The organism is Candidatus Kryptoniota bacterium (assembly GCA_036567965.1).
GTDB lineage: Bacteria > Bacteroidota > Ignavibacteria > Kryptoniales > JAKASW01 > JAKASW01.
Map to the genome: position 1 here is coordinate 1 of DATCTN010000011.1, position 57,671 is coordinate 57,671.

36 protein-coding genes (1 of these 36 running past the window's edge) are annotated in these 57,671 nt (G+C 49.5%); 14 read left to right on the forward strand and 22 right to left on the reverse strand.

Features of this window, described 5'->3' with window-relative positions; translation table 11 throughout:
* Positions 1-537, forward strand: a 537-nt coding sequence (locus VIS48_04130; GenBank protein ID HEY9165330.1) for a hypothetical protein, incomplete at its 5' end; no start/stop codon positions are given.
* Here the strand turns inward: VIS48_04130 and VIS48_04135 are convergent.
* The 6 genes from VIS48_04135 to VIS48_04160 all read right to left on the reverse strand — a co-directional run bounded on the left by VIS48_04135 (position 495) and on the right by VIS48_04160 (position 5,999).
* Entirely contained in the window at positions 495-1,547 is a 1,053-nt protein-coding gene (locus VIS48_04135) for a Gfo/Idh/MocA family oxidoreductase (protein ID HEY9165331.1), read from the reverse strand. The two genes, VIS48_04130 and VIS48_04135, sit on opposite strands and share 43 nt — an antisense overlap.
* A gap of 81 nt (positions 1,548-1,628) precedes the next feature.
* A complete protein-coding gene (locus tag VIS48_04140) occupies positions 1,629-2,513 on the reverse strand; it encodes an alpha/beta hydrolase (protein ID HEY9165332.1) in 885 nt (294 codons plus the stop codon).
* Positions 2,514-2,554: 41 nt separating this feature from the next.
* A complete protein-coding gene (locus VIS48_04145) occupies positions 2,555-3,871 on the reverse strand; it encodes a Gfo/Idh/MocA family oxidoreductase (GenBank protein ID HEY9165333.1) in 1,317 nt (438 codons plus the stop codon).
* A 25-nt stretch (positions 3,872-3,896) separates the two neighbouring features.
* The gene (locus tag VIS48_04150; GenBank protein ID HEY9165334.1) at positions 3,897-4,745 is read right to left on the reverse strand and encodes a sugar phosphate isomerase/epimerase; all 849 of its coding nucleotides are present in this window, start codon (positions 4,743-4,745) and stop codon (positions 3,897-3,899) included.
* Positions 4,746-4,774: 29 nt separating this feature from the next.
* Positions 4,775-5,536, reverse strand: a complete 762-nt coding sequence (locus tag VIS48_04155; protein HEY9165335.1) for a DUF1080 domain-containing protein — start codon at positions 5,534-5,536, stop codon at positions 4,775-4,777.
* 250 nt (positions 5,537-5,786) lie between these two features.
* A complete protein-coding gene (locus VIS48_04160) occupies positions 5,787-5,999 on the reverse strand; it encodes a hypothetical protein (GenBank protein ID HEY9165336.1) in 213 nt (70 codons plus the stop codon).
* A 595-nt stretch (positions 6,000-6,594) separates the two neighbouring features.
* Here VIS48_04160 and VIS48_04165 point away from each other — a divergent pair.
* The 3 genes from VIS48_04165 to VIS48_04175 all read left to right on the forward strand — a co-directional run bounded on the left by VIS48_04165 (position 6,595) and on the right by VIS48_04175 (position 13,121).
* Positions 6,595-9,549: a TIM-barrel domain-containing protein gene (locus tag VIS48_04165; GenBank protein HEY9165337.1), complete on the forward strand. Its 2,955-nt coding sequence runs from the start codon at positions 6,595-6,597 to the stop codon at positions 9,547-9,549.
* A 316-nt stretch (positions 9,550-9,865) separates the two neighbouring features.
* Positions 9,866-11,005, forward strand: coding sequence for a glycoside hydrolase family 130 protein (locus tag VIS48_04170; protein HEY9165338.1), 1,140 nt, complete (start codon positions 9,866-9,868; stop codon positions 11,003-11,005).
* Between the two features lie 301 nt (positions 11,006-11,306).
* The gene (locus VIS48_04175) at positions 11,307-13,121 is read left to right on the forward strand and encodes a PDZ domain-containing protein (protein ID HEY9165339.1); all 1,815 of its coding nucleotides are present in this window, start codon (positions 11,307-11,309) and stop codon (positions 13,119-13,121) included.
* A gap of 481 nt (positions 13,122-13,602) precedes the next feature.
* Here the strand turns inward: VIS48_04175 and VIS48_04180 are convergent, their stop codons facing one another.
* The 5 genes from VIS48_04180 to VIS48_04200 all read right to left on the reverse strand — a co-directional run bounded on the left by VIS48_04180 (position 13,603) and on the right by VIS48_04200 (position 22,514).
* Complete coding sequence (locus tag VIS48_04180; protein ID HEY9165340.1) at positions 13,603-13,794, reverse strand: hypothetical protein; 192 nt, start codon at positions 13,792-13,794, stop codon at positions 13,603-13,605.
* 155 nt (positions 13,795-13,949) lie between these two features.
* Positions 13,950-16,118 carry a hypothetical protein gene (locus VIS48_04185; protein HEY9165341.1) on the reverse strand — a complete coding sequence of 723 codons (2,169 nt, stop codon included), beginning with the start codon at positions 16,116-16,118 and terminating at the stop codon, positions 13,950-13,952.
* Between the two features lie 132 nt (positions 16,119-16,250).
* Complete coding sequence (amrB, locus tag VIS48_04190) at positions 16,251-17,765, reverse strand: AmmeMemoRadiSam system protein B (GenBank protein ID HEY9165342.1); 1,515 nt, start codon at positions 17,763-17,765, stop codon at positions 16,251-16,253.
* 72 nt (positions 17,766-17,837) lie between these two features.
* The gene (gene amrS, locus VIS48_04195) at positions 17,838-19,079 is read right to left on the reverse strand and encodes an AmmeMemoRadiSam system radical SAM enzyme (protein ID HEY9165343.1); all 1,242 of its coding nucleotides are present in this window, start codon (positions 19,077-19,079) and stop codon (positions 17,838-17,840) included.
* 657 nt (positions 19,080-19,736) lie between these two features.
* Positions 19,737-22,514, reverse strand: coding sequence for a glycoside hydrolase family 78 protein (locus VIS48_04200; GenBank protein ID HEY9165344.1), 2,778 nt, complete (start codon positions 22,512-22,514; stop codon positions 19,737-19,739).
* A 765-nt stretch (positions 22,515-23,279) separates the two neighbouring features.
* On the opposite strand from VIS48_04200, the gene VIS48_04205 reads away from it, so the two are divergent.
* The 7 genes from VIS48_04205 (at position 23,280) to VIS48_04235 (ending at position 39,077) form a co-directional block, all read left to right on the forward strand.
* Entirely contained in the window at positions 23,280-24,224 is a 945-nt protein-coding gene (locus tag VIS48_04205; protein HEY9165345.1) for a substrate-binding domain-containing protein, read from the forward strand.
* Positions 24,225-24,243: 19 nt separating this feature from the next.
* On the forward strand, positions 24,244-25,749 hold the full coding sequence (locus VIS48_04210; GenBank protein ID HEY9165346.1) for a sugar ABC transporter ATP-binding protein: 1,506 nt from the start codon (positions 24,244-24,246) through the stop codon (positions 25,747-25,749).
* Positions 25,742-26,770 (forward strand): ABC transporter permease, encoded by a 1,029-nt coding sequence (locus tag VIS48_04215; protein ID HEY9165347.1) that lies wholly within the window; start codon positions 25,742-25,744, stop codon positions 26,768-26,770. Before VIS48_04210 ends, VIS48_04215 begins: the two co-directional genes overlap by 8 nt.
* Before the next feature lie 240 nt (positions 26,771-27,010).
* A complete protein-coding gene (locus VIS48_04220) occupies positions 27,011-29,557 on the forward strand; it encodes a GH116 family glycosyl hydrolase (protein HEY9165348.1) in 2,547 nt (848 codons plus the stop codon).
* A 186-nt stretch (positions 29,558-29,743) separates the two neighbouring features.
* Positions 29,744-31,903, forward strand: a complete 2,160-nt coding sequence (locus VIS48_04225; GenBank protein HEY9165349.1) for a hypothetical protein — start codon at positions 29,744-29,746, stop codon at positions 31,901-31,903.
* Positions 31,904-32,717: 814 nt separating this feature from the next.
* Complete coding sequence (locus tag VIS48_04230; protein HEY9165350.1) at positions 32,718-34,445, forward strand: GLUG motif-containing protein; 1,728 nt, start codon at positions 32,718-32,720, stop codon at positions 34,443-34,445.
* A gap of 939 nt (positions 34,446-35,384) precedes the next feature.
* A complete protein-coding gene (locus tag VIS48_04235) occupies positions 35,385-39,077 on the forward strand; it encodes a GLUG motif-containing protein (GenBank protein ID HEY9165351.1) in 3,693 nt (1,230 codons plus the stop codon).
* Positions 39,078-39,365: 288 nt separating this feature from the next.
* On the opposite strand, the gene VIS48_04240 is transcribed toward VIS48_04235, so the two are convergent.
* From VIS48_04240 to VIS48_04290, 11 genes are all read right to left on the reverse strand, one after another.
* Positions 39,366-39,518: a hypothetical protein gene (locus VIS48_04240; protein HEY9165352.1), complete on the reverse strand. Its 153-nt coding sequence runs from the start codon at positions 39,516-39,518 to the stop codon at positions 39,366-39,368.
* A gap of 432 nt (positions 39,519-39,950) precedes the next feature.
* On the reverse strand, positions 39,951-40,844 hold the full coding sequence (locus VIS48_04245; GenBank protein HEY9165353.1) for a helix-turn-helix transcriptional regulator: 894 nt from the start codon (positions 40,842-40,844) through the stop codon (positions 39,951-39,953).
* Between the two features lie 51 nt (positions 40,845-40,895).
* Positions 40,896-41,429, reverse strand: coding sequence for a hypothetical protein (locus tag VIS48_04250; protein HEY9165354.1), 534 nt, complete (start codon positions 41,427-41,429; stop codon positions 40,896-40,898).
* 41 nt (positions 41,430-41,470) lie between these two features.
* Positions 41,471-42,322 carry an aldo/keto reductase gene (locus VIS48_04255; GenBank protein ID HEY9165355.1) on the reverse strand — a complete coding sequence of 284 codons (852 nt, stop codon included), beginning with the start codon at positions 42,320-42,322 and terminating at the stop codon, positions 41,471-41,473.
* A gap of 71 nt (positions 42,323-42,393) precedes the next feature.
* Positions 42,394-42,972 carry an NAD(P)H-binding protein gene (locus VIS48_04260; protein HEY9165356.1) on the reverse strand — a complete coding sequence of 193 codons (579 nt, stop codon included), beginning with the start codon at positions 42,970-42,972 and terminating at the stop codon, positions 42,394-42,396.
* Between the two features lie 126 nt (positions 42,973-43,098).
* Positions 43,099-43,506 carry a cupin domain-containing protein gene (locus VIS48_04265; protein HEY9165357.1) on the reverse strand — a complete coding sequence of 136 codons (408 nt, stop codon included), beginning with the start codon at positions 43,504-43,506 and terminating at the stop codon, positions 43,099-43,101.
* A gap of 60 nt (positions 43,507-43,566) precedes the next feature.
* Positions 43,567-43,938: a DUF2255 family protein gene (locus tag VIS48_04270; GenBank protein HEY9165358.1), complete on the reverse strand. Its 372-nt coding sequence runs from the start codon at positions 43,936-43,938 to the stop codon at positions 43,567-43,569.
* A gap of 36 nt (positions 43,939-43,974) precedes the next feature.
* Positions 43,975-44,991, reverse strand: coding sequence for a zinc-dependent alcohol dehydrogenase family protein (locus VIS48_04275; GenBank protein HEY9165359.1), 1,017 nt, complete (start codon positions 44,989-44,991; stop codon positions 43,975-43,977).
* Positions 44,992-45,057: 66 nt separating this feature from the next.
* A complete protein-coding gene (locus VIS48_04280) occupies positions 45,058-46,047 on the reverse strand; it encodes an aldo/keto reductase (protein HEY9165360.1) in 990 nt (329 codons plus the stop codon).
* Positions 46,048-46,175: 128 nt separating this feature from the next.
* A complete protein-coding gene (locus VIS48_04285; protein ID HEY9165361.1) occupies positions 46,176-46,733 on the reverse strand; it encodes a hypothetical protein in 558 nt (185 codons plus the stop codon).
* A complete protein-coding gene (locus VIS48_04290; protein HEY9165362.1) occupies positions 46,708-49,080 on the reverse strand; it encodes a TonB-dependent receptor in 2,373 nt (790 codons plus the stop codon). The genes VIS48_04285 and VIS48_04290 overlap by 26 nt, the downstream gene beginning before the upstream one ends.
* Before the next feature lie 1,206 nt (positions 49,081-50,286).
* On the opposite strand from VIS48_04290, the gene VIS48_04295 reads away from it, so the two are divergent.
* The 3 genes from VIS48_04295 to VIS48_04305 form a co-directional block, all read left to right on the forward strand.
* Positions 50,287-53,232, forward strand: a complete 2,946-nt coding sequence (locus VIS48_04295) for a T9SS type A sorting domain-containing protein (GenBank protein ID HEY9165363.1) — start codon at positions 50,287-50,289, stop codon at positions 53,230-53,232.
* Between the two features lie 649 nt (positions 53,233-53,881).
* Positions 53,882-55,666: a LamG-like jellyroll fold domain-containing protein gene (locus VIS48_04300; protein HEY9165364.1), complete on the forward strand. Its 1,785-nt coding sequence runs from the start codon at positions 53,882-53,884 to the stop codon at positions 55,664-55,666.
* Positions 55,667-56,686: 1,020 nt separating this feature from the next.
* Positions 56,687-57,671, forward strand: part of the annotated coding region (locus VIS48_04305; GenBank protein HEY9165365.1) for a choice-of-anchor J domain-containing protein (this coding region is incomplete at its 3' end). 2,088 nt of the annotated region lie beyond the right edge of the window; 985 of its 3,073 annotated nt are in view.

The following is a 57,671-nucleotide window of genomic DNA, read 5'->3' on the forward strand; positions in this document are numbered from 1 at the left end:
AGCCATTTCTCCACAGGCGGGCGGAAAGCAGCTAAAGGACTTAGACAGCAGGACAGTCTATCTTCGGTACCGATCGACAATCACCGTCACACCGACGGGGGGTACGACGATCTGACGGATCATATTACTAATATGGATCTCGTACAGCTGACTCCGGAATCCAGGACGATTATTTCTGACGCGCTTCATAATTATGGTACTTCGTGGACGTCTGATGAATACGAAGCCGGGACCGACTTCACACTCGCCACCATCGAACACCACGAAAGCGGAGTGGTAGATACGGGATATGTAGCGTCAATGGACAACTCGCCCGTGGATTCGTTGTATTCAACCCATTGCAGCGGCTATGAAAAAGACAAGCCAATGATAGCTGCTACACCATCGAAAACACCGGCATTCTTCGGTGGGCTCGCTTGCGCAGTTTCCATCGAACCATCCTTTGTGCTTTCAGTCGCTGTTAGTGTTTCTGGTGTTGGAAGTGAGAATGGAAATTACTCAACAAGAACGGCCCGTTGTTCTTTTGCGGAACGATAGATTGCTGATATAATCGCGACTGCCGCCCGGCCTTCGGCACCGTCGATACTCGGTGGACGGTTCCTCCGGATGGCGGAAACAAAATCCGCAAACTGGCGTCGGTGCCCTTCACTGTTGATCGCGCCCGGGGATGAAGCACCACCGTCTGTAGCATCGCTCCGTTTTCCAAAACGAAATCGAATACGTTTGTCGTCCGGCAAATCATGGCGAAATTGCCACGACTGAAAGATCTCGTCTTCCATTACAACGAATCCGTCAGTGCCGGAGATTTCGATGCGCAACGTTGTTCCCGGCCAGGACCCTGTGCTGCCTTCAACGACACCTAAGGCGCCCGATTTAAAAAGAAGCGAGGCGACGGCCACATCTTCGACTTCAATACCGGTATGAGCCCTCGTAGCCGAAAACGCTGCTACTTTCTCTACTCCACCCATAAGCCATTGGAGAAGGTCGATGCCGTGGATTCCTTGATTCATCAAGGCGCCTCCGCCATCGTAACGATACGTACCTCGCCACCCACCTGGTACATAGTACTCCTGGGTACGATACCACTTGATATAAACGTCCGCGAGGACGATAGTTCCGAAGCGACCCGCGCTGATCGCGTTCTTCAGAGCTTGGCTTGATTCCGAGAATCTGCGGGGAAAAATTGCAGCGAGTTTGACTCCATTTTCCCGACAGACGGCAATAATCCGATCGATTCGGTCTGTGGTGACCTCAAGAGGTTTCTCGATGATGAGATGTTTTTTAGCCCTGGCAGCAGCAATAGCCGCTTCCATGTGAAGCCCGGAAGGGGTGCAGACTGAAACTGCATCGATTTCGGGATTCTTCAGGAAGTCGTCGAGATCCGAATATGCTGTGCCCCCAAACTGAGAAACCCGCTTTTCCGCTGCGGCGAGCCTCCTGCCACAGAAGGCAGTGATCTCCGCTCCAGGCACCTTTGCAAGGGCATCGGCGTGAAATTCACTGATCATTCCACAGCCCACGATTCCGAATTTGATTATTCGTTCCATTGTCACGCACGATCCTTGAACAGACGACGGCCCATGCCTATAAGGTCCATCCGTATCGCTGAATAATAAGTTGAAGGAGAATTAATCTAAGAGATTAAATTTTCGAAGAAAATTATCTGCAAGCTTAAGTATTTCATCATCAAAGTAGCGTGAATATTTTGGGTTTCCCTCTCCAAGATAGTGTCTCATTCCTTTATAGGTGTGCAGTTCAAAATAATTGCCTTCCTTATTCATGGCGCTTTCAAAGGATTGTACCGTCCAGATAGGAACCTGGTCATCATACTCGCCATGGAACTCGATCATCGGAGGCATTCCTCTCTTTATGTTATGGGCTGGAGAGATACTCCATATTTTATTCCGGCGGTCAGCCAGCAGATGGTCGCACCAGCCTTCCACTGCATTTACACATGCTGAAAACAGCAGAATTGCATCCGGGCGGCAGCTTATTCTAAGGTTATCTGATTTTTCATTGTAATCATCAATCATCGCCGTGCATAATGCCAGGTGACCTCCGGCAGACTGACCTGCAGCAACTATTTTGTTTTTGCCAATATGGAAACTTCCGGCGTTTTCCCGAACCCACCTGATAGCCGATTTCGCATCCATTACAGATTCGATCGGGCTGATCAGTTTATTGGGTGTTACTCCATTTTCAATTGACAAGCGATACTCTACAGAAAACGTCACAATCCCCATTCTCGCATATCGTTCACAGGTTGTAAAGAATTCACTTGGGGTACCAAAGGCCCAACCACCGCCATGAAAGAAAACAATCGCTGTATTATTCTCTCTTTCAAACGATTGATGTGTATAAAAAATATCAACCTTAAGTTTGAGGGTGTCGACTGTTTTGTAAACTTCCTGCGTGTGGATAACCTGGTCATTGTTTTCAACCTGATCAGTCAGGGTCCGCTCTCCTTTGATGACAGCAGGTGTAAAAAAAGATACGCAGAGGAAAATGATCATGAATAGATTTTTCATGGCGATTGAGGTTTTATGTGTACAGGTCAAACACGTGGCTCCCATCCTTTTTCATACTCGCGCCCCCACATTTCCATTGCCTTAGTGTCATTTAGAATATGCCCCGTCTGCACGTCAAGGGTTAACGCCCGGTTCATTTTCCAAGCGATGTTCGAGAGCAGCAATGTCGTCACACTGATGTTCGCCTCTTCAATGGGCGAATGCAATTGTTCTCCGGTTCGAATGCCGTTTATGAAATTCCGAAAATGAGCATCGGTCATGTCGTCCGCGCTTGTGAGATCCTGGGTCGTGCTCTTGTTCTCGATCTTGAATTCGTCAATCTTCTTGTCATCCAGACCGAAGACTTCGTATCCACTCCTGTCAATAATCACAGTACCTTCCGTTCCCTCAATGGCTGCTCCGCGATCCCTGCCATAGGACCGCTTCCCTTGACAACTGAGACCTTCCCACGTAATCAACTTTCCGTCATATTCAAAGCTGGTGACCAGCGTGTCGTAGAATTCCCAGTCATCGTTGAAGTGATACCGTCCTCCCGATGACGTCACCGTCTTCGGAAAGTTAACGCCAAGTGCCCATCGGCAGATGTCGACTTCGTGCGTACCATTGTTGAGAGTTTCACCTGTCCCCCAATTCCAGAACCAATGCCAGTTGTACGGATGGATATTGTCTTTGTACGACCTTCGGGGCGCCGGGCCCTGCCACAATTGCCAGTCCAGGTAATCCGGGATGGGAACGATTTTTCCAACACCGATGGACTTCCGCGTGTTCGAGTACCATGCCTTTCCAAAATATGGTCGTCCGATAAGACCGTTCTTGATGTGGTCTATGATTTCAATGGTGTGCGGCGATGAACGCTGCTGATTTCCCATTTGCACAAGTCGCCCATACTTCTTCTGCGCCAGAACCAACAGCTCTCCTTCGTGCGGATTGTGACTGCTCGGCTTTTCGACGTAAACGTGTTTCCCCGCCTGCAAAGCCATAATCGCCATTGGTGTATGCCAGTGTTCCGGCGTCGCAATCGAGACCGCATCGACATCGTTGGAATCAAGGAGCTTTCTGAAATCTTTCACCCGGGTTGGGGCACGACCGGTTTTGTTCTCTACGGCAACGGAGAATTTGTCGAGCTCCCTGCTGTCGACATCGCAGACGTGGCTGATGGTTGCATTGTGGTTCGCTGTGACAGACTCAAGGTGCGCATACCCCCGGCCGTGTAAACCGATGATGGCAAAATTCACCCGCTCATTTGCACCTTTGATCCGAGAATAACTTTTCGCATTCAAGCCGGACGCCAATCCCACTGTGACAATGGCAGCGTCCCGAAGAAACTCGCGTCGCGTTCTCATCTATTCTCTCCTTCTTGAAGCTTGATTACATCGTTGCGATGATACCACGCACGTAGCCGATGGACTCCGCAAGACCCGGGAGAGGATCTTTTTCGTCTTTCTCATACTCAAAGTGAATCGTGTTCGAATACTTGACTCTGGCAAGGGTATACACAAGTTTTGGGATGTCAATCACCCCCCGGCCAATTTCTACTGTTGTCCCGCCGGCATCTGCGGAACTGACATCTTTCATATGGACATCGAGGAGACGATCGAAGAACCTCTCGACTTCATGGGCTGGATCCAGTCCCAGTCGCCGCGTGTGCCCGACATCGATGCAGAGACCCATCCTCTTGTCCATTCCCTCGATAAGCCGGTACGCGCTCTCCGGGCTAGGATACCGATTGTCCGTCGGGCCGTGGTTATGGATAGCGAGGGCAATGCCAGTCTGCTTCACCATGCGCTCGGCGAGTTTCAAGAGAGGTTCGTCCGGGCATCCCACAAAGTACGAGAGCCCTGCGGCCTTTGCATATCGAAAGGCATTGTTGACTTCGTCCTCGTTGGTCATGTAGACCACGCCGCACGATGAGAGCTCGATACCTTCCGCTTTCAACTTGTCGACTGTGGCCCGAATAACCTCGTCGCTGCTCTTCAAAGGCAAGTGCACATCCTTAAGAGCGAGCTTTTTGATCCCGAGCCTTTTTGTCATTGCGATAGCCTGGTCAAGCGGAAATGCGCGGAAGGAGTACGAAGCAATTCCGAGGGTGAATGCGACTGGAGAAGAATGGCTGTCTTCGACATTCTTCCCGCGAGGTATTGCTTCATCGTGGAGGAATCCGGCCAGTGCGCCGGCGCCGGCGAGCGCTAAGAACTCGCGTCGTGATTCTTTTGCCATGTCAGAATCTCAGATTATGAAGTACTGGTTTATTGCAGAATCCGGATCTTCACATTGCGGAAGAATACCTGATACCCGTGATCTTGAAGCAGGATGTGTCCCTTTGCGGCGATGCCGAAATCCGGCATATCCTTGAATTTACTTTCTGCTTTATGAGCCAGGAATTCCTTTCCACCGCGCTCATATTCGAGAACCTTTATCCCATTGAGCCAGTGCTCCACACGCATTCCCTTGACCAGGATTCGTGCGGTGTTCCAGGCACCTATGGGGTTCGGATGTTTGTTGACCGCCGGAAAGAGGTCGTACAACGACGCGAGCGTCCGATTGCCGTTGAGACCGAGTTTTGCGTCCGGATGCCTGGCATCATCGAGCAACTGGTATTCGAGGCCGATAGCGGAACCAGGGCTCTTTTTCTGTTTTTCGGTAACGAAGTACTTGATTCCGCTGTTGGCGCCTTCGGTGAGTTTGAAATCCACCATCAAATCAAAACTACTGTATTCATCCACAGTCACAATATCGCCGCCGTTCGCTGCCTCGCCTCCTCCTGAAGCCTCGACGATGAGCATGCCGTCGCGCACCTCCCACCCTTTCTCAGGAAACGTATCGCGATATGCCCCACGCCAACCATTGGTGGTTTTTCCGTCAAACAGAAGCTTCCAGCCTTCTTTCAGTTCCTTTTCGGTGAGCGTGTTCGAAGCATTGACCTCGTGTGTCGCTTGTTGACCCAAAGAGAGAAATGTGAGGAAGAGGAACAGGACAGACACATTAACTAACGACCTGATGACAAGCATCTGTGTGTCTCCTCAGACCGGTGGGTGGAATAGTGGGACGAATTGAGACAGGCAGCCTGCCAGCGGAGAGACCCCGCGAATCGTAAATTGCTTTTCCAATTCTATTCTCCCTATCAATGTACAATTCAACGATGACTGGAGCAACTGAGCTGCAAATCCGGCAGCGGTCCAAATCAGAAAGACCGCCGAGTTTTATGAATTCACGGCGGGTAAGTTTTGAAATGTTGTTCATGTGTCCGTCAGTTCCTAGTTACCTACTATTATCAATGACAACAGAAATTTCCGGGCCCCCTAAGTCCTGCTTTGCAAATCTTGCTTCTTTAGTTTTCTTTTCATCTGGAAACAACGTAATGAAATTATCTCCCCAGAATGTTGGGAGTACTTCTTCGTTATCACTCCTTTGAGACTCTTGCGGAGCTAATAGAGGTCGGGAAAGTTTTCCGCAGCCTTTCCAGGCAATCATTACTAATGTTCAAATAGTCTCTAATTCTTCTCATTTCAAGCGTCAAGCCGCTTTTGCCGTGTGCCGTTCTGAATACAGCCACAGGTAATCGTAGAACGAGTTCACTGTCGCACATTGGCGTGTTCCGAGGAGCAAAGGGGTCAAATCTTCTAACTTCAATGGTGGCGACCGTTCAAGGACTCAGAGAAAAACGGTTCTTAGTTGGCTTCCATCCTAATCTACTCATAATCATCCCTTAATTTCTCATCTGTTTCCGTCCGGGGTGCTATGAAGGATAACACCGGCAAGTTCTAAATGATAGCACACAACTTTTTGAACGTTATCGATTCTTGTCGCGCACCCCTCTGTCCTTGAAACGTAATCGATTTGTTGAGAACTTGTTTTCCAGTTTAACTAACACCAATAGCAGAGTGACATGGAAAAAATAATCGTTCCTCTGTGCAGGATCATGCGGATCCTCCTCATTTTTGCCTTAACAGCGCAAGCTCGACCAAATCCGGGGGATACTAGGGATAAAAGCAATTCATTCCGTATCAAGAGCTACCAAAAAAAGACAGATGGTGTAATCTTTGAGTTGGTGCGGGGTAAACTGAAATTGCAAGTCTTATCCGATGACATCATAAGGGTCGTCTATACTCCGAGCGACAGTTTCTCAACACGCGAAAGTGTATCCGTGATAAAAAAAGAGTGGCTGCCGGTGCATTACAAAGTCGGTGGTGATAAATCATTTGTAACTATGAATACAAGAGCAATAAAGGTGAAGGTCAATAAGACAACCGGCGCCATCGCGTTTTATGACAGGAAGGGAAAGCTTCTTCTTGAAGAACCGGCAAATGGCAAGAGTATGATTGCTGCAAATATCGCCGGCGAAGACACCTGGACAGCAGAACAGAAATTCATGTCTCCGGAAGATGAAGCGCTTTATGGATTGGGTCAGTTCCAGGATGGAATAATGAACTGGAGGAATGTATATGCGCGGCTCAAGCAAAGAAACACAACGATCGCAATGCCTGTAGTTATTTCAAACAAAGGATACGGATTGTTTTGGGATAATACTTCCTACACCGAATTCAACCCCGACCTGACGAAGATTGATATGAACTTCGATGGGAACAGTCTGTCGGCAATGCTCAAGACAAAGGAGAAAGGCACTTACATTTTCGATATTGAAAGAAACAATGTCAACGCCATCGAATTGAAAGTCGGAAACCAAACCATATACAGACACGACACAGGCGTTCATGTGTCGTCCAGTGTTGCTAAAGTTGACCTCGAAGCCAACAGGGAATATACTGTTGAACTAATCTGCCATGACAAAAGACTGACACCTGCCATTCCCGATCGGTACCTAGCGCCCGGTGACGGCAGTCCAGGTGGACACGGTCTCAAAGGCGAATATTTCGCCAACAGAAATCTGGAGGGAACTCCATCATTTGTAAGAGTCGATCCGAAGGTTGACTTCGATTGGGGGAGCGGTTCACCAGCGATGGGATTCCCGACGGACAATTTCTCGGTTCGATGGACTGGGAAACTGAGCGCTCCGAAGACAATCGACAGTTGCACTCTGACAGTCACATCCGACGATGGCGCACGGCTTTATGTCGATGGACAAATGGTAACCAACGGCTGGGTTGAGCGTGGATCCACGACAGATGAGTATAAACTGAAACTCGTTGCCGGCAAGGAGTATGATATAAAGGTTGAATACTTCGAAGCATTCGGTGGTGCATCTGTAAAATTGGGATGGGACATCGGAACTTCAGGAAAAGAAGATGACGAACTATCGAAGGACGTTCACATTTATTATCGTCATCCGGCTCAGGCGGAAGAGACAGTCTGGAAATCTCTGGTCGCAGATGACATAGATTACTATTTACTATATGGTCCGGAGAGCGATCGGATCGTAGGCGCGATGCGTGAATTGACCGGAAGGGCACCGCTTTATCCGAAGTGGGCTTACGGTTTGTTCCTGTCCCATATGGCGTGGAACGATCAGAAAGAAATCATTGATGTCGCGAAAGGCCATCGCGAAAGGAACATTCCTTTTGATTGCATCGTGCAGGACGGCACGTATTGGAAGCAATGGCCGGATAATGAATGGGGATCAAGCCGTTTCGATTCCGCCAGGTATCCCGATCCTGTCAGCATGATAACAGCTGTGCATGACATGAACAGTCATTTCATGATTTCTGTGTGGCCGCGTTTTAATAGCAAGACCGACACTTACAAAATGCTCGAACCAAAGGGATATATGTTAGGTTTGCAAAAGACATCTGCGGCGGGGAACGAAGGAGTTGCACTCGAAGATGTCACTACCAACGCGGTTTACGACGCCTTCAATCCAAGTGCGCGTAAAATGTACTGGCAGTTCATAAATGACAGGTTGTTCTCATTGGGAGTTGATGCATGGTGGCTCGATGCGACGGAGCCTGAATGGAACTATGATTTTTCCAGGGCTCGTACTTACCTGGGGACCGGCGAGCGTTACTTGAACTGCTATGCGCTCATGTCAATGACGGGCGTGTATGAGGGACAGCGCTCCACTGAATCAACGAAACGTCCTTTTATCTTAACGCGGTCTGCATTTCCGGGCCAACAGAGATATGCAGTGACTTCATGGTCCGGCGATATTGGCTATGACTGGACAACGTACAGAATACAAATTGCGGCGGGGCTCAATTTCGCAATTACCGGTGTGCCTTACTGGACGACGGACATTGGCGGTTTTGTCCCCGGGGCCGACCTGAACAGCGCCGACTATCGCGAGCTGCTCACGAGATGGTTCCAGTATGGAGCGTTCTGTCCGATCTTCCGTGTGCACGGATGCAGGCAGACGGAGCTCTGGCGCGGCGGTGAGGACTCTGAGAAGCAATTAGTGAAAACGGATAATCTGAGATACAGGTTGATGCCTTACATTTATTCGCTCGGCGCGATGGTAACGTTTGATAATTACACTATCATGCGTCCGTTGATAATGGATTTCAGGACTGACAGAAACATTTTGAATATTGCCGACCAGTTCATGTTCGGGACTGCATTTCTCGTGAACTCGGTAACCGAACCGAAAGCAATGAGCCGCAAGGTTTACTTGCCTGAGGACAAAGGCGGATGGTACGATTTCTGGACAGGGAGTAAGAATGCCGGAGGAAGAACAATCGAGACTCCGGCTCCGATCGATATCATACCTTTATTTGTGAGGGCTGGGTCGATAATACCTATGGGCCCCTATGAGCAATATGCCTCTGAGAAAAACGATCCAATCGAATTGAGAATCTACTCCGGTGCGGACGGGATGTTCACTCTTTATGAAGACGAAAACGACAATTTCAATTATGAAAAAGGAAAAAAGGCAACCATCCGGTTCTCCTGGGACGAAAAGTCAAAGACTTTAACAATTGGCGAACGTAATGGTGAATTCGACGGCATGGTTCAGGAAAGGACTTTCAATGTTGTACTAGTGAAACAGAATCATGGTGCTGGAATCGACGCCGAGGCGAAGCCGGATAGAACGGTTTTGTACAAGGGCGATGAGACAAAAATAAAACTCTAGCTGAGGAGGATACTTGGCCTCGAACAGGTTTCAGCATCAGGAGGCTGTTGAAATAATAAGATGTCTTTGTCAAATGCTTGGTGAGATAAAGTCAGATCTGATTTTCTCACCTATTCCCGTCCGGTAAACTTTGAAGGTTAAGAGTGTATGTCTTCAAATTCAAGTGGACAAGCCATTGGCTTTTCTAGGGAGAGTAAAGAATTCTGTTTAAATGTTAATGAAGAGGATTAACTAAATGCGGTTGATGGCCGCCTTGCGGGATGAATTCTAAATCAAACTTAACAAAAACCGGCTTGATTCATAAGGTGCACTGCAGTTGGCAGGTCGTTATGATCGCAAGCCTCCGGATTCTTTAAGGACCAGCTTGAGAAATTATTACTACGTTATTCTCCTCGGCTTTCTCATCTTGGGTCTAGCCAATGGGTCGGACAGATGGGTCATAGGTCCGTTTGTGAGACCTGCGGGCAATCCGGTGCTGAAGCCTGATTCCACGCTTGTTTTCGTCTCACCGGTGACTAGAGACACTATCAGATGGCAGGCGGCTGACGTCTTCAACCCGGCGGCAATCGTCAGGAACGGCGAGATCTATTTGCTGTACAGGTGTGAAGACAACCCGGGGGCCGGCATAGGGCGCCGGACGTCGACGATCGGAGTGGCGGTAAGCGAAGATGGGATACACTTCACGAAATACAAAGAACCCGTGCTTTACCCGGACAGTGGCGTTTTTTTCCACTACGATTATCCGGGCGGGTGTGAGGACCCGCGTGTCGTGCAGACGGAAGATGGCCTCTATATGATGACGTACACGAGCTGGAACTTGAAGGTAGCCAGGTTAAGCGTCGCCACGTCGCGCGATCTATATCAATGGAAGAAACGTGGGCCCGCGTTTGCGAGGGCCTATGGCGGACGGTTCCTTGACACGTGGTCCAAGTCGGGAGCGATAGTCACGATGTTCAATGGGGACGTACAAGTTGCGACGAAGATAGACGGGAAATACTGGATGTACTGGGGTGATCACTTCATCCATATAGCCTATTCCAACAACCTGGTTCATTGGACGCCCATGCTTGACAGCGCCGGGAGGCTGATGAATGTCGTCTCTCCAAGGCCGAAGATGTACGACAGCCAGATAGCTGAATGCGGACCTCCCGCGGTGATAACAAAAGATGGGATCGTTCTGCTGTACAATGGCGAGAATGCATGGGGTGAAAACGCATCTCCATCGCTCGCAAAGGGAAGGTACTCGGTTGGCGAGCTGTTGTTTGATCGCGCCAGGCCCTGGAAAGTCATCGCGCGCACTTGTGGACCCATACTCAAGCCCACGCTCGTGGACGAGCTCACAGGCCAGTACAAAGCGGGGACGACGTTCGTCGAAGGGCTGGTGCGATTCAAAGGGAGGTGGTATCTCTACTATGGCGCCGCCGATTCGCGAGTGAATGTCGCTATTGCGGAATAGAACTTTTTCCGGCTTAGTGCTGCGCCATGTTCAGAAAAACCCTTCGTCTTGCCAATCCTGGCATAACAGCCCGGATTTTGAACGTCAGAAAGTTCGAGTCATCGTTCCGATCGAGGAGCAATAGGGTCCGATTGACTTTGAAGACATACAGGCACTATTTAGAGCGTCAAGGCGGGGCAACCCTTTTGCGAAATGGGATATGCAAGATTTCTGAGCAGGGGTAGATTGCCATTAGCTGTCACCGGCGGACCTTAAACTAAGAGGAATATGTTGTATGAATTAAAGTGAGAGTAGATCGGGCATGAAAAAGCATATCAAAAAGGTCGCCGTGCTCTTCCCACTCATTGCGTTCGTGTTCCTGGTTGAACGATGCCAGGCTGCCAAGCCGATTATCCATTACACGGTCACCATCGACTCCGCGAATCTGTCCGGCTTCCGCGTCGACATGAAAATTCATGACGCGCCCGACACATTATGGCTTGCCTTCGCTCAACATCCTGAGTACAACGAATTCTTCTGGAAGAATCTAAGAGATCTGACGGTGGAATGTGATGGAGAGATCGTTCCCATCGTGCGTGAAGACAGCGCTCTTTGGAGGGCGGTCGTGCGAAAACCCGACGTTGTTGTCCATTACCGATTTGAAATGACGAAAGAAACTAGCCCAAGGCGCGGAAGCTGGCGCTTGTTCCTTCGTGAAACAGGGGGACTCATCGGTGGAGTGCAGACATTTCTGTACATCGTTGGATGCGAAGATGCCCGCTCCACTGTAACATTGGTGATTCCTGCGAGTTGGCGGGCAGCTACCGGTCTCTCATCGGAAGGCAGTTTGAATGCGTATTCCGCATCCAATGTGGATCAGCTTGTCGACTCTCCGATCCTTTTAGGAAAATTTCATGAATGGACCTTTTTCGTCGATGACATTCCTCATCACGCAGTGTATTTGCCTTTGCATGGGACTGTACCATTCGACACAAGTGTATTCGTGGACGACATTGAAAAGATCGTGCGGGCAGCAATGGCGATATTCAAACGTGCTCCATACCGGGAATATTGGTTTCTTATTCAAGATGGCGCTGACGATGCTCTCGAGCACCTTAATTCTCTGTCTCTTGGTGCGGAGAGTTCGCAGCTGGCGAACAACCCGCACGCCTTTGACGAAGAAATTGCGCACGAGTTCTTCCACACCTGGAATCTCGTTAGCATTCGTCCAAAAGAACAGACCAAGATCACCTACAAGGAGACAACTCCTACGCCGGTCTTGTGGTGGTCTGAAGGAGTCACGATCTACTACGCGAACAAGATATTGCGGCAGACGGGAATCCTTGACACTGCGGAATACGTCCGGAGCTTTGAGAACAATATTGCGTCGTACTACCAGAGCGCGGGCAATTCCCGGATGTCCCCGGAACATGCAAGCCTGACCGTCAATCATCCTGACCCGGCAGACAGCGGCTACACTGCAAGCTATTACACGCAGGGCATGCTTTTCGGACAATTGCTGGACATTGCCCTTCGTGATTCGTCCCATATGCGCAGAGGACTGGATGACGTGATGAAGGCGATGTTTGAGAAGTATACCAGGTCGGTAGGGTTCACAAATAAGGATCTCGAGGAGACTTCGAGTCAAGTTTGCGGTTGCGACTTGCATCAGTTTTTTCAGGACCATATATGGGGCATACATCCGCTGAACCTTGAACCATACCTGAACAGCATCGGGTTGCGCGCTGTTATAAACCGCGTGGTAGCGAAAGACTCAGCAGGGAAACCTCAACCGGATCTTCGAGTTTATGCGTTCACGCAGTTGCATGATGGTCATGTGCGAATCTATATCTACGGTGTTCCGACGGCCTGGTGGCGCGCCGGCCTCCGGACCGGCGATGATATTTTGGCGGTCGACGGTCAACAAATTGGAAGTGCAGACCAGTTTCGTGAAATCATTGCGGGCAAAACGCTGGGAGACAGTCTCGTCATTCAGTATCTCCGTGATGCTAAGCCGGAGCAGACCACGGTTCATCTCACTTCATATGAACTGGTAAAGGTGGACTTGGATGAAATTCCGAACCCTACTCTCCGTCAGCAGGAAATGCTGAAGCTCTGGATTGCAGGAACGCTGTAGGGAACAAAAATCGCGGACACCATGCTCCTCCTTGACTTTCCACTTTATGGATTGATAAATGCACACTATGGTCTGTATAGCCACAAGCTTTGAAGGCTTCATTGCGAGAAAGGTTGGTTAACTTCCACTGGCTGACAGAGTTCGAGAGCCCGGAAGGCTTCTCCGACCGCGGAAAATTTATAAACAAAATTGACGCATTCGTTATTGGGAGGGGCACTTTTGAAAGAATTTAATTTGGATCACTTTTCAGCGGGAGGTCAATGTCATTTAGTTTCATCCACCATGCTTTAGGTCTCCTGCGGGGCGGGATACTAGCTGCGCTACCAAGTTCTGACCGCGTGCTTTGGGAGGATGGGTTGGGAGTACTGCCGATCAAAAACTGATCCGCCCCTCTGTTGTGTTTCAAGGTGAAGTCAGGACACCGCCCAAAGAAACTGTGTTCCTTTAAGCATTCTTCTAAGAAGAATCCTCAAACTGACGTTTAATAAGTTCGAGTCATCGACCGTATTCTCTTCTCCATTTGTGGCGAAGCCATCACTTCGTGATAGTACGTCGTATCGCTGATACCGAGTTGCTGGACAACTTCTGCCAGCGTCTGACCTTTTGCCATTTGGACTTCTGCCTCTCGCAGCATTGCCACGATCGATTCCACCGTGTGCCGCTTCTTTCCCATGATATCTCCTCTACGAGGTTCTACGAACTCGTAGAGTCGTAGACCTTTGGTCCTTATGTTACTCGTTTTACTAATATAACATTGGACCGGTTCTTGGGGGACACGTCATCGCTTCATCGGGAAAACGCGTTCCCGTGAGGGTCCGGCGATCGAACTCATCTAAGGAAAATAAATCCCACGATGCAGGCGAAAGCACTGATGACACAAGTCGTGAGTATCCCGAATGACGGCACCAGAACCAGGCTCGCTGCGATTGAACCGAGACATCCGCCGACCAAATCGGCCGAGTACAACCACGTTGAAATCCGTTCTAGGTCAGTGGCAGCTTTGAAACTTGCCAATGCGAAAATACCGGAGACAAAAAACCCGTCCAGCAGAAGAGCCAGCGAAGCTGACAAGAGCGTCCCAACCAATCCGGAGCTGATGCCGCAATACACAATTAAGCTCAAAGCTATCAGTCCGAGGAGGATAGCACCTCCAATCAATTTCCTCGCTCCCACATCCCACCGTATGAACAGACGATTACCTGCCCACGACCCAATCGCGAGTCCACCCATGAACGTTGTGAGCAGATACCCGATGTCTTGATAAAGTGCCCCACTCTTGTTCTGGTAGTTGAGGATGAGGACGGTCTCCAGTAGCATTCCGGTGAATCCTGCGGTGACAGTTAAGAGGAACAATCTTGTTGCGACGAATCTCTTCTTGAAAACTATAACCAGTGCCACAATCATCGTGAGCCAAAAAAAGGGGGACTTGATGGCAGAATCTGTGAGACTCGTCGTATCGGAGTTCAGATCGATTCCACCTACGAACTTGGACAACCAAATTGAAAGTGTGTAGCCGTAGCAGGCGGGCTTCAGGTCTGAATTCGGATCGACGCTCACTGATGAAAGTAGATTTTCTACGGTCTTGAATCGATCGTTAGTGTAGACATAGTTGATGTATTCCGGTGAAACCAGCCTGGTATTCAGATGCCTGTTGCGGAATCTGCCGCATAAGATCGACGTGTCCGCAGTCAGCGGTGAATCCGAAGCGATAAAGACATTTGCTACACCAGGTAACACGACCGTATTTGCGAAGACCGCACGGAGAGCACGGTATATGCTTCCGTTTCTTTTCACCAGCTGATTGGTCCATAAGTTTTCTGCGGACGGAATCATGAATGCAACTATCCCTTCACGGGTCAGTTCGCGCGAGCAGTGCTCAAAAAACTCCTGAGTATAGAATCGATTGTTCTGCGCGGACATAGGTTCGGGCATAGCGACGAGTATCACGTCATATGACTGTCCAGTGAATCGACGTGGGTCCTGATTGATGATGCGGACCCTGCCGTCATAAATTGCATCGCGAAAGCCGGCAGGGAGGTGATTCAAGACTGCCTCTATCATGTTTCTATTCATCTCGATATAGTCGATCGTATCGACAGGCAATTTCAGAAGCTCGAAGATGATTCCCTCCAAGCCGCCGCCCAAAACTAGAATCTTCTTTGGACTTGCCGATTGGAGTGTAGAGAGTTGTACAAATTCCTCCGCCGCCGTTGTCTCCGTTTCATATGAGAGGGCATCATTTTCGAAGACACAGACTTGTTCCTCCTGTGCAGTTACGCTTATCCGTCCGTAAGGCGTGTCAAAGGTCCCGACGAGATCCGGATGATTCCAGGAGGTCATCCATCTGCCAATTGATCCTGAGAGACAGATCAACACAATCAAGGCGACAAGCCCGATCGTTGACAGATATTTCTCTGCAGGACGATACGACGAATACATTAAAACGACCCCTGCAGAGATTGCCGAACAGAAGAAAGCACCAGTAAGGTTTTGGATGCCGAGCATCAGCAAGAACGTTGAAAGAAGTCCGCCGACCACACCACCAGCGCTTTCGATTGCATATGCGTTCGCTAAAGTTCCGCCTTCCGACATGAATCTATTCGCTGAAAACTGAAAGAGTACACCTGTTAGAAGACTGATCGGGAGCAAAGCCGCGGCGAGCGCCGCAACCTGTAGCTCGAATGGCAGGTATCCGCCCGGGACGGCTCCAAAAATCACCCTTGTCCCTCGAATGAAGGCGATGTCGATCAACAACACAAGTGATGTCAGCAGGAAAAGCAAATGGACACGTGCTTCGGCCGGTGGGCCGGAACGCCGTCCGAGTGCGGCTCCAAGCGCGGTGCCGAAAAGCCAGAATCCAAGAGAGAGGACATAAATCAGTTCTATCCCGTAGAAGGCGACGTTCAGCTCGCGCAGGATGATCACCTGACCGAGGATCGAGACGAGACCGACGGCGATCAGGTAGGCAACGCTGGAAGTAATTTCTTTAATGCGCAATCAACGACCTGCGAAATAACAGCCCGAAGTTGCCGGTCAAAAGACTTGATTGAATAATGTCATAAAGAGTGCATGGATGCTGCGGAAGGCTGTGCAATCAGTAACTTCCTTGCGCAAATCTATTCTGCTCAGCTAATGATTCTTCGGCTCACTGAAGACGTCGGCCTGAAAAGTGAAAAGCTCAGCATTTTTCCAATCGCCCGATTCCAGTCCGGCCTTGTGGCAGAGCTGGTCAAGGAAAACATCCTTGGTCCATCCCGTCTCCGTGGCCACTTGCGGCAGGAATACGCCTTGTTTGTCTCCCTTTTTTATGACCACTCCATCGCGGCCGAGGACAATGTCATCCGCGCTTTTCACTCTTGTGAACGGAGTCAGGACGGAGATTTCAATTTCTGCTTTCGACAATTCGTCTTCTCTGAGAGGCTGGAATCGCGGATCGTTGAAGGCGGCTTGCATCGCCATCGCGCCGACGACAGCTCCGAGCGGTCTGTCTTCCATCATGTATCCGATGCAGCCGCGCAGCTCGCCGTTCTCATTCAACGTCACGAATGCGCCTCGCTTCATTTTCTGAAGATGTCCAATCCTTCGCAGAAGCGGAACCGTTTCAGTTGAAAAATATCTCACAAGGGTTGCGCGTGCATATTTCAAGAGCGCGCTCTTGTCGGCTGAATTGAGGACATATGATTCACCGATGGCCGATGTGTCGGATTCTTTGGTGGAAGTCATTTTCCCCCTCCCAATTACAACAGAGCCGTATCCCACAACCCGATCAGCGCTCCCAAGAGGAGTGTAGCCGGAGTTTGTGTAGCTTACAACGGAAGCGGATGTCGCGCCGAGTTCCTTTGCCGTTGCAATTGCCGCGATTATCGGTGCTTCTCCACAAGCGCATGTTACCAGCCCCGGCGTACCACGATCAAGCTGGGACTCCATCACCGATCTAATGCTATTTAAATCCAGCGTCGCTATCGTGTTGAGTGTTTTATCGTCAACATTAATCGCGTCATCGAATCGTGGGTAATGTGAAAGATCGGAGCTCGCGATTATCAGCACTTTCTTCCCGACAAGAATTCCCGCGACTGCATCACCGAATCTCTGGCACATCTCTATGTCAGGCGCTCCAACTATCATTGGCAATATCTTCGTCTTTGGAAAGAGATATTTCACGAACGGCAACTGGACCTCGATTGAATGCTCTTGCGCGTGAACGGCGAGATTTGCGATCACATCGGGATCTTTCTTCATTAGTTCATCCGCCAGGTCTCCCGCCACTTCAACATCGCCGATCGGTGTCCCGAACGCACCGTGCGGATAGATCGCGATCTTGTCAAAACCTGCAGTAGTGTGGTTGGTGCCGAGCACTACGATGATGTCGTATTCTTTTCCTTTCACCTGGTTGTACGCATCCGCGATTATTTGGCCTGCGAATACGTAGCCCGCGTGTGGCGCAATGATCGCGATCGGTTCATCCAGTGTTGAGGGCTTCGCCTCGTCGAGAAAGGCTTTTATCGCATTTGTTAACTTTGTCGGATCACCCGGATAGAATTGACCGGCAAATACCGGTTGCCTGACAGGATCAGATGCTGATTTTTGCCCCTGGCAGGAACTGGCAAGAAGCAAAAAAGCCACGAACCATAAAACCCTTTTCATGAGCCACCTCATACTAGTTGTTGGCCAGATGCTAAAATGGTTTGGCACGAAGAAGCGAATAGACCACGAAAATCATTTCCAAACACCCGCAATAGGATGGCCGCAGTATTCACAGCAGCCATTGTTAATATGCATCTCGACAACGAAGAAGCCCGATCTCTTTATGACGATTTTATTGCAGGAGGGACAGTACGTAGAGTTGCCGGGGTGACCGGGCACATTTCCCACAAACGCATAATGGATTCCTTTGGACATGGCAAGGTCTCTCGCGCGTTCAAGGGTCGAAATCGGAGTCGGAGGAAGATTCAACAGTCTATAATCCGGATGAAACCTGGTAAAGTGTATCGGCACATCAGGACCAATCTCGCCCACGATCCAGCTTGTGAGATCGTTGAGCATCTTGTCAGAATCATTGAGTGTCGGAACCACGAGGTTAACGATCTCGAGGTGAGTTTTGGTCTTCGAAACCTGTTTTATACTTCGGATGACAGGCTTGAGCTCTGCGTTGCACACCTTCTGGTAGAAATCTTCGCTGAATCCTTTGAGATCTATCTTTATTGCGTCGAGGACTTCGCACATTTCTTTGAGCGGATCGGCATTCATGAAGCCGCAGCTTACGAGGACGCTTCTGATCTTTTGCTCTCTTGCTTTGCGCGCGATGTCGGTCAAATATTCCACGAAGACGGTCGGCTCATTGTAAGTAAATGCAATGATCGGCGTCCTTTCCGATTCGGTGTTGCTCACGATTTCTTCCGGAGAAGTGAAACCGACCTGGTAGTCCTCAGGTTTCGCCTGCGAGATTTCCCAGTTCTGGCAAAATTGGCACGAGAGCGGACACCCTGCAGTCGCCAGCGAGTATGCCTGGCTGCCCGGCAGAAAATGAAAGAAAGGTTTCTTCTCAATCGGGTCGGTGTGAATCGCAATTGGCCTGCCGTACACGAGACTTCTGAGTTTTCCGTCCGTGTTCATTCGCGCCCTGCATCTTCCGTGTTCACCCGGTTTGATTACGCAACCCTGGGCGCAGAGGAGACATTTTACAATCGTTCCTTCGTGATCAAATCGGTTAGCACTCTTGATCTCGTCGGATGTATGGCAGCTCATGCAGTCGACATTTTTAGTATCTGTCGAAAGCCAGAACCGCGCGACCGGTGATTGTTCGGCAAGCTGTTTGAGATAATCTTCTTCAAATCTCTTTGCGGTTCGCGCGAAGAGATCCTTTAGGAAGGGCGGGGAAGATAATGCGACGCACGTACCGCCCGCGATAAACGCAGACTCTGTTATGAATTCGCGTCTGGAAAGTGATCGCCCGTTCATTCTCGCAGCCCTTTAATAGAATGTACGACTGTCAATCAGATCAAGACCGGAAGTCTGGGAGGTCAATCCATCCGATGACTTCGCCTCGTTGCTGCCGACAGCAAATTTCATTTCTATTTGCCAGTCGGATAATCGGATCTCGATGTAAATCTAGTTTCTTGAGGGTGGATATTCAAGTTGATGAACTTACTCTGAGAAGCCTGATCGGTTATCGGCAATGTCTGTGATCCCTGCCGAGTTCTTACACGAGAGTGAAGTTCCTCGTTAGACTTCAGAGCTTGCCGGACAGAGAACAAAAAGTCCCAATTTCTTATGGCGGCTAAAAAGTCACTACCCGGGCTAGAACTGTTTGCGTTTAACCCGTGGTCCGGGCAACTTTCTCCGAGTCAGATGGCTAAACCTAGTGCTGATGCATCGAGCCCATTCAAGCCGGGAGTTACGGCCGCGTGTCTTTTCAGGTGGCACGCGTGATCACGCCTTTATTCTTTCGAACCATGGTCTTCTGGCTCAACAACTTCGTGATCTGGGTTGGTTCGGGAATGGTTGACAGGATCACTGTCCTCAATTTCATATTGCTACAAGAAATGGGGCAGGTCAATGCCGCGCCGATCAGGTCATTCTCGTTGATCGTAACAGCTGGGCAATCATCAAACGCTATCATTTGTGAATTATAGAAACAAAATGATAACTCCCCGACCCTATTTCGTAAATAGCTCTTCCGTTCTCGAAGCTAAGGAATTTTACGCCCGAAGCGACGGATGCATTTCTTCCACTCTCCGTCACGGCACTTTCGCTGTGAGACGGAATGTAAATAGTTGCCGTTGTGTTCGCGGGAATGTCGATGTCCCAACTAAACTTGTCTTCCTCTCTCCTCCAGTAGCTCTTGATCAGACCGTACATCGAGAGATAAGAAGCCTTCACAAACCTCAAATCACCTGCCGGGTGTGGATCCATGAAGATGTGTTTGAAGGCCGGACTGTCGATATCGGCTTTGATCCCGGCAAGATCTTCGTAGTACCATACAAGGAGATCGCCCAGGAGCATAACATGATTGCCTGAATTCATGTCGGGAGCGGCAGTATTTCCGTTCCACAGTTCCCAAATGGTCGTTGCACCGTTTTCAATCATGTATCCCCAGCTTGGATAGTCTTTGTTTTCTGCGAGACGGACCGCAACTTCCGTTCTGCCATAATCGGTCAGTCCGCGCATCATCCACTGTCCGCCGACCAGACCCGTGCTTACGTGTGTCTTGTTCTCGTGGACCGTCTTGTAAAGGAGATGTTCGAAAACATTTTTCGCCAGGTCGTCCGGCGATAAGTGGAAAGACAACGCGAGCAAATTGGCCGTCACGGTATTGTTCGAATAGCAAAGACTGTCCCTGTTCAGATAGGTTATGTCTATCGCGTGGCGTACTTTCTCTGCCAGTGAAGCGTATTCAACTGAGTCCTGAACTTTGTTCAGAAGGTGCGAGTAACCTTCCATTACTGTTAAACAATAATAGAAGTAAGCGGAGCCGATAAAATCTCCTGGAGTTATCCGGTTTGGATCTTCGGAATGTATTAGTTCCGGTTTCTCGGGCGGCATGCACCAATCACCGTATGTATCCCTGGGAAGAAGATAATTCTTCATGTAATTATCGCGCATATAGAAGAGCCATTTCTTCATGCGGTCATAATTTCTTGCGATGACACTGATGTTCGCGAATTGTCTGTAAAGAGTTCCGGGAATGATTATAAATGATGACGGCCAGGTCATGTTGTCAGTGTATATCGGCCAGTAGGCGGGTGCCACGTTCGGAATGCTGCCGCCGGGTTTTTGTGCGTCCGCGATGTCTGTAACCCATTTTGCGTAGAGTGCATTGTTATCGAAAAGGAAAGTCTCTCCGTAAGAATTTGTTGAACGATCTCCAAGCCATCCCTGACGCTCGTCGCGCTGAGGACAGTCGGTCGGGATGCTTCGATAATTCCCGCGAATCCCCCAATACGCCGCGTGATAGATCCTGTTCATGATGTCGCTGGAACAGCTGAAGCTTCCGACAGTTCTTACATCATCGTAAACTACCCTTCCCCGGATTGTACCCAAGTCGGCATTACCCGGGTATCCTGTCAGCTCGACGTATCTGAATCCGTGATAGGTGAGTATAGGCTCCCATCGTTCAAGTCCTTTGCCTCCTGTGATGTAAGTGTCCGTTTGTTCGGCAGAGCGTAGATTTGCGGTGTATAGATTTCCGTCCGGACGCAAGGTCTCGGCAAAGCGCATTTTGATCTTAGTGGAATTACTCGTCCTGACTTTAAGTGAGACCCAACCCACCATGTTTTGTCCCATATCATATACATACACGCCCGGCTTGACCTGTCTCATCGATTTGGGAACGAGATTCTGCATCACCTTAATCGGATTTATCATCTGCGCGCTGAGCTCATCGGAAGGACTCGCTACTCTCTTGGCGTTCTTCCAATTAGAATCATCGAAGTCTGTCTTGTCCCAGCCGGACATTTCCTTCCTGGCATCGTAGGCTTCACCGTCGTATTCGTTATTGGACGTAATCGGTCCGTCGGTGGTTATTTTCCATGTTGTGTCGCTCACGATGTATTGTGTCGAGTTGTCTTCGTTTTCGATAACCAACTGGGAAATCATTTTCGGAAAGCCGTAGTTGATCGTTTTCGTCGGCACCATATGGCGGGGCGCGAAAAAGCGTCCGTTGCCGAGGATCACGCCGATTTCATTCTTGCCCCCCACGATATACTTCGTGACATCAAATGTTATGCAATAGGATCTCTTCGGGTATTCTGAAAGCGCAGGTGCAAGGACCTGATCACCGATCTTATGACCGTTGATGTGCAATTCAAATAATCCCAAACCGCAAACGTAAATCGTAGCTCTTTTAGTTTTGTTCGATGCGTCAAATTGTTTACTGAGGTAACGTGCAGACAATCTCGTGTGCTCACTGTCCGGATTATCGGTTCCGATGGCGCTATCGAGTCCCACCCAATATCCTTTCCAGTCTGTACTTTTCAACAGGCCCATGCTCCACTTTGCCGGTTCGCTCCATCCCGATTCGGTGCCGTGGTTGTGCCAGACCTTCACTTTCCAAAAGCACTCCTCGCCCGAAAGAAGCTCCTTCCCAGCGTAAATCACGTTTATGCTTTCGTCAGATGTGATCTTCTTCGAATCCCAGAGGTCACCATCGTCCGCGTTCAATTTCCTGAGAGAGCTTGCAACCAATATTCTATAGGATGTCTGCTTCTCGTTTCTTCGATCCGAGACACTGTACCATGATAGACGCGGGGTGACCACGTCAATCCCGAGAGGATTGACAAGATACTCGCACCGCAAATATGATGGATGCAGAATATCTTTCTGATTCCCTTTGGATATGCCTGCACAAAATGCTACGATAAGGAGCGGCAGGAAAATTATTGGATGTGCTCTCATTGTAACTCGCTTTTCTTGAACGTTTGATCGAGTGGAACACTTTGCCGGAGATCCTGATGGGGGGTGAGTTCCTATTTTCGATTTTATTTGCCAATGGCAAGTTAGGGATCGGATAAAGGATTGGCAAATTTGGGTGACGTGACCGCAAAAGTGATCCAGTGTTAAATTCGTAAGTGGAGGTAACAGTGGATCTCAGTCGGTTGAAAGGGGCAAGAAGCGGCACACGGTAGAATGGATCGTGGCGATGCGGAAGGACCCTTGTCGAGTCACCAAATCATTACCAAGGCGTATGCCACCCTCGGCCACATATACCTGATTAACCAAAACGTTACCACTGCTTGTACAAGATGTGGAAAGACTTGTCATGAAGATAAAAGAAAGCTGCTCATTGCGAATAGAAATTGAGCACTTTGTCATTCAAGATTTCAGTTCTTAGGATTTTGAGTCCAGTGCGTCTACCAGTTCCGCCATCACGCCTTGCGTGAAAATATGACCGACTCGGCATCTTGGTCAAACATGTGGTCTTGCCGGAGACTCACCTCTCGTTTATACGTACCAACTCCTCACCTGTGCTGACCCCAATCGAGAACCCTCGCTCTTTCTTTCATCGCACAAACACGAATTCTAGCGTAGAACTCACTTGTTCGATCGAGCATCCCTTCGTGCTGGAAAGCGCATGGGCCTGGAACCTGTTTGATATACCGGCGTAGACTGTTTAAAATATCAAAAGCTGGTTTATCTCACTCTTACTTGAGAGGTGTAAATATGTCAAAGATCAAAAGCATTCTTATACTTCTCTTTGTTCCTGCTATTTTGGTCGTATCGTGCGGGAAGAGCAAGTCTGGTTCGGGCAATCCAAAGTTCATGATCGGTTTCTCACAGTGCAATAGCTCTGAGCCGTGGCGGGAAGCCATGAATAAAGAAATCGAATCAGAAGTTGCCAAGCACCCGGAAATAGAACTTCTTATATCCGACGCACAACAAGAGAACGAGCGACAGATAGCAGATGTGGAGAATTTCATTGTCCGTGGCGTTGATCTGATTATGATTTCGCCCAACGAAGCACAGCCGCTGACTGCGGTTGTCGGTAAAGCGTATGACAAGGGGATTTCCGTAATTGTCATAGACAGGAAAATACTGTCCGATAAATACACTTGCTTCATCGGAGCAGACAACAGGCTTATCGGGAAGGAAGCCGGTGAATGCGCGGCGAAGCTCTTGCATGGAATAGGAAGCGTTGTTGAGATATGGGGGCTCAAGGGATCTACTCCTGCGATCGAAAGGCATGAGGGCTTCCTCGAAGGCATAAGTCCTTATCCACAGATCAAAATCATTTACTCGCAGGATGGTGCATGGCTGCGGGAAAAGGGGAGATCGATAATGGAAAACGCCCTGCAGAGGTTCGACAGGATTGATCTGGTTTACGGCCATAACGATCCTATGGCGATGGGGGCATATCTTGCAGCGAGTTACCTGGGGCGGGCCGAGAGTATGTACTTTATTGGAATTGACGGGCTGCCCGGACCGGAAGGCGGCATCCAGGCAGTCGCTGATCGAGAGCTTAGCGCTACCTTCGTGTATCCGACAGGCGGCGGAGTTGCCGTTCAGACCGCTCTGAAGATCTTAAAGGGAGAAACGGTGGAAAAAATAATCACACTGCAGTCGATGGAGATTGACACTACGAACGCAAAAAACTATTTGAGCAGATGACCGTGCGGTCTATTTGAACATGTTGAAACTCTCAAACATCAGTAAGTCTTTCTTCGGAGTGGAAGTTCTGCATGACATAAGTCTTGTTTTTGAGCCGGGCTGCGTTACATCAGTCGTGGGTGAAAACGGAGCGGGTAAATCCACCCTTATGAAAATCATTGGCGGAATCTATAATGATTATGATGGCGAGATTTCATTCGGAGGACAGCCTTTGGTCTTCAGGAATCCGCGTGACGCGGACAAGTGGGGAATCTCGATCATCCATCAAGAGTTGAATTGCATTTCAGACCTCACCGCTGCTGAAAATATTTTTCTCGGCAGAGAACCTGTCAACAATCTGCGGTTCATCGATTTCGATGCCCTAAATAGAAATGCGAGAACCCTTCTTGAGCAATTTGATTTCCCCTATCCGCCGAATGTAAAAATGCGGAGTATTAGTATCGGGTGGCAGCAAATTGTGGAGATCGTGCGCGCGTTATCTACGGATGCCCGGGTGATAATATTAGACGAGCCAACTTCCGCACTGACCAGGAATGAAACAGATATTCTATTCGACAAGATACGTCTCCTGAAGGAGAAACGTAAAATAATCATCTTCGTTTCTCACCGGCTCGAGGAGATCTACGAAATAGCGGATCAAATCGCAATCCTTCGCGACGGTAAGTTGATCGGCAAATATGCTTCCCAGGAAATTCCAAGATCTGCGCTGATCAATAAAATGGTGGGGAAGAATGTGTCCGAAGAAGCTATCGGCAGACAGCCGAACAACAACGGGACCATGCTGCGCGTTTCGGGACTGACGGTGTTTAAAGAGCACGAGAGACGTCTCACCGGAATTGATTTTGAATTGAGGAAGGGTGAAGTCCTGGGGATCGCGGGACTAATGGATTCTGGAAAGTCAGAGCTGCTAAAATTTTTGTTCGGATCAGTCAACGCCGCGCACGATGGTCAGATTCTCCTCAGGAATAAGGTTTTTCGTCCAAAGTCCCCGACGGATTCCATCAATGAAGGAGTGTTTTATTTGCCGGGTGACAGAAAGGCTGAAGCAATTCTTCATGGACTTGACCTGATCCAAAATACCAGCATATCCGTACTCTCGCAGTTTTCGAGATTTGGATTCCTTAATGGCAAGATGGAATCAGATGTGGTGGGGGCGCAGGCACATAGCATGAACGTGAGAATGCGCTCGCTCCACCAACCGATTGAAAGTTTGAGTGGAGGGAATCAGCAGAAGATAATTTTTGCTAGGGGGTTATTGAGCAAATCAGAACTGTTCCTGCTGGACGAACCCACGAGAGGGATCGACGTGGGAGCGAAAGAAGAGATCTATAAATTGATACAGCGCCTTGCCGGGGAAGGCATATCATTCATGATCAGTAGCTCTGATATCATGGAACTACTCAGGATCGCCGATAGAATTCTCGTGCTCTTTCGCGGCAAACCGACAGCTTTGCTGGATACAAACAAAGCGAATGCAAGCGACATATTGCATTATGTCTTCAATGAAAACGCTGCTCATGAATAAATTGAGACTCTCTGATCGCGATTGGATAAAGCCCTCGCTCGGTGTCTTGTTGATATTTGTGATGTGCGTAATCTTCTCTCCGCTCGGGAGCGATGGATCGTTGATTTTCCTCAAGGTGGAAAATCTGACCAACATCCTGAGACAGGTATCGGAGAATGGGATAATCTCAGTCGGGATGACATTTGTCATCATCGGTGGAGGAATTGACCTTTCTGTCGGATCGGTCCTGGCACTTAGTGCGACCATCACAGCTTTCGGGTTGATGGATTGGCAGCTAGGATTTGTGCCGACAGTCGTTGTCGCACTTGCGGTAAGCAGTGCGGCAGGCCTGATAAATGGTATCTTAACCTCCTGGGGGAGGATTCAATCCTTTATTGTCACGCTCGCCATGATGACAGCGGCGAGAGGCTTCGCCCTCTTTATTGCGAACAACAACTCACGGAATATCGGATTCGGACAACACGCCGCGCCGGAAATTTTTCAGGTCTTTACACAAAGCTACTTCGGTATTCCGTTCCCTGTATTCATCTTCCTGGCAATCGGCGTACTGTTTCTGGTCATGCTAAAAAAGACTAGATTCGGACGGCACGTCTTCGCCGTCGGGAGCAATCAGGAGGCGGCAGTTCTTGCCGGCCTAAAAGTGAATTGGGTTAGAACAACTACGTTCATAATCGCGGCACTACTGTCGGGCCTCGCCGGAATCATCCACACCGGACAACTACTTCAGGGAAATCCCAACGATGGGGTCGGGTTCGAGCTGGATGCGATCGCTGCGGTTGTGATAGGCGGAACGAGTCTCATGGGCGGAAAGGGAAGCGTTGAGGGAACACTTGCGGGCGTACTGATAATCGGACTTCTCAGCAATATCCTGGGCCTTCACGGAATCCAAAAGGACTTTCAACTCATGCTCAAAGGAGGAATTATTCTTGCAGCTGTGTTCGTTCAAGAAGCGGGATATAAGACCAATTTTCAAAAATTACTCAGCCTCCTCAGAAGGAATTCAGATAGTTCATCCGTGTAGAAGAAGACCATGATTGTTTCGAGAAAAGGTGAATTTGTCGGATTGTATTGATCTTGCATTCTATCGTGTCATGAAATTTCAGAGGTGATCCTTGCGCAGGCGGTTGTCGATTCAGATGCAGAACCATAAATTTCCAATGGCATGTTACACATGGGGAAATCAAAATGCCGGATAGTGGCGGAGGCGCACCTGCCAATCCCGTAAACGCCATAGACTGTTGACATAATTGAAGGAGATTCCATGAATCGACGTCAATTTGTAAAACTATCCGCGGTCGCAACAGCCGCGCTGCCCATCATCAACAAGGTTGGCGAAAGAGAAAACGAGCCTTCAGCTGGCATGCATCGAGTTGACAACGAAGAGCGCAAGCGTCCCGATGCGCCGTATGAAGGATCACACTTAAACCGGCTGTCTTTCCCGATGGGAGGGATCGGGGCAGGAACAATCTGTCTTGATGGCACAGGATCGCTTTCCCATTTTTCTCTCAAGAACCACCCGGATATTTTCAATGAGCCCGGAATATTTGCAGCAATATCGGTTAAAGAACCTGAGAAGATTGCGCGGGTTCTGGAGGGACAATCCCCATGCTGGAAGATCTTCGGACAGCCTGGGAGTGCGAGCGGTGGGGCGAAACCCGGTTTGGGTCTACCCAGGTTTGCGGGAACAGCGTTCAAGGCGCAGTTTCCATTTGGAAAGGTAACCTTGTCCGACGATGAGGTACCTCTTGCAGTCGAGATTACAGGCTGGAGTCCGTTTGAACCAGGCGACGCGGACAATGCCAGTCTCCCCGTCGCGGCATTGGAATACCAGTTCGTTAATCATGGCTCGCACGCCGTCAAGGCGGTCTTTTCGTTTAACGCACAGAATTTCATGGCGAACGATCATGCGTCCAACGGGGTCCTCTCTTCACAGGGTGGATTCATTCTGCACGGAGGGGCGCCGCCTGACAGGCCCTGGGACGATTCAAAGTTTGCCATTCATGTTGACGATCCGAATGTGAAGATAAACCATTTATGGTTCCGCGGCGGTTGGTGGGACTGGCTGGGAATGGTTTGGCGAGACGTGGAGGAAGGCAACTGCTATGAACATCCTCCGGTCAGTGAAGGTCTGGCATCACCCGGTGCTTCGGCATTTGTGCCTTTCGAGCTTCAGCCGGGCGAAACAAAGATCATAGTGGTGCGCCTGGCTTGGTATGCTGGAGAAACAAGCCTGCGGGTTGGGAAAGATCTTCCCGGCAACGACAGAGAGGCCAAGACAGCCTATCGCCCATGGTACGCCGGACATTTCAGTAACATTGAGGAGCTGGCCGAGTACTGGCGGGCAAAGTACGTCGTTCTTAGAGCGAGTACGAAGCGGTTCACTGAATGCTTCTACAGCTCGACGCTGCCATCTGAAGTAATTGAAGCTGTCGGAGCAAATCTTGCCATACTCAAATCACCGACGATCCTCAGGCAGGATGACGGGCGATTGTGGGGATGGGAAGGCTGCGGCGACGACTCTGGTCAGGGAGCTCTGTGCACTCACGTATGGAATTACGCTCAGGCAATCCCACACTTGTTCCCTGCACTCGAACGCACTCTCAGAGATACCGAGCTCGGTCCTTCGCAGAACGATAGCGGTGAGCAGACTTTTCGAAGCGGGCTTCCGATAAGGCCGATTGTGCACGAGGAGTACGACGCTGCCGACGGACAATTGGGAGGCATCATGAAGGTCTACCGCGAATGGAGAATCAGCGGAGACAAGGAATGGTTAAAAAAGGTTTGGCCCAAAGTCAGGATTGGCCTCGATTACTGCATCAAGACATGGGACCCGAGACATACGGGTTGTTTGGAAGAGCCCCAGCATAACACATACGACATCGAATTTTGGGGAAGGAATGGGATGTGTACCAGCATCTATCTTGGAGCCCTGGAGGCCGCGGTGCTGATCGGGAAGGCCTTAGGCGACAACATAGAAACGTACGCTTCCCTGCTGCAGAAGGGTACCGCCCAGGCAAACGATACACTTTTTGACGGTGAGTACTTCATCCAGAAAACCGAGTGGCGGAACTTGCGAGCGAAGCTCCCTGAAAAACCAATGGTCTGGAATGAAGAGAATTATTCTTCGGAGGCATCGGAACTGATCGCAAAGGAAGGCCCCAATTACCAGTACGGCAGCGGCTGTTTGTCAGATGGCGTAATAGGATCATGGTTCGCACAGGTCTGTGGAATAGGGCAGATACTGGATTCGGCTAAGGTGAAGAGTCATCTGAAGTCTGTCCATCGTAATAATTTCAAGCGCGATCTTTCTGCTCACGCTAATGTGGACCGCCCTACTTACGCGGTTGGATCGGAGGGAGGACTGCTGCTTTGCAGCTGGCCAAAAGGCGGTCGGCCATCTCTCCCTTTTGTGTATTCCGACGAGGTATGGACAGGAATTGAATATGAGGTGGCCTCGCACTTGATGATGATGGGTTTAGTTGCCGAAGGCTTGGAAATCGTCCAAGCATGCCGCGCACGTTATGATGGACGAGTACGTAATCCGTTCGACGAATACGAGTGGGGACACTGGTACGCGCGTGCGATGGCATCTTATGCCCTTCTGCAGGGGATGAGCGGAGCGAGGTATGACGCTGTTGAAAAGGTAATTTATTTGAAGCCATCTATCCCGGGGGACTTCCGATGCTTTCTATCTACAGCGTTTGGTTATGGCGTGGTCGGTGTGAAAGATGGGAAGCCGTTTTGGGAATCTGCTCACGGGAGCACTGAAGTCTCTGAGATTCGTTACACTCCACAGGGTGCCCCTTGAGATTATTGTGTCTGCGCTAACTGCGTGTTCGGTGATTGAGTGTCAATACCTTTAGCTTTGTCAGGAGATCGACGAGTCTGAAAATTTATTTCATTCAACATTCTTATCGTCAATTGTACAAGTGACAATCTGTCAATCGCCGGAATCTTGCGACGTTTATCAAAAGCCGGAAAGTGAGGATTCTAAATGAGAACATCATTTTTTATTGCATGCTCGTTCGGGCTTCTCCTTGCATCCGCATCCGCCCTTGCAGCCCCGGATTCCACGCTCATTTATCTTAACAACAGCTCATATTTCTGTGGAAGGGAGTATTATGTTCTGCGCAGCGGCAGAGTACAAATGTTCGTGCAGTCGGACAAAGCCAACCTTGGCTCGGCGTTCACGTACCTCCTGTTTGACGCGCAGAACGCAAGCCAAAGCGCTCGTAAGGAGAATGCCGGTAACTATTCTCCGCTTTCCGGATTTCAGACGAGTGCATTGGAAGTATCGATGGGAAATTTCCCCTTCACTGCCCTGGGCCAGAACACAGTTTCAAGGTGGATTTACGAAAATGGGATCCCCAAAGTTGAAGCAGTGTGGTGGGCCGGCGGGATCAAAGTGACGGAAAAGATATCTGCCATTGTTGGCCAGAATACATTCGTAAGGTCAATAACTCTTTTTGGAGCACAGATCGTAGATACTGAGAGGGTCAAGTTGCGACTTGGCGTACCGGATGGCGAGGTTCAAAGTTACCCGGGAATGATTGTCAGTACGGGTCAAAGGGAAACGATAGCGGTCGCGGTAGGGCAGGAAGGCTTGAACACTGATGAGGATAAGAATTATCTGGAGATCAATGCTGAGGTGCCTCCGGGAAGTGCCAAAACTTACGAGACTTTCGTAGCGATGCAGCTGACATCGGGTGATACCACATCGGCGCTGGACAGAATTCGGAATTTAAAATCGGGTGGCGCACTCCTTGAACAAACCCGCGCAGCATGGAAACTGGAGAGTACAGTTAAAACGCCGGACGCCGTCTTGCAGGAGCTATATGACAACGTCCGATTCACTTTACCGGGTTATGTCTCTGACGTCGGCATCATGGACGCGGGAGTGTTTGAGTACGGCGGTCAGTGGATAAGGGACGCTTCAAACACCACGCTCGGACTCCTTCAGATCGGCCAGTTTGAATTGGCACGCGGGCTCCTTTCTCACATGATGGACAGCATGATTACAAATGACGGGGCGACGATGATCTCCAGCAATTACGAAAAGCCGGAGAATGAGGAGTTCGATCAGATGGGCGAGTTATGGGATGCTATGAAGAATTACTACTATTGGTCGGGAGACTCATCCCTTCTTAAGAAGAATGCATTGAAGCTTATCGCAATGACCAATCGTCCTCTTCGTCCCGAATTCTGTGATTCTACCGGGATGGTTCACAATAAGAGGGAGTACTGGGAGAGATTTGCGACGGAAGGTTATGAACTCGCGTACCAGATCTACGTCATTGAGGGTCTGCGGGATGCGATAGAGCTTGCGCGAATCATAGGTGCGCAGGATTATGTCGCAACATGGAAAGCGGCCTCAAGCAAGATGTTGCGGGCTATGCTCCATGACCCGAAACTGGCCCTGGTGCACAACGGTGCGCTAATCAAGCGCCGCTCGCCCGACGGTCATATAGTCGACACGGTAAAGTACGCAGGTTACATAATCGACTCTCCTGCGTTGACCGAATCGCTCCAGCGTCTCCTTCCTGATGCTGAGATGGCTCTCCCAATTGCCTTGGGAATAGTTGATCCTAAGTCTGCACTCGCGAAGAAGACTCTAGACGAGCTTATGGGGCTATGGAATAGTCGATGGTCGTTCGGCGGATTTGACCGCTACAACACGAGCTCGCAGCCCGACCAACCCGGTCCCTGGCCTTTTGCAACGTGCTTCATCCTTCGAGCGCAGCATGAAGCGGGAATGTATGCCCGAAGCAGGGAAACTCTGGAATGGCTGCACAACGTGCAGGGTGGACACAGCGGCGCTTACTTTGAGGAAATACCAATCACAAGGAATCAATCATTCACCGCAGGAATTCTGCCTTGGCCTGCGGCTGAAGTGGCGCTCTTTGTAGTGAGACACTGGTTGGGTGTGAGTTTCAAGGACGGGCACGTGGTCCTAAAGCCGAACCTGTATCCGGGCACCGGAAGAGTCGAAGCCAGCCTGAGATACAACGGAAGCAGAATAGATCTTGTGGTCGAAGATGCGGGCCGCGTGAAGAGCGCAACCGTCAATGGAAAGCCGGTTAAGCCGCAGAAGGACGGTTCCGTCGTTTTGCCATCCGGATTTAAAGGAGGTAAGGTCATCCTGAAAGTCAGATAGGAGCTCATCATAAGTGAGAATGACTCCGTTTCTGTAGAGCTTCACTGTTGGCACCGTGTCGACGGACTCCTTAAGCTCCTCAGACAGATCATGACATCTTTTTGGTTCAGGGCGTGACTGTATTGACCTGCCCCCAAATTAGCAATCCAGTCTTGAGTTAGCTGTCTTGCTTAGTGAACGCTATTCCTGGAGCTGATTTTCGGGCGATAAACGTGATTTCGACTTTCAAGGAGTTCGAGTCATCGTTCCGATCGGGGAGCAAACGCCTGCTGCTTATTCGACCTTTCCTCTTGATCTCACATGGCTTCGCCATATGCCCAGTTACTCCAATTGTGCCTTCAGTTCACAAACGAGGTTCTCTTTATTCTCTGAAAAGTTACGATAAGAGGAGATCAGTCGACGACGAATTCCGCTGTGGACCATTGGACCCTACTTAATGATCAAGTTCACATCTTAGGGTAGTATTGGGTTTGTGCGGATAGCGTTGTTCGGGAACCCGCTTCCCCAAATAATGTTAATGTACGTAATAGGAATAGTTTGAGATACCGCCAGGATTTTCAAATAGATTGATTTAGTAATTCAGTCATGGGCGTGCGTCCAATCCTCATTCTATATCCTATTGAATATCGCGTTGCGTCTTGACGAAGTAGAAACGAACGCTTCGTTACGAAACCGAACTTGCAGTCAGCAAGAATCAGAAGAATGGAATGTAAAGACCGTCTCACCACGGAACAGATACGTCGAAAGCCGATCGTATCCACATTTTATTCGGTGCAGATGTACTTTTACAAAGAGGAAAAAAGGTGGAGGGAAAATGAATCGGAAGATATACACATTGGTTGCAGCCCCATTGTTTTTTCTGTTTAGCGCTGCAGATGCGTTTTCACAAACGGCAACACCACCATCAGGGAGCGGCACACTCGGCGACCCGTACCTCATAGCCACCCTTGATAATCTTTATTGGATAACACAGAATTCGGGCTCTTGGGGTTTATACTTTAAACAGACTGCAGACATAGACGCTTCTTCAAGCTCCGGATGGGACTCGGGAAATGGGTTCTCACCAATAGGGGGTACTGGATTGGACTTTACCGGCACGTATGACGGAAACGGACATACCATAACCGGTTTGTTCATTTCCCGCAGTGGCACCAATTACGTAGGGCTGTTTGGGGATTGTTCTGCCGCTACGGTAAAGAACATCGGACTGCTCAACGTGAATGTTACTGGGTACAGTTACGTCGGAGGACTTATGGGCTCTAATTATCATGGCTCATCAGTAAACAACAGCTATTGCACCGGAAGTGTGACTGGGGCCGCGGGGTATCTAGGCGGACTCGTTGGTCAGAATGACAGCGCCACCATAAGCAGCAGCTACAGTACCGCCGTCGTCAGCACAACCACAGGTTATGGAAATTATATCGGCGGATTTGTAGGCGAAAATTATTCCAGTTCCACGGTAAGTACAAGCTACTGCACCGGAAGCGTCAGTTGTGCCCACGCAGATTACGTCGGCGGATTTGTCGGCTACAATTATTCCGGTTCAACGGTAAGCAACTGCTATTCCACCGGAAACGTAAGCAGCTATAATGAGGTAGGAGGATTTGTAGGATTTAATTATTCTAATTCGAAAATCGAGAACTGCTACAGCACCGGGAGTGTTAGCAGTGACTATGGCGCTGACGACAATTATATCGGCGGTTTTGTGAGCTACAATCTTAGTGGTTCCTCAGTAGACAGTTGTTTCTGGGATACACAGACTTCAGGTTTCTTAAGCAGCGCGGGCGGTACGGGAGAAACCACGGCTGAAATGAAGACAGTGTCGACATTCACTGATGCTCTCTGGGATTTCACAATCGTTTGGGGGATAAGCAGTGGAATCAACAACGGGTATCCTTACTTGATAGGCGTGACAGATCATCCGCTTCCCGTTCAGGCGACAAACTTCCTTGCGACAGCCAAACTCGGTGCGGCTACACTTTCATGGAAGACCCAATCCGAAGTTGACAACGCCGGGTTCAATATACTCCGCAAAGACCTCCCGCAAGCGGGACAGGCCGGCACGACTTCGTTCAACTTGATCGCAAGCTACGCAAGCAACAGCAGTCTGAAAGGGATGGGCACGAGTGCCACTGGCAGAGCTTACAACTTCACAGACGAGAACGTAACTTCGGGAGCAACGTACCAATACAAGATCCAAAGCGTCTCGACAAACGGAATGACAAAGGACTTATCAACACTTTCAGTTACCGTCGATGTTCCGAAAGCGTATGCGCTCTACCAGAATTATCCCAATCCTTTCAATCCAAGTACGACAATACGGTTCGACCTGAAGGAGGAATCGACAGTTACTCTAGATATCTACAATGTTCTCGGACAGAGAATGCTTGAAGAGAATTACGGAACGATGAAGGCTGGAAGATACAACGAGAATATAAACATGGAAAGGTTTGCGAGCGGTGTGTATTTGTACCGGATTAGTGCGATAGGAAACGACGGACAGAGATTCGAGTCGATCAAGAAGTTTATGTTAATGAAATAGAAGCAGAGTCCTATCTGGAAATGGAGAGTCCCGTCGTGAGAGATCGTGACGGGACTTTCAATCTTGCGGTCGGGCCGTTCCAGCGCCGCCGACAATGAAGATCCAGACGAATCTCTATATTCGAATTGTGTGTTCATTCTCCTTATCCTCCCCCTATCTCCTGTGCGATAATTTCCATTCTCGGTTTTCCTCGCACTTTTTTTGCCATGCTTCTCTTCGGCAAGCAGCGGATCAGAGTTGACAGCTCCGATCTGACTCGTTTGTATACTCTTGCCGATGGATAGGCCAGCTCAAGAATTGCCTAAATCAGAAGGCGTCGGCGGATCTTCACCGTGAATTTTTGGGAACCGCTATCGAAGAGGCGGCGTTACCAAAATACACATGGTCACAATAAGAAGGCGCTGGTACCCTCTATATGGTGGAAATTGTCCTGTAATCAGGGTCGTCAGCGATTCTCATTTCAACGTTGTAAGTGAGAGAGCCTGGTTCCTTGACGGATCGAGCGAATTCCAACCGGTCGACAAGTTTGATCTGGGATTGACATCGGTGACATCGTTTCTCACTCGCCGCTCTGCAGGAAATTGGCCCCGCATTTGTCAGCTTCAACTTTTCTCGCAATGATCCCGGAACCTCTCATCTGGTATTGCCCGGAATTGAGCGGTGGAGGGAACGTAGATAAAGTCATTTACGGTTTTGCCGCGCCAGCGGTTCTCGCTTTCTCACTTCGCACTATTGTGTTTTTTCCAATCGCGGTACACGCTTCAGGCGGTGGCTCATCGCCGATTGGATTTCCGAACACAAGGTACCACGAAAGATAAATGAAACCGATGTTGACAAACTCAGAGGTGATCAAACTTTGTTCGGTGCACCATTCTCGTATAGAAGTCTGTCCAAAACGCGATCACTTCGAGATATGAAAACCAGAAGAACGGAGGAGAGATGAAAGAGAGGACGTACACATTGATAGCACCCGCGTTGCTATTCATAATCACCGTGGGGAGCCTGTTTCTCTCGACGGCACATGCACAGACAGAAACGGCGCCATCAGGGAGCGGGACTTCCGCGAGTCCGCACATTATCGCGAATCTTAACAACCTCGCCTGGTTACAGGATGTGCACAACGATTCCGCGTGGGGGGATTACTATTTGCAGACCGCAGACATAGACGCATCTTCCGACACGAGCTGGAATTCGGGGGCCGGTTTCACACCGATAGGTGGATCCGGTAATAGTTTTGCCGGCACATACGACGGAGGCGGCCACACAATTTCCGGTCTCTTTATTTCCTTGAGCAACTCCCCGTGGAGTGTCGGAATGTTTGCATCTCTGTATGGCGGCGCCACAGTGAAAAACCTCGGGCTTGTAAACGTTAACATAACCGGCGCGACTGCGGTTGGCGGACTCGCCGGAATTGTCAACTTTTCAACCGTGCAAAACTGTTACGTGTCAGGCACAGTTCACGGCTCCGGTACACAGCTCGGCGGCCTCGTCGGTGAAGCGAGCGGCACGACAAACCCATCAACTATTTACGCAGTCATAACCAACAGTCATAGTTCCGCTGCTGTCACCGGTGACTCGGACGATGTCGGTGGACTTATAGGTTCGCTCGGAACTCTCGCCACTGTTACCGGCAGTTACAGCACAGGCAACGTTGAAAGCACGAACCCGGCAAACCAATATACCGGTGGACTCATTGGCTACGCGAGCCTTGTCACCAGCATTCGAACATCGTACAGTACGGGAAATGTCACGGGCAAGAATTACGTCGGGGGATTAGTTGGGATTGATAATGGGGTCAACACCACTTCTTCTGTCATCGATAGTAGTTACGCCACGGGAACAGTGAGCGGGGCGACTTACGTCGGTGGATTTATTGGTGAAAGTATTGAAACAGGGATCACGAACAGCCACAGTTCAGGAAGAGTACTGGCGACCGGGAATTATTCAGGCGGATTTGTAGGCGACAATATAAGCGCTTCGACTGTGAGTGATTGCTACTGCACCGGCAGCGATAGCGGAGCAAGTGATGCCGGCGGGTTCCTTGGCGCAGGCGGATCATTCGCCAGCGTCACCGCGAGCTACAGCACAGGGAAATGCCAGGGCGGATCCAATGTCGGCGGCTTTGCAGGCTATATCTACAACCATGGAATCAGTAACTGCTACAGCATGGACACTGTAATAGCCACCGGGAGCGGTGTTGGCGGTTTCGTCGGAGAAGATCAGGGCGCCGGCGTGGATAAATGCTACAGCACGGGGAGTGTCACCGGCGGCTCATTGGTCGGCGGACTCATTGGGGATAACATCGGAGGTTCAACTAACTCCTTGTGGGACACGCAGACTTCAGGACAGTCAAGCAGCAGCTATGGCGACATCGCAGCGACGACCTCACAAATGCAGACACAATCGACTTACACAACTTACAGCTGGGACTTCACATCCACTTGGGCAATCGATCCGGGCATCAACGGCGGCTTTCCGGGATTCGCTTGGCAATCTCAATACGCTCCCGCTGCACCGAGCGCAGCAACCGGCGCAGGCACGGGTATCACCTGGTCGTCTGTCACCCTAAACGGAAATGTCAGCCCGCATAAAGACACTACCACCGTGAAGTTTGTCTACGGGACTTCCTCCGGGGTGTACCCCGATACGGTAGCGGCCACTCAGAGTCCAATCTACGGGTACGGACCGATCTCAGTTTCAAAGGCTATCTCGAGTCTCACTGCGAGCACGACATACTACTACCGCGTGATCGCGTCTAACTTATTGGGTCCGGCGGTGGGAAGCGAACTGAGCTTCACGACAACGGCGGCACCTTCTGCTCCAACTGCGATGACCGATTCTGTGTCGTCCATAGCGTCAACGACTGCGATATCCTACGGCACCGTAAATCCAAACGGAGATACAACCACAGTGAGATTTCTGTACGGAACTGTCTCAGGAACCTACCACGACAGCGTCGTTGCCACTCAGAGTCCTCTTACAGGATACAGTTCCACTCATGTCACGGCGAATTTATCAGGATTGACGCCAGGGCAAACATACTACCTGCGTGTCTCGGCATCGAGTATTCTCAGCTACGAGCGTGGAAGCGAAATCAGCTTCACAACAGTCGCCTCCACAGAAACGGCGCCTTCGGGTAGTGGGACCTCAAGTGATCCACATATCATCGCAGGTCTAGACAACCTGAAGTGGTTACAGGATGCGAGCAACGATACAGCGTGGGGTGACTACTACAAACAAACCGCGAATATCAACGCGTCTCCAACGTCAACATGGAATTCAGGGACAGGACTCTCGCCGATAGGAAATTCCTCAACACCTTTTTCGGGTTCCTATGACGGTCAGGGTCACACCATTGACAGCTTACACATCTCACGGACCGGCAGTAATTATCAGGGATTATTCGGAACTCTTGGCTCGTCCGCTGTTGTCGAGAGCTTGGGAGTGACAAACGCCAGCGTGTCAGGAAATGATTTTGTCGGAGCGTTGGCAGGATGGGTTGAGTCGGGCGCCAGTGTTACCAGTTGTTATACCAGCGGCTCTGTCTACGCGGGGCACGGCGATTGCGGCGGACTTATCGGAGAAAGTGACGGCACCGTAGCGACAAGCTTCAGCAATTGTAATATAACTGGCGGTTCCGTCTACAGCATGGGCGGGTTTATCGGATATACGGATGGAGGTTCGATCACAAATTGCTACAGTACTGGCAGAGTAAATGTCTCATGTGCTGGTGCAGGCGGCTTGGTTGGGAACCACACTAGTGCTGCCATCGACGATTGCTACAGCGTAAGCAAGGTCAGTGCGCCTAACACTTACGGTGGTTTGATCGGAGGTAACTATGGGGGAAGCGTAACCGGCTCATTCTATAACACCGACAGCACCGGCAGCAGTGCCGCTGGTACCGGAGAGACATCTGCTGATATGAAAACAGAATCGACATACACCGGTGCCTCGTGGGATTTTATATCGACATGGGCCATAAACGGCTCGATCAACAGCGGCTACCCGTATCTTCCCGCGGTTGACCATTCTCTTCCCGTTCAGGCTACAAACTTTGTTGCAACTGCAGATGTAGGATCGGTTACACTATCATGGAAGACGCAATCTGAATTGGCGAATGCCGGCTTCAACATCCTCCGCGAAGATCCCGGTACCTCCACATTCAAACTCATTTCAAGTTATACGAGCAATGATAGCTTGAAGGGCCTCGGCACAAGCTCAGCAGGAAGGATCTACAATTTCACCGATTCGAAAGTAATTTCGGGTGACACTTACAGATACAAGATACAAAGCGTATCCACAGGAGGAACGACGAAAGATTTATCTACACTTTCTGTAACTGTAGATGTTCCGAAGACCTATGCTCTCTACCAGAACTATCCGAACCCATTCAACCCGAGTACGACAATACGGTTTGATCTGAAACAAGCTTCTAATGTGACGTTAGAGATATACAACACATTAGGACAAAGGGTGGAGAAATGGAGTAATGGAGTAATGGGGGCAGGCAGATACAACGAAGTGGTGAACATGTCACGATACGCGAGTGGAATCTACTTCTACAGGATCACCGCCATCGGGATTAATGGAGAGAGATTCATCGAGACAAAGAAAATGCTCGAGTTGAAATGACATTGTCAATTCGACGAGAGTCCGCCCCTGGCGGACGCGGGCAGAAGCGCAGGCAGATTCAACGAGAATATAAACATGAGTAGGTTCGCGAGCGGTGTGTATTTGTACCGGATTAGTGCGATAGGAAACGACGGACAGAGATTCGAGTCGATTAAGAAGTTTATGCTCATGAAATAGAAGCAGAGTCCTATCTGGAAATGGAGAGTCCCGTCGTGAGAGATTGTGACGGGACTTTTTTGTTTTTTGATTATCAGTTCGTCGAGCCCCTCTCGATGCGGAGGAACGCGATTAGCTTTTGCCTTTCTCTACTACCTTCATCACTTTACTGACCCAAGCTCGACTCTTGCCGAGATAGATAGCCAACTCAGATTGGTTTCTGATAATTTCACTGTCGATGAGCGATTTATACTCCAGAGCTCTCTTCAGTGGATCTGTTTTCATAACAGATGGTTCCTTTGCATCAAGACGAATCCTATTGTCGCAAAGAGCGGTTGACAGACTTTCAATACCGACGTTCTGAAGATTGAAGTATTGAGCCAGTTTCGCTGAATCGAGATTGAAAACATTCTCGCCTCTCTCGATTTTCTTGCAGATTATTGGAAGCTGAAGATTAAAAAGTTGGTAGATTTGGGTGGGCCGGGGGCAAAGCACACAGATCTGCCGACTCCAATTCACACTCCTGACGAGTTGCAGAGTACTCCGGAATCCATGCCGACACGACAAAAAAATTCTCGACATCGTCTCATGTATCCTTTCTCCGTTTGATTCCTGAACGTTTAGTTCACTTACAGTTGGTAAGTCAATTCTCAAGGGGACGCCAAATGTTCAACCCTGTTACAGGTATCTCTCCGGCGGTGCGTTCGTCTGAGAAGATTAATTCAGAAGATGACTTTTGAACTCCCTCGGACTCATGCCAACTTCCTTTTTGAATAAGCGGGAAAAGTATGGTGGGTTCTGGAAACCGAGATGGTAAGCGATTTCAGAAATACTTTGATCACCGGCAATAAGCATGTTCTTGGCTTCTGAGATCACATAGAGATGAATCAGTTCTAAAGCAGTCTTGCCTGTTTCCTCCTTCAATAGGTCGCTTAAGTACTTTGGCGACAGATGAAGTTGGGAAGCGATGTAGTTCACAGATGGCAATCCCTTTTCTCCTGCCTCACCTTTTCCGAAATACGCGTCCAGGCTCTCGTTGACCTTCGTAATCGCTTTGCCCAGTATTGGCTTTCGGTCAACAAATTGTCTTTTGTAAAACCGTTGGGCATACTTCAACATTGAATCCAAATGCGAAAGGATTATGGACTTGCTGAACTCATCCGGATTGTCGTGGTACTCCGTTCCCATCTTGTGAAACAACGACCACATAATTTCTTTTTCTCTTGGAGATAGGTGAAGCGCTTCATGAATCTCATAATCGAAGAAATTGTATTTCTTGATTTCCATGAAGAGAGGATGTCCCATCAAAAAATCTTCATGAAGATGAATAGCGAATCCTTTTTCTGCCAATTCAAGTCCACGAGCAGTGATAATTTGTCGCGGTCCTGTAAAAAACATGAGACCTCTGTCGTGGTCGTATTTCGTTTTGCCATACCATAGCTCGCCTGCTTTGACTTTTTTAAAGCAGATGATATAGCAATCACACGTGAACTCCGCGTTCTTTCTAAAGGCAGACGGGCCCTCAAGAAGGTTCAAGCTGAACAGCGGATGTTCAGGAGGTGGAAAACCCTCTGCCTGGTCTAGCTCACTGATTGTTTTAAAGTGACTCATGCTTTCGCCACAAATTAAACAAGATCATAACCAGCCACAACTTTCGAACTATCACCGGCTGCCTCCGGTCTGCTGTTGTTTTCCGGCAAACACATGATACGTGGCGGCATCCCAGGCATTGTGAATGCCGGTGAACAGCAGCAGCAGCGCCCCGGCTCCAACAAGAAAAAGGGCAGGCCGCGCATTGGGACGAACAATCAAAGCCGACAGAGCCAGCACCACGTACGCGGTTAAAGGAAGCAGGGCATGAAACAGCCAATCCTCAAACACGGGCTCGTAATCGGTTTGCATTCGCATGCGTCGAGCCACAATGATCGTGTACACTATCCCGCAGAGTCCCAGTAAGCCCCAAAGAATCGCGACCGTTTCAATACCATCCCATGGAGCGCTTACAACTGATGAAAGCAACAGCACTACCCCAAAATGGACCACGCTTGGAGTCGCGAATGCGGCCCCAGTCTGCCACGTCCGTACCGCTCGCCTTTCGGCAATGAGCGCAATGACAACGAACTGCAATCCGATCAGAGCACCGGCAGACGAGCCGACAATTATATAAAAGTTTTCCCACCCGTTGAGAGCCGTCATGTCCTTACCTCTTCTTCATCTTTTGTGTATTCTATTTGATTTCAGATATCAAGTCGTCTGCTGCATAACCACTTTACAGTTTGCGGGTCACGATGGTCGAAGAAGCTGCTGACCTTCTTATCTAATCCTGATATGGCTTCCATATCTTCGGTGCTCAGCTCAAAATGAAAAATGTCGAAGTTTTCGATAATTCTCTCCTTCCGAACCGACTTTGGAATGACAACTACTCCTCTCTGTGTCAACCATCGCAGAATTACCTGGGCAATTGTCTTCTTGTATTTTGCAGCGATAGTAAGTAGTAATTCATTTTGGAAAATGTTGTTTTTACCTTCGGCAAACGGTCCCCAAGATTCAATTTGAACGCCATTTTCCTGTAAGAATCTCTGAGTTTCAGTTTGTTGGTTGAACGGGTGGGTTTCGATCTGGTTTACAGCGGGAACGACTTTGTTGTGAACCATCAAGTCCATTATTCGGTCCGGTTGGAAGTTGCTCACGCCAATTGCTTTGATCCTCCCTTCCTGGTAAAGTTCTTCCATCGCTCGCCAAGAACCATAAACGTCCCCGAAGGGCTGGTGAATGAGATAGAGATCCAGATAATTTAGTTGCAACCTCTTCAACGATTTGTCGAAAGCTTTCTTTGTGCTATCATACCCCGCATCCTGAATCCAAAGCTTTGTCGTGATAAACAACTCTTCCCTTGGCACATCACTTCTCTGGATTGCTCTACCAACAGCTTCTTCATTCATGTAGGCAGCTGCAGTATCAATTAGACGATAGCCTGCACGAACTGCTTCAAGTACACTCGTTTCACATGCTATGGAATCTGTTACCTGAAAAACGCCAAATCCCAAAATGGGCATTTCAACACCGTTATTTAGTAAGACCTTTTGCATATTCTCCCTTCAAATATTTTCAAGGTTTCCTGACTGAACAGACTTCTGATTTCTTGAGGAGTCATTACTTATTACGAATTGGGTTTGTTTATACCAAGGTTTTCGCGAATGTATTTTTCGGGAGTTTCAATAACTCCCGCAATAAATGTTGCAAGACTCTTCTGTGAAATAACTGATCCTTTTTCTGGTTCGCCTTTCTTTGTTATTTCATAATCGACTTCATCAACGTCTGTGAACCAGGTCGGCCGTAAGATTGTGTATTCAAGTTTCGATGCTTCGATAACATCGGCGGCTTTCCGATATGGTATTAAGACCGGCTTCAAGGGTTGATTGTAAATCCCAATAGAGCTGATAAAGATAAGCCTCTTCACGCCCATATCGTTCATCGCCTCGACAATATTGCCTGCCATTTTCGCCAAATCACCCGCGAGGTTTGCGTACACAATATCGATTCCAGCCATGGCTTTTTTCACATCGTCGAGATTTAGGACGTCTCCCTCTATGATGCGGCAATTAGCAACATCATGATTCCTCAATCGGCGGGCATTCCGCACAAATAAGGTCAAGCGATAATTTCCATCGTGTACCAGCATATCGACCACTTTACTTGCGATGTTTCCGCTGGCGCCCAAAATCAGTACGTTTTTCATGTCGTTAACCAAGATTTGTCAGGAACAAATGATTGATTCACAGTGGCTCATTGACACATTTTTCCGATCAGTTCGGTATTCCCTCTGACAACACTGAAGGACAATTCTAAGATATTCTTGTTCATTTCACTCGTTCACTTTTTTGTTGTATTGTGCATCGCTGACCTTTTCCAACCAGTCGGCGGTTTTACCGCCGAGATGTTCTTGGATAGCAAGATGTGTCATACCCACTGTGGCCGTGGCCCCATGCCAATGTTTTTCACCCGGCGGAATCCATACTACGTCACCCGGATGAATTTTCTCGATCGACCCTCCCCAACGTTGTACCAAACCGCTACCTGCAGTCACGACAAGCGTTTGCCCGAGAGGGTGGGTGTGCCATGCTGTCCGAGCGCCCGGCGCCAATGTGACACTCGCGCCCCAGACACGTGCCGGATCGGGCGCTTCAAATAGTGGATCGATACGCACATTGCCTGTGAAATATTCAGCCGATCCCTTATCGGAAGGCCGAGTGCCAGTTCTTTTTATGTTCATATTTTATTTCCTTTCACGCTACTCCTACTTATAGAATTTAGATTCTTACGATTACTAAGTTTAGCGAGGAGAGATCTTGATGGTTGCCGAACGGGCGCGCTGACCGATCATTGAGCTCAGATATTTGCTGCGCCCATACTTCTCGCGGTAAGCCTCGTCGATCCGATCGTTGATGGCGCTTTTGACCGGCTGAAAGGATACTTCCTTCGTGATTCCAGCGGCAGTGATCCGTCCCGCCCTCTGGCGGATTGCAGCCTGGTACCAACTGGACTTCTGCCCGTTGTATGCTCGCACATAAAGGCCGTCTCCGACCACAACAGACCAGATCCACGTCGGCGTTCCGTAAGTCTTGCTGTCCTCGCGGAAGGGTGAGATATGCAGATCATTGGCCCTGGCGATCTTGCTCAATTCATCTTTCAACCATTTTGCCATTCTTGAACCTCCTTCAACCTCTTTCAGGTTGCGAACTCAAGGGAGCAGCAGCGCTTTGATCGCACGCCGCTCGTCCATGGCACGGTAACCTTCCGCCACCCTGTCAAGTGGCAGAGTCAGATCGAAGACCTTGCCGGGGTTGATTTTCCGGTTCCACACAAGATTGATCAACTCAGGCAGGTAACGTCGCACCGGGGCGGGCCCGCCATGAAGATGGATGTGAGTGTGGAAAAGTTCCTCTCCACGAAGCTCGACTCCGTGCGGAACGCCGACGTAGCTGACGAAACCGCCCGGACGAGTCGAACGGATTGCCTGCATCATCGATTCCTGAGTGCCAACGCACTCCAATACTGAGTCGGCGCCGATTCCGTTTGTCAAATCCTTAATATGTTGAACACCGTTGTCGCCGCGCTCGGTCACGATGTCGGTCGCACCGAACTCGCGGGCGAGCTTTTGCCGCGATTCGTGACGGCTCATCGCGATGATTCGCTTGGCACCCATCTGCTTCGCGGAAAGCACGCCGAGTAGTCCGACTGCACCGTCACCAACTACTACGGCCGTCGAGGCCGGCTTCACGTTCGCTGCATCGGCAGCGAACCAGCCGGTGCCCATCACATCTGAGAGCGTCAGCAAACTTGGAATTAAGTCCTCTGACGGAATACCTGGCGTTGGAACAAGAGTACCGTCTGCGAGCGGAATGCGAAGAAATGGCGCCTGCGCTCCTGCAACCAATTCTTTCTGTTCACAGGACGACTGGTAGCCGGCTCGGCAGTGCGGACAGGTATTATCGGAAGCGAAGAATGAACCGATGACGAATTGACCGGCTTTGATGGACTTGACAGCGCTTCCGACTTCCTCGACGATCCCGCAGTATTCATGACCAAATGGGGTTGGCTGAGTAATGAGATTGATGCCGCGGTAAGTCCAAAGGTCAGAGCCGCACACGCAGGTCGCCGAAATCCTGATGATGGCGTCTGTTGGTTTGATGATCTTCGGGTCCTCACGCTCCTCGAACCGCACGTCGCGCGGACCGTATAATACTGTTGCTTTCAAGTTGGGGTTACCTTTCTTTCTTTATCATTAGTGAAATCTTTTTTCTAAATCTGCAGCGAGATGCACTCAAAGACCAGTCCTTCGCTCTAACTCTTCAGGATAGCGTGCTCCTTGGATCGCGATGTTTGATAGCACGCTGTCGATTTCACGCAGATCTTCAGAGCTCAGTTCGACTTCAACCGCTCCGATGTTTTCCTCCATGCGATTCAGTTTTGTGGTTCCGGGTATTGGAACAATCCACGGCTTCTGAGCAAGGAGCCAGGCGAGCGCAATCTGCGCAGGCGTCGCTTTCTTCAGCTTTCCAATCCTGGCAAGTAAATCCACCAGTCTTTGGTTGGCTTTTCGATTCTCGGGCGTGAAGCGAGGGACGATGTTGCGGAAATCGGACTTGGCGAACTTCGTGTTCTCGTTGATATTTCCAGTGAGGAAGCCTTTGCCAAGAGGGCTGAAGGGAACGAACCCGATTCTAAGTTCTTCAAGGGTCGGTATAATTTCCTCTTCAGGCCTTCTCCACCACAGCGAATATTCACTCTGCAGTGCAGTCACAGGCTGAACGACATGCGCGCGGCGAATGGTTTTCACTCCCGCCTCAGACAGACCGAAGTACTTCACTTTGCCTTCCTGAATCAGCTCCTTCACGGTTCCTGCAACGTCTTCTATAGGGACGCTTGTGTCCACTCGATGCTGATAGAATAGGTCTATCGCTTCAGCATTTAGTCGTTTCAGGGAAGCTTCCGCAACTTCCTTGATGTGTGTTGGCCGACTGTCCTGGCCTATTTGCTCGCCTTTGGGACCCAGCTTGAAACCGAATTTAGTAGCAATCACCACCTGGCCGTGGAATGGTGCAAGGGCTTCACCCACAAGTTCTTCGTTCACGAACGGGCCATACGCTTCGGCGGTGTCGAAGAATGTGACGCCGCGTTCGACCGCCTTGCGTATGAGAGCAATCATCTCCTTCTTGTCCGGAGCGGGCCCGTAGGCGAAGCTCATTCCCATACAGCCGAGCCCGAGCGCTGAGACTTCCAGTCCACCTTTTCCAAGACTACGCTTCTGCATTGTTTCTCCTATTGCCATAACAAATTGGTTACAAGAACGAATCAGAATTTGCGTTACTAATATAATGCGGTGATGCCGAGAGGGTGTTATACAAAAGGCGGGATTACATATACATTTTTACGTCAACTTTATTTCTTGTCATGAACGCTTTGCAGCCGAAATTTTGAAGATTTTAGAATCTTCATCACCTTACTTATCCACATCCGACTTGTCCCAAGATATGCCGCGAGCTCAGACTGGTTCTTTACAATACCAGTATGAATGAGCGACCTGTATTCGAGGGCTCGCTTCAATGGATCGACTCTCTGAGTGGGAAGTTTATACCTGTCGACCTGGATTGAGGTATCGCGAAGAGTAGTTGACAAGGATTCAATATTAACGTTCTTAAAGTTGAGATACTGACCGAGTCTGGTCGAATCGAGATAGAAAACGTTCTCTCCTCTTCCGATTTTCCGGCAGATTATTGGAAACTGAAGATTAAAAAGTTGGTGGAATTGGGTGGACCGAGGAGCAAAGCTAGTCAACGACTGGCTTTTTTGTTTACCACATTTGCCACCACTGATCCGAATAAAAAGATTCCGAATTTTGAGTTGTGAATCCGTCATTCCACGCTTTCGATTTCCCTTGTCTCTCTTGTGACTGAAAGCCGCCTTGTCCTTCCTATATATCGAGTCGTACTCCAACATTGAAGTATCTTGCCGAAAGAAGATTCGGCACCCTGATAGGTTGTTGAAACTCTTGGTTTACGTTGTACCAGGAGTAGGAGATGATGTTGTTCTTGTTGAAGACATTGAGAACTTCGGCCGTCAACGTCACTTTTCTTTGGCGATCGAAGACGAACATGTATGTCAATCCCATATCAACTCTAAAGTAAGAAGGATACTCATCCACCTCGTTATAGTCGGGTACCATCTGAGAAGAACTTGTCTGGTTCGCTGCGGGAACGTTGACCAATGGATGATAAAGGTACCCTGTGCCGAACAGCAACCGGACATGCGCTTGAGAATTGGTCAACCCCGGCATCGCGTCCTGCAGGAAAATTCGGATAGTGTGTGTCTGATCGAGCAAACTCCTTTGGTAAGGTCCGCCGGCTTTTCTTTCTTGGGCGCTCAGGTAGTCGTAGCCAATCCACGTGTCCAACCCTTCAGAGAGCTCGCCCTGGTATTGCAAATCCAGGCCGTAGGCGTATCCTTCATGGTCATTGGTATCGCCGTAAGTGAGTTCGAGCTGGTTCGTGTAGTAGTACGGCAGTAGCCTACTCAAGCTCTTGTAATAAACTTCCGCAACGAAGTCGCCGTCCTTTCTGAACTTGTTTTCATATCTCAGGACGTAATGAATGGCTCGCTGCGACAGCAGAGTCCGGGCCGTGTCCCAGCCCTTATCACGAGTTTCATAAAAGTACGGTGGCTGGTAATAGTACCCCCATCCGAAATTTATGGACTCGATCGAATCAGGCTCGAATGAGACAGACGCGCGAGGAGATATAAGGAACTCGCTGTTGAAATAATACTTCAACCCCCGCAACCCTAAATCAACGCTCAATTTAGAATTTAGGCTTATGTTCTCGCCTAGATAACCAGAGATGGAATTGAATCTGAAATTCTGTTTCGAATAGGCGAGATAGGACGTTCCCGGAGGCGGAACAGTATAGCTCGACTCATCCAACGAGTTGTTCATAAGAGAAGACCTTAACGCGATTCCCGCTTTGGTTTCACGTGTTCCATAATTTGAATCGAAATCGGTTTTGAATTCAAAACGGTTCATCTTCAGAGAATTGTCGGCGTACTCGTAGCCGGTGCCGATTTGGGTTCGGTCAGCCTGCGGATCATTACCGTCCTGTGAGTAATAGATATCATATGACAGGTTTTCATTATAAGATTCTCTATCAAAGTATGAAGCGAGCGATGCCGAGAGGCTCGAATTAGCTCCAAGAGGCGCTGTCAACTTCACTCCCCACAAATTGGAATCGTATCTATAATTGTCGATTCCGGCGAATTTCAGCGCGACCTGGCTGAAGTTGTTCCATTGGCCTACCGCGAAATTGCCTGTCCAGCTCTGCGGCGTCAGATCGAAAATGTCCCTCGCAGTGATGAACAATAGTTCGATCTTGACATCGTCGGAAAGAGCGTACGAACCGAGGAACTGGAAGTCTGTGTACCTCGGCACGTAAGTCCCCTTTGTCTGAAGAACATTCGTGAACGTCGAAGGGTAGTCATACCTGAAACCGGCAATCCAGTTCAGACCGCCAATCCTGTCGTGCAGAGTGGCTCCGACATTGAAGAGGTCGGCATTCACCTCCCCGCCGAGAACAGCATCCTGAGTTTTCTTATAATCAACGACGAGGGCGGACGACATCTTGTCGCCATATTCGACAGGGAATGCTCCGTCATAAAATCCCAGACCCTCAACCATATTATCGTTGATTGCGGATTGATTTTCCTCTATTCCCTGCTGCACGAGGAAGGGTCGATAGATTTCATATCCATCCACGTAAATAAGGTTAGCGTCGAAGTTCTGGCCGCGGACATTGTAAGCGCTTGTCAGTTCGTTGTTGGAGGTCACGCCCGGCAATATCGTCAAGCTCCTCACGACGTCCGAGTAAAGATTGGGAATATACTGAAGATCATTTTCCTTGACTGTATGGAGACTTGGGGAGGCGAGATATCGATTGGCGTTCACGGTCACCTCACCTGTAACATACGCGGTCTGTTTCATTGAGACATTTGGATAGAAGACACTCGTGTCTGGGACGGCGTCCAGTTCTCTTGATTCCGGCTCGTACCCGGCGTAACTGAACCGAATCCGGTACTTTCCCGGTTTAACCCTCAAGGAAAAGTTGCCAAGGCTATCGGTTATCGTACCTTCGGGGGTCTGCAAGATGACGACATTAACTCCTGTAAGCGGAGAACCATTCTTCGCGTCGCAAACATGCCCTTTGACGAAGGCGGGGTTATCCTGCGCAAGAGCCTGAAATGAAATGAAGGATGCGATTAAGATTTTGAACCCGAGCCGGCTCCCGATGAAAGCGCCCACGACAATCTCCTTGTCTTTGCTATTGTAAGATTCTCGTCTAATTCCTGATCACATAGTGATCAGTTGTAACAAGGAGATCTATTTTCCTCTTAGTCGGTATCGATTTTCCTATTCGAGAACCGGAACCACAGCACGATTGCAACGTGGATATTGGCGACTCACATTAAAGAAGGGGACAGCAAAAATCAAGTGCGTAGGTGAAGGGCCCCGCCTATATCAGTCAAAACAGAGAGAAACTAGACAAGGGAGAAATGGAGACTGTTGTAGTTCCCTCGTCCTTCAGTTGCGTATGACGGACTATCTTTTTCTAGTTGGATCCTTCGCCCTAACGGATCTGCCAATTCCATTTTCTAACGAGTGCAAGAGGGAAAGCACGGTACGAGTCAGCGTGGCGTGGCCCTTTTATTGTTAGCCCTCAGTACCTGGATATCAAAAGACAAAACCATAGAGACCCTCTAATCAAGTTTGATCTTGGTCCATGCTCAGGAATACTCTTCCTCGGTCCAATTTTCGAATGACAACGACGATATTGATTTTCAGAGAGTTCGAGTCATCGTTCGGATCCAGGAGCAAAGCCCGGCGGTTTGCTCAAGGGGGTTGAAGCACCTTCCATTGCGCTTCACCCGCTTATTCTCGGATGCCAATGCTCGACAGGGTCACTAACTTCATAGTGGTACAGCGGATGGGAGCAGGCCACAACGATCTCGCCTTTATAGGCGGGCGGGCGTATCTCAAAACCGAGTTGAAATTCCTAAGGACGCATCTAAGTTGCGGAGGAAGGGAATGACGTCTGGCAGCAAGCAGTTTACGGGTACAGTTGGAATTGCGGTTCTTGGTTAAGTCTGTTACTCCTACAGGGGAGACCACCTATGATCTTCGACCGGTCGGGGTCGTCGTTATGATCACGGACCTGAGCCCGCCAGATCTGTGAGGACATGTTCAGAACTTCATTCCTTGCTCAATTTTCCGAAAATTGTGATCGCTGAGTAACCATGTCTGGGAACTTGTTACATACCGTTTAGGTTGTCCATCAAAGGACATGGAACAGCCAGGGTTCTGACCATCTTGAGCCGAAGCAGCCGTTCTTCACCCTCATTCCGGACCACAGCTTGTGCAGGGTGTAATTGGTCCTTTGCCCCCGTCAGGAATAAACTCACATGACATACTCAGTCTTCCTGCCAGACACCACATCACAAAGGAGAGCAAATGAAAACTTTTTTCAGACATCCCGGATCTTCAGCAATGATATTGACGACAGTTCTCGTTTTAACATTCGGATCGTCGAAACTTTCTTTCGCCGGGAAAGACGGACCGGCCTCGAGTCGAGTCAAACCAGTCGTTGGGGTGACCGCGTCTCAACAGACACACAAAAGCTTCAATGAAATAAAAGCGCTCCAATTGAAAATGGTCCGGGAAAGGAAGGCAAAGTACCGGCAAAATGAAAAAATCAAATCTAATGCGTCGAAGAATGATCGGGCGCGTCACGGCGTCGGCGCGCGCGTGAACAAGGGAAAAGCATCCGGCATCATCAAGGTCAAAAATGGTGTGTCTTTAAATAAACCCGGGCACACACTTTCTGTAAATTCTCTGACCGTGACGGACATGACTGACGCCCCCGCGCATGACGCGACCCAGTCAGACACGACGGATGGCGGCACAGTCACGCTCCGCTCAGCAATACAATACCTGAACGACGGATCTGCTAATGTGGATTCGATTTTTGTTCCTGCTGGCACTTATTATCTCACGGTCACAGGCGTAGACGAAAGCGACGCGGCAACAGGCGACCTTGACATAAACGAACCCGTGGTCATCCTAGGGCGCGGCACTGACAGTACCATCATAGACGGGAATGCTTCAGACAGAGTATTTGAAATAAACCCGAAAATGATCGTGGACAGCATATCTGTGAGCTTCTCCGGGCTTTCAATAAGGAACGGCGCTACGTATGGCGGCAGCGGAGAAGATGGCGGAGGCATCGAGATACACGACGCACTTGTAACTCTGGACACGGTCGATGTCGATTACAACTCGGCCGACCACGACGGCGGCGGCATCGATATCTCTACCGACGGCGGGGTCTTGTGGATGAACGGCGGCACACTCGATTCGAATGCGGTGACCACTACGGGAGGAGGAGGCGACGATGCCGGACCGGGAAACGGCGGAGGCGCCAATTTCTACGACGGTACCGTTACAATGAATAACGTGTCGATTGAGCTCAACTTCGCCGAGTCGACAGGCGGAGGAATCCAAAATAACGAATCTGGAGGTGGCGCGGAAATAACGCTTAACAACTGCACTGTGGTGGGCAATTTAGCCAATAGCCATTATGGCGGAGGACTGGACAATGACAATGGCGAGCTTATTATAAATGGAGGTTTGATCCAGGCCAATTCGGCCACTGCCGGCGGCGGTTACGGCGGAGGCATCGACGAGGATTTTGGCTCTGTGAAAGTTTCTAATGCGGTTGTGGAATACAACAGCAGCCAGTACGGTGGAGGCATCGACTCTTACAATGGCACCCTTTCTATTTACAGAAGCACGATTAGGAACAACTCGACCGTGAATTCAGGAGAGGGGGCCGGAATTTATGCGTATGACGGTCAACTTAACGTCATGCATTCTTACGTCGACAGCAATGCTGCCGATTCCGTCGGCGGGGGAATTTTCGTCGACAACGGTATTACTCAAACGGATACATTGTCAGGCGATTGGATCATGAGTAATACCGCCGCGGGTATTAACGGTCCCATAGGAGGAGGAGTTTTCAACAACGGTCAAAATCTGACGATCGACTCCTGCGAATTCATAAACGATAGCACGACGGGGTATGGAAGTGCAGGCGGAGCATTCGAGAACTACGAGGGAAGTTTCACGATCGATCATAGCAGGTTCGCTCACAATTATTCAGAGGACTATGGCGCTGCCATCGACAAGGAAGACACAGCGGCGTTTGACGCGATATCCAATTCGGTCATCGATAGCAATACTGTCGCGGACCAATACGGGTACAGCGCAGGAATTTTTGCTTACGGGAAAGACCTCAGCATGACTAATGTTACGGTCGGATGGAATGTTGTTCAGGGAACCAACGGAGAGGAAGCAGGAATTTGGGTCGAAACCAACGAAGGTCTGTTTACGATGAAGGGCGGCGCAATAATTTATAACTCCAGCGCATTTAACGGTGGAATATATCTTGCTTCAGCTCCTGATTCGCTTATTGACGTATCAATCTATGGCAACTCCGATCTGAACGATGGAGCAGGCGTTTATAACGGGGCAAGTCCTGTTTATTTCTCGAACGTGCACGTTGACAGCAACAACTCAGGAGGGGATGGCGGCGGCGTTTATGATGTTAGCGGAGGCCTGATCTGGAACGGCGGCTCGCTATCTGATAATACTGCGAACAACGAGGGGGGTGGATTCTATTTCCAGTCTTCGAACAGCGCCAACGACTCGCTGTATAATGTCACCGTGTCGGGAAATGATCCCGACGACATCTATACGGCAACGGGTGGAACTTCCCAGGTTGTCATTGAAGATATCTCGCTTCCCGTTGAAGCGACATCCTTCCTAGCAATCACAAACGCAAACTCGGTCACGATCAGCTGGAAGACTCAGACCGAAACGAACAACGCCGGTTTCATTGTCATGAGACAGGAGTTAGGTGTCAGCGGTTGGCAGTTAGCAGGAAGTTATGTGAACGACAAGGCACTTCAAGGCCTCGGCACAAGCAGTTCAGGTAGAAGTTATTCATTTACTGACAACAAAGTCATATCGGGACAAACTTATAACTACAAGATCCAGAGCGTGTCGACAGGCGGTATTACAAAAGACTTATCAACATTAACCGTTACTGTAGATGTACCGAAGAATTATGCATTGTATCAGAATTATCCGAACCCGTTCAACCCGACTACTACGATACGGTTCGATCTCAAACAGTCATCGACGGTGACGCTGGAGATTTACAATGTGCTTGGGCAGAAAGTAGATGAACGGATTTATGGAATAATGGATGCTGGAAGATACAATGAAGTGGTGGACATGAGCAGGTTTGCAAGCGGAGTGTATTACTACAGGATCAATGCTATAGGGAATGATGGAGAAAAATTTATTTCAGTAAAAAAGCTTCTATTGATGAAATAGGTAAGCAGTGAAGTTGAGTCCCGCTAGTGGCGGGATGAAATCCCGCATTGCGGGAAAGCTGGTGTTGATGACGCAAGAGATTGACTCACTCCCCGATCCCCTCTCTATATAAATAGAGAGGGGTAGAAAAGGGGTGAGTCATAACGCCGAAGAAACTGGCACTGATGAAGTGAGTCTATCGATGGTCCTGCGAAGGTGGCACGCCATGGCTGCCTTCGCAATGCTTACCGGAGAACTTCGAATCGCTGCTGGGCTGAAAGACAATTCGATGTACCCTCTTGCTTCTTTGATGGCTTCTAATTAAAATTTTCATTGATGAAATGCGCGTACGTTTTAACTAGATTTCCCATTATCTGCGTTCCCCCACACTGATCATCGTTTGACCTCCCCGATCCCACGTAGAGTGTGATCGCCCAAAGGAGTCTCATATAGATTCCTGACATAGCCCGAGAAAGTACCTCAAGCAGAACGGTCGTTCTGAGCAGGTCCATTCCCCGAAGTTTGGGAAGATGAACCAATTCAAGACATCAACTGTGTCAGAAAGCAGTTCTCTGGCGGAGGCCGTTGCACCTGCGCAACATAGGCGGCTATATCGATTTTGATTTGTTATCGCATGTTTTGATCACACAATTGTCAGGAGGGGAACAAGATGAAGAAATTCTACTTATTAGCTGCAATACTCGTATTTGCGGCCGCTATGTCAGCACAAACGACAAGAAAGACTCCAACCGGCAATAGGAGTAGATTTGAGACGGCGACCTTGCCCGGAGCAGGAACGGCGCTGGATTTCGACGGCTCTGATGACTACGTCTCCGTTCCCGACAACGACGCACTCGATCTCACCAGCAACTATACCATTGAAGCATGGATCAGGCCCGCATGGTTTCCGATTTTAGCCGGGATAGTCTCAAAATACCAGACCGGCAGTGGCGCCGGCTATTTGCTAAGGCTGCCTATTGGCGGTGAGCATCGGGGAATTGACTTTGACGGGGAGCAGACCTTCGACTATATTCTCGACGCAAATCAATGGTACCATATTGCTGCTGTGAACGATAATGGAACCAGGCGTTTGTACGTGAATGGCGTCGAGTATACACTTTCTACATCTCCGATAACGGTCGAGGCAAACAGCGATTTCCTGGGCATCGGGGTGGATTTCAGCAGCAGGTATTTCGCCGGCGAAATCGATGAAGTGCGTGTATGGAGTGCCGCGCGCACAGCGCAGCAGATTCGCGAAGACATGTACAGGTCACTCGATGGTGCCTCGAACCTTGTGGGTTACTGGCAGATGAACGACGGCAGCGGCTCAGGTACTTTGAGCGATGCATCAGGCAACCATCTGAACGGGACACTGACCAACATGGATATTAACACGGCGTGGGTAAGTTCCACTGTTCCGGTTGGCGAAGGCAGCAGCAAGAGCGAGAACTCCTTCCAATCGGGCACAGCAGATCTTGGCAGTGTACAACTTACAACGACGGATGACTTCGACAACCAGGTGAATCTGGTCTGCACGAGGATTGACAACTCGCCGAACGTTGAGCCTTCGACTTCGGGGGTGAATCTGAACGACCGCTATTGGGTCGTGACGGCATATGATGGCCCTCCGGGATCTTTCTCGGTGAACCTGACATTCACTGTTCCATCGCCTTACACGAATGACGGAAAAGAAGATAAGAGCGTATACACATTGTTCGGAAGGAACGACAACTCTGATGGAGATTGGACGACTGTAATTTCCGGTGCTGCCAGCGTGATGAACACAGCGATCGAGTTTGACGGGATTACTTCGCTTAGCCAGTTCATGATAGGGTCGTCGGCGAATGACATTTCACTTTCGGTTCAGGCCACCCATTTCCAAGTGAAATCCAACATCGGCTCGGTTACGCTTTCCTGGAATACACAGTCGGAGGTGGATAATGCCGGTTTCAACATCCTGCGGCAAGATCAAGGAATGACATTATTCAGTGTCATCTCAAGCTATTCTTGCAATGACGCGCTCAAGGGTTTGGGCACAAGTTCCACAGGAAGGAGCTACGACTTCACTGATACTAAAGCGAGACCGGGTGCCACCTACAATTACAAGATCCAGAGCGTGTCGACAGGCGGTATTACAAAAGACTTATCAACATTAACCGTTACTGTAGATGTACCGAAGAATTATGCATTGTATCAGAACTATCCGAATCCGTTCAACCCGACAACTACTGTTCGATTTGACCTGAAGGAGCAATCGAATGTGACGCTTGATATTTACAATGTTCTTGGACAGAGAATGCTCGAAGAGAATTATGGTACAATGAACGCCGGCAGATTCGATGAAGTCGTGAACATGGACAGGTTTGCCAGCGGAGTGTATTTATATAGGATTAACGCGATCGGGATCGACGGACAAAAGTTCACTTCTGTAAAGAAGCTGATGCTCGTGAAGTAAAACCGAAAAGAGGAAGCTTCCCAAAAAAGTCCCACCATGAGCGATCAAGGCGGGACTTTTTTGTTATCGCAGTTTTACATGTCCAATCAATTAAATGAGCTAATCAACCGTAAGAATATTTTCACCTCTCCCGATTTTCCTGAGGATTATCGGAAATCTTAGGATCAAGAAGTTGGTAGAATTGGGTGGACCGAGGAGCAAATGAGATGCCCGGCAATGAAGTCGGGCTTTTTTATTGTGGGACGTTGGGCGCTCCTTTTTCTCAACTTCCGCCTGTGAAATTGATCTCGTAAGCTCCTGCTTACTGGAAGCAGAGATTCAAAGATCTCTTCCCAGGCGGGAGCCTGGGAAAGAGGTAAAGTGCAAGATCAAAGATCGGAATCGTATTAAGATCATAAGCCTTGAGTGTCCTGTAAACGCTCGATTCGAATATAAAATAGCCCTTCTTGTCCGTGATGAGGCACAATAGCTCTCTCGGTGATTTCTCCGGATGATCAAGTGCGATCGATACGATTTACTCCTTCTCAACTTCCGGGATCTTGTTCCAGAACCTCCGTGCACAGGGCTTTCTTTGCGCCAGGCCGTCGTAACCGTAGTGGTGGCAGTACCTGCGCGGTACCACTCGTAGAAGCTGCTCCTGTTCACGTCGAGCTTCAGACTCGCTCGGATTACAGAGAGGGATACAAGTTGCGGGCAAAGGAAATAGCACTACCTCTTTTGTATTCACAAGATTTCGCTCATAATTCACATTAAACGGTGCGCACTCAAGTGGTGGAATCGTTATACTCATTTATTAGCTGATAGTTGAACTAGTTGGAACCATATGCTTCAGGCAGGCGTTCCTCAAACGGAGAATAAGGAGGAGGAATGGAGAAATTCTACGGAGATTGCTATCTAATTTAGTCACGGCGTAACCACTTCTCTGCAACCTCTGAATAGAGCTCAGCCGAATGCTGTGCCCCTTCCTCAGCCTGAATTTCACGAGGTTTAGTTCAACGTCGATCGAAATAGGAGAAGGAAATGCGTCCAGCCCACCGTCCCACACTGTTCGTCATCGCGATCTCAATTGTTACTCTTCTCTCTGGCTTGCCATACCTGCCAATTCGAACCGCGTCTGCAAACGCTGCAGCACTCCAGCGTAAGCATGCTCCAGTATCCGGATCCAGGAAAATCACCGTGTCGAAGAGCAGGAAACTATTACAATTGCGCCCGACCAACCCCGGTCCGCATACCAGGGCAGCCGAATTGAAAGATAAACATCTGCATTCTCACCCGATGATCGCAGAGAGAAGGATTTCATATTTGACAGGCAGTAAAAATCAGTCCTCCATGAGGCGCGGCTATCTACCTTATTCGATGGGAGAGATCACAGTCAACACAACGACGGACGATAGTGCCTATGATTACACTACCGCCGACACAACCTCGACAGGGACTGTGAGTCTCCGATCGGCGATACAATATACAAACTACATCGCCGGACAGGACACAATTGTCGTTCCCGACGGTAGTTACTATCTGACTTTGACAGGTGCCGATGAAGACAGCGGTGCAACTGGCGATCTCGATATAAATGACAGTCTTGTTATCTTAGGATCCAGCGAGACCGGGACCGAGATCTTTGGTGATGGGGACAGGGTCTTCGACGTAGGGCCGCTCGACTCCAGTATAGCCGTCACATTTAAGCACCTCACAGTTACACAAGGGAACGCCCCGGGAAGTGAATCGGGCGGAGGGATCCTGGTCCACGGCCAGTCCGTGGAGCTTGACACAGTGGGAGTCGTCTTCAATTCCGCGGGGGGTTACGGAGGAGGATTGGAGATACATGACGGCACTACATTTTCAATGGCGGGCGGCAGCCTGAGTTATAACACGGCCGACGCGAACACTGGAGGCGGACACGGAGGCGGTGCGGACATTCTTGGAGGGACCGCTTCATTCACCGGAGTCTTGATCAGCCATGACGTTGCCGACAACGGGGGCGGGATACAGAATGAAGGCAATA

Bases quoted from the DNA above. Each gene is read 5' to 3' on its own strand.
- VIS48_04215 (HEY9165347.1), top strand. From the start codon at position 25,742: ATGAATAAATTGAGACTCTCTGATCGCGATTGGATAAAGCCCTCGCTC.
- VIS48_04150 (HEY9165334.1), bottom strand. From the start codon at position 4,745: ATGGCAAAAGAATCACGACGCGAGTTCTTAGCGCTCGCCGGCGCCGGC.
- VIS48_04245 (HEY9165353.1), bottom strand. From the start codon at position 40,844: ATGAGTCACTTTAAAACAATCAGTGAGCTAGACCAGGCAGAGGGTTTT.
- VIS48_04240 (HEY9165352.1), bottom strand. From the start codon at position 39,518: ATGAAAACAGATCCACTGAAGAGAGCTCTGGAGTATAAATCGCTCATC.
- VIS48_04140 (HEY9165332.1), bottom strand. From the start codon at position 2,513: ATGATCATTTTCCTCTGCGTATCTTTTTTTACACCTGCTGTCATCAAA.
- VIS48_04270 (HEY9165358.1), bottom strand. From the start codon at position 43,938: ATGGCAAAATGGTTGAAAGATGAATTGAGCAAGATCGCCAGGGCCAAT.
- VIS48_04260 (HEY9165356.1), bottom strand. From the start codon at position 42,972: ATGAAAAACGTACTGATTTTGGGCGCCAGCGGAAACATCGCAAGTAAA.
- VIS48_04225 (HEY9165349.1), top strand. From the start codon at position 29,744: ATGAGAACATCATTTTTTATTGCATGCTCGTTCGGGCTTCTCCTTGCA.
- VIS48_04230 (HEY9165350.1), top strand. From the start codon at position 32,718: ATGAATCGGAAGATATACACATTGGTTGCAGCCCCATTGTTTTTTCTG.
- VIS48_04160 (HEY9165336.1), bottom strand. From the start codon at position 5,999: ATGATTGCCTGGAAAGGCTGCGGAAAACTTTCCCGACCTCTATTAGCT.
- VIS48_04235 (HEY9165351.1), top strand. From the start codon at position 35,385: ATGAAAGAGAGGACGTACACATTGATAGCACCCGCGTTGCTATTCATA.
- amrS (HEY9165343.1), bottom strand. From the start codon at position 19,079: ATGAACGGGCGATCACTTTCCAGACGCGAATTCATAACAGAGTCTGCG.
- VIS48_04255 (HEY9165355.1), bottom strand. From the start codon at position 42,322: ATGCAAAAGGTCTTACTAAATAACGGTGTTGAAATGCCCATTTTGGGA.
- VIS48_04145 (HEY9165333.1), bottom strand. From the start codon at position 3,871: ATGAGAACGCGACGCGAGTTTCTTCGGGACGCTGCCATTGTCACAGTG.
- VIS48_04220 (HEY9165348.1), top strand. From the start codon at position 27,011: ATGAATCGACGTCAATTTGTAAAACTATCCGCGGTCGCAACAGCCGCG.
- VIS48_04180 (HEY9165340.1), bottom strand. From the start codon at position 13,794: ATGGGAAAGAAGCGGCACACGGTGGAATCGATCGTGGCAATGCTGCGA.
- VIS48_04285 (HEY9165361.1), bottom strand. From the start codon at position 46,733: ATGTTGGAGTACGACTCGATATATAGGAAGGACAAGGCGGCTTTCAGT.
- VIS48_04210 (HEY9165346.1), top strand. From the start codon at position 24,244: ATGTTGAAACTCTCAAACATCAGTAAGTCTTTCTTCGGAGTGGAAGTT.
- VIS48_04200 (HEY9165344.1), bottom strand. From the start codon at position 22,514: ATGAGAGCACATCCAATAATTTTCCTGCCGCTCCTTATCGTAGCATTT.
- VIS48_04135 (HEY9165331.1), bottom strand. From the start codon at position 1,547: ATGGAACGAATAATCAAATTCGGAATCGTGGGCTGTGGAATGATCAGT.
- VIS48_04295 (HEY9165363.1), top strand. From the start codon at position 50,287: ATGAAAACTTTTTTCAGACATCCCGGATCTTCAGCAATGATATTGACG.
- VIS48_04300 (HEY9165364.1), top strand. From the start codon at position 53,882: ATGAAGAAATTCTACTTATTAGCTGCAATACTCGTATTTGCGGCCGCT.
- VIS48_04155 (HEY9165335.1), bottom strand. From the start codon at position 5,536: ATGCTTGTCATCAGGTCGTTAGTTAATGTGTCTGTCCTGTTCCTCTTC.
- amrB (HEY9165342.1), bottom strand. From the start codon at position 17,765: ATGAAAAGGGTTTTATGGTTCGTGGCTTTTTTGCTTCTTGCCAGTTCC.
- VIS48_04250 (HEY9165354.1), bottom strand. From the start codon at position 41,429: ATGACGGCTCTCAACGGGTGGGAAAACTTTTATATAATTGTCGGCTCG.
- VIS48_04280 (HEY9165360.1), bottom strand. From the start codon at position 46,047: ATGCAGAAGCGTAGTCTTGGAAAAGGTGGACTGGAAGTCTCAGCGCTC.
- VIS48_04175 (HEY9165339.1), top strand. From the start codon at position 11,307: ATGAAAAAGCATATCAAAAAGGTCGCCGTGCTCTTCCCACTCATTGCG.
- VIS48_04265 (HEY9165357.1), bottom strand. From the start codon at position 43,506: ATGAACATAAAAAGAACTGGCACTCGGCCTTCCGATAAGGGATCGGCT.
- VIS48_04205 (HEY9165345.1), top strand. From the start codon at position 23,280: ATGTCAAAGATCAAAAGCATTCTTATACTTCTCTTTGTTCCTGCTATT.